A 57,671-nucleotide genomic window follows, 5' to 3' on the forward strand; every position below is an offset into this window, starting at 1 on the left:
CAGCGGCCGAACCGGCTCCGCTCGTCGCGGTACCGATATTCGCCTGGTTGTGCGAAGCGATTTCGGTGTTGGTGGTGTTACCCGAGCCGATGTTCGTCGAGCGGTCGGTGTTGAACGAATCGTTGATATTGGTGGTGTTGCGCTGCGAGTGGTCATCGACGACGGTCACGCTCTTGTCGATGTCGGCAGAGCCGTGCCCACTGACGTTGGTGTAGTCGCCACCAACCCGAGTTTGGCTCTGGTCCACACCGACATTGCTGCCGTGGTCCGCATTGATGATGTTGCTATCGCGCACATCACCGTTGACAGCGGTGGAACCCTTACCGGAAGCAATGGGACCGGAGTTGCTGCCGCCCACGGCCACGGCGCCATCACCAATGGCCGTGGTGTCACGGTTACCGAACTGGATATCACCAAAGCTCAGGTCCAGCAGCGGACCGCGATTGAAGCTGTCGACGTTCCCGCTGGGGCTCATCAGCTGGTTGCCACTCGCGATCGGGTTGTGGCTTGCAAAGTCCGTGTCGTTGTGGCTCATGAAGTCGTTGTCCCGGGGGCTCAACAGCGAGGGCGACAGGATGCTCGGACCATCAGGCTGTGCACCGTAGTAGTTCTGCAGGTTGCCCGACAGATCGTGAATCGGATTGCCGGTATTGACCCACTGCGACTGGTAGCCGTAGTTGGAGGCGACCGACTCGGCAACGACCGGCATGACCGCGCCGACCTGGGCGGCGGTGACCGCCGAGAGCCCAGCGTTGGCCAGTGAGGCCTGCGGGTCAGCGACATAGTTTGCGGCCTGCACCGGGTCGCGGAACAAGTTCAGGATGAAGTCGATGATGGACATGGGGTCTCCTTGAGTAATCGGAGTCAACCGGTTCTGTCCGGTCGAACTGAATACAAACCTACGAACCTGCAAGAGCCCTGAAAACGGGAAAACTTCCCCCTCTCAGCCGATCCCCTACGGGGGTTCCCAACCATCCCCATTAGGGGATTAGGGGGGCACTAGGGGCGGGGCCGCAGACACCCGTCACCGCATGATCGCCTACTTTCCGCGGCCAAAAATAGGCGACTACAACGCCCTGAGCAGCGATAACGACATAAATACTATCCGTCTTAGTAATTTATCTACTATCTTTCCTAGTAGTTACTTACTAAGTTGGATAGTAATTTGAGAGAGAGAAACCGTGCTGCGAAGCGTGAACCGTCAACGTGATACCTGGATCGCCGCGATCTTGGGCGTGGTGATCATCGTGCTGGCCGCGTACCTGTTCTTCGATCACAGCAGCCGAAGCACCGCCTCGATCGACTCACCCGCGGCCACCACACACCCCAACAGCCTGGCCCGGCTGCGCATAGACGATCCAATGGCCCTGGGCCCCGTCGATGCGCCGGTCGTACTGGTCATCTATTCGGATTACCGCTGCCCCTTCTGCGCCAAATTCAGCCGGGACACCGAACCTCGACTCATCGAGCGGTATGTCGACACCGGGAAACTGCGGATCGAATGGCGTGATCTCCCGATCTTCGGCGGACAGTCGGTGCAAGCCGCCAAGGCGGGTCGAGCAGCGGCCGAACAAGGCCGGTTCTGGGAGTTCAACCGTGCTGTATACCGGCATGCACCGGATCGCGGTCATGCCGAGCTGACCGACGAAATCCTCCTTGAGCGGGCTCGTGAAGCCGGAGTCCCGGACCTGGCCCGCTTCCAGGCAGCAGTCGCGAGCGATCGGCTACTGCCTGCTGTACAACAAGACATTCAGGAGGCCGTCGCGATCGGTGCGGCCTCCACGCCCGTGTTCGTGATCAACGACAAGCCCGTGGTCGGTGCGCAGCCATTGGACGTCTTCGTGTCGGTCATCGAGCAGGCTCAACGGTGATCGACGTCGGAGTCCTCGGCGCCCTACTCGGTGGGGTTCTGACGTTGGTCAGCCCATGCTCGGCGATGCTCCTACCGTCGTTCTTCGCATACTCCTTCGACCGGACCGGACTACTCCTGCGCAGGACCGCGCTGTTCTACCTGGGCATGCTGACGGTGCTGGTGCCGCTGGGCGCGGGCGTAGGCGCGATCGGCGCGCTGCTTACCGAATACCGCTCCCAGGTGACGACGGCGGGAGGCCTGTTGATGATCGTGCTCGGTGTGGCGATCATCGCCGGATTCGGCTTCCGCGTCGGCCCCGCAGCGCGCGCGGCAGCTCGCCTCGATCTGTCCTCGGGCCTGTCTGTTCTGATGCTCGGCACCGTGTACGCGCTCGCGGGATTCTGCTCCGGGCCGATACTCGGGAGCGTGCTGACGGTGGCCGCCATCGGCTCCAGCCCGATCTATGGCGCCCTGCTCATGTCGCTGTATTCATTGGGAATGGCGGCACCCCTATTCGTCCTGGCGTACGCCTGGGGGCGATTGGGGCTGTCTGACCGACGCTGGATCCGGGGACGCGAGATCCGGATCGGACGCTTCCGAACCCATTCCACCAATCTCGTCTCCGGCGCGATGTTCATCGTGATCGGGGCATTTTTCGTCGCCACCGACGGGACAGCCACACTGGGCGGGATCACCGGCAGCGATACTCAGTTCGATATCCAGGCGCGGCTGCAAGATCTCACCTCCGGCCTGCCGAACGCGGCAGTGGCACTCGTGATCGCCTGTGCCGCATTCGCAGTAGTCCTGGTGCGTCTGCTGCGTCACCGCACCGACGCGACAAGCGGCACAAGTGACAGACCCAGAGAGGACACCGATGAGCGCGCCTAGACGGAAGGAGACGGCTCGTGCGTGACATGTTCGGCCTCGGCGAGCGGGAATCGACGATCATGGAGGTGCTGTGGTCCGTAGCGGAGCCGGTGACTGTCCGCGACGTCCTGGATCGGCTGGACCGCCCCTTGGCATACACGACGGTCATGACGGTCCTAGACAACCTGCACAACAAAGGTCACGTCACGCGCGAGAAGGTGGGGCGGGCGTTCCGCTATCGCGCCGCTGAGACACGCGAGGCCGCGGCGGCGCGCATGGTCCGGGAAGTGTTGGCCGCCAGTGGCGATGCCGAAGGGGTGCTCTTGCATTTCGCCGGCCCTGCCTCCCCGGAGGAATCCACGGTGCTGCGCAGAATCCTCCGACGAGGTGGACTGACATGACCGTCGCTTTGGTGTTGATGACAAGTGCAGCCCTCATCGCTGTCGCAGGACCGGCATGTCTGCGACCGGCCGTGCGCCCCTCGCTGCTACCCGCCGCCGCGCTGGCGGCCTGGCTCGGAGCCTTGATGGCCTTCCTCGTACTGACGGCGTTGTCCGCGACAATGCTGCTCTTTCCTCACGTACTGGACACCAGCGGTGTCAGGACGCTGGTGGGCGGGTGCCTGAGCGGAAGCATCCCGCACTCATCCTTTGGAACCCTTGTCCAGCTTGGGATCTCGCTGCTGCCGCTGACCATCCTGACTCGGATCGCGGTCGTTGCGATTCGGAGCCTGCGCTCCGCGCGCCGGCACCGCGCCCGCCACTTCTGGATGCTGGGTGCGGCGGCATGTCGCTCCGGGCACGTCCATTGGATCGACGATCCCCGGCCGATCGCCTACAGCCTCGGTGGCGCTCGAGGAGCGGTGGTGGCCACTCATGGCATCCGCCGCCTCGGCGAACAGCAGTGCGCAGCAGTGCTCGAGCACGAATTGGCGCACATCCGCGGCCGGCACCATGTGGCCGTGCTGTGTGCCGATATCGCAGCGAAAGCACTTCCGATGCTGCCGTTGATGCGCCGTGCACCAGAAATGGTGAGGCTGATGGTCGAGCTGGCGGCCGACGATGCGGCGGCACGGGCGCACGGGCCGCGCACCGTGCACGCCGCACTCCTGGCGATGAGCAAGTCGGGTGTGGCCGTGCGGGGCGCCCTGAACATGTCCGGCGAATCGGTGGCGGTGCGGCTCATCTGGCTACAGGCACAGGGAGCCAGCACCCACACACCGATATCGCGGGGCCGACTGATGCTCGGCTTCGCGTTGCTTCCCACAACTCTCGTAGGCGCCGCGCTGGTGGCGCTGTTCCGGGTGTACTGCACGTTCTGACACCCAGCGGCGCCACACCACATTCGTCGACCGCATATCAGGGAGAGCTCATGAACGTTCAGCGCGCCGGGCAGATAGCGCGATGGGTCATTCCCACGGGCGCCCGCCTCGTGTTCGGGGTCATCTTCTTGCTTGAGGGAACCCAGAAGATCTTTGGCTGGTGGAGCGGATCCCCCACCGGTTCCGGACACCCCGAGCCGTTCCTCACCTGGCCGTACTGGTGGGCCGGCGTGTTCGAGCTGGTATTGGGCGTCATGGTGACGGTGGGACTGTGGACCCGAGTGTCGGCGGTCCTGGCGGCCGGAATGATGGCCTACGCGTACTTCTTCGAACACCTGCCGGTGCATTGGGAGCCCATGCAAAACGGCGGGGCCTTCGCGGCGACCTTCTGCTGGGGGTTCCTGCTGCTGGCGCTGACCGCCGATGACGCGCGACTATCCGTGGACCGGCTGCTCGCTCGTCGCACTCAGCGGTGAACCGGCGACCTAGTCGTCGCTAGAACTGGTCGAGTCCGGGATCGTGGTCGATTCCCGGGTGATGCCCCAGATCGCCGTGATCGAAGAACGGATCCTGCAGGCCGGAATCGACAGATCCTGACGTGGCCGCATCTGCGATGAAGTGCCCGGGCTCGAACCCGGCATCGGGGGTCTGCAGCGGCGCCTGGAACTGATCGATCGCCGAAACCGCGCTATCCGCCGACGGACCGAACTGATCGGGGAGGGTGATCGCGTCCTGACGCGCCCCCAGATCCGAGACCGCGTTGGTCGCGGTGTGCAGGCCCGCGTCCAGGCTCGGGTCGTGCGTCGGCGCGGTGAACGGTGAGTCGAACGCCTCGAAGGCACGAGTCGCGGCGCCGGTGGCCCAAATGTTGTCGGCCGGAAGCGCCGTATGCAATGCCTGCGTCAGATCACCTGCGGCCGGGTTGGCGGCGAGCTGCGATGCCTGTGCGCCCAGGGCCGTCGGGATCGACTCGCTGACCACCGGGATCAGCGCGGAAACATCTGCCGGTTGAACCCCGTCCAGATGTGCGTCGGCAATGACTTGCTCGGGATTGGCCGCGTACTGCGCGGCCATATCCTGGTCACGGACCAGCGCCATGACGAAATCCAACAAGTTATTGCCCATGTCTGCGATGGTAGGAGCCGCCTGTTCCTCCTGCTACGGGGAGCGACCCGTTGCCCATCGGTACCCCATTGGGGGACGCACGTTAGGGGATGTCTCCTCATTAGGGGGTGTGACGACCGTCATCCCCTACTGTTGGGCTGCGGGGTGAAACGTCACGGCACCGCAGAACGAACGGATAGGTATGGCCAACGCACTGGGACTGTCGATCGGCGCCACTCAACTGGTGGCGACACCCGACGATCCACAGAGCCAACCCGTCGTGCGCAGCTCGATTCTGACCCTGCATGAGGACGGTCCGCCCGAGGTCGGGCTGCCCAGCCACCCCGGGTTGACGCTCACCGGGTTCGTCGGCCGAGTCGGGGACCCGGTGGGCATCGTGGCAGCGGACGGATCGGTGCACCGCGCTGAGTGGGCACTGACCGAGGCGATGCGCGTGCTGATCGCCGACGCCGCGTCCACCGCGAACTTCACCGCACCGCCCGTCCTGTCCGCCTCGGTCCCCGCGCACTGGAGCCCGCAGACCATCAGCACCCTGCGGGACGCCATAGACCGTGTACCCGCCCTTGCTCCGGGCGGCAGACAGTTGAAGCTGATCCCCGATACGCGCGCCGCCCTGGAGTCGTTGGCCGCGGGACCGGGGACCCCCGATCGCGGCGTCGTGGTGGTGTGCGATCTCGGCGGCTCGGGCAGCAGCATCACACTGGCCGATGCCGCCCGCGGGTTCCAGCAGATCGGCCAGACTGTCCGATTCGTCGAGTTCTCCGGCCAACAGATCGACCAGATGCTGCTGACGCAGGTGCTCACCGATCTGAACCAGGACCCGGAGGGCACCACCTCGGTAGGCGCGCTGACCAGGCTGCGCGATCAGTGCCGTCTGGCCAAGGAACGGCTCTCCGGAGAAACCACGACCTCGGTACCGGTGCAGCTACCCGGCATAGCCTCGGACGTCCGGCTCACCCGCACCGAGCTCGAAGACCACCTGCGTGCACCGTTGTCCAAGCTGATCAACGCCATTCAGGACACCGTGGAGCGCAACGGAATTCATCCGGCGCACATCGCCGCGGTCGCCTCCGTGGGCGGCGGGGCAAGCATTCCGCTTGTCACCCAACAGCTTTCCGAGCGGATGCGGGTTCCTGTCATCACCGGGCCGCAGCCGCAACTGGCGGCAGCCCGTGGCGTGGCGCTGCTCGCCACCCGGCCAGACCTACCACCACAGGACGCCACTGCGATGCGACCGGTCGAGCAACCGCGGGGCGATGCCACCATGATGCGCCCGGCGCCGACGGGCACCGGGACCTTTGCCGCTCCGGTGGCCGCTGCCGCCAATGACGAGCCGGAATTGGCTTGGTCTCAAGATGATTCAGCCCCGGACCTGGCTCCTCTGCAGGAAACGGGATACCAGAGCGGATACACCGTCGACCTGGACGACGAGTATCAAGGCCCCACCGAAGCCACCACCGCCCGCCCCGACCTCCAGTTCAGTCACGATCCGTACGCGGCCGAAGACGACTACGACGACTACCCACCGCTGCCCTGGTATCGGCGACCCCTGGTGTGGTTCATCGCCGCGGCAGCCGTCGCCGGTATCGCCTTCACCGGCATGATGGTCTCGCTGACCAGCAGTGAATCACCGGCCCCGGCCACTACGACGCCGAGTGTCAACGTGGTGCCGAGCACGGGCGACGCGCCGACCGAGCCACCGCCGTCGCCCGAACCCCCACCGCCGCCGCAGACCCACACAGTGACGCAGTCGGTGCAGCCGCCACCGCCGTCCCCGGAGCCGCCACCCCCTCCGCCGCCGACCACGACCACAACAACGACGACAACACCGCCGACGACAACAACAACCACCACGACCACAACAACGACTACGACCACCACGACACCGCCGACGACGACCACCACCCAGCCGACGACCACGACGACCCAGCCCGCCTCGACGTCCACCTCGCGCCCGGCGATCACGATCCCGGGATTGCCCCCGATCCCGATCGGTCCGCGCAACTGAACGCCGCTCGCGACAACGGACTCTCCGGGACGTTCGACGGAATCGCCTCGGCGATAACGACTATCAGCCAGAGGTTGGCCGCGGGCGGCGCCGTCAAGGTACTCGTCAGCGGCACGGCGGGCAGCGGCAAGACATCGGTATTGACCGGCGTTCGCGAAACGTTGAGCAATGCCGGCTCGCTGCCCGTCAACCACGTTCCCGAGCAGCTGTCCGCCGGGCGCTCCGGCCCGTTCGTCATCGACGATGCCGAATCGCTGACCGCCCGCCAGCTCGACATGGTGCGCATGGTGGTGGAGAGCGATCCGGCGGCCGTCGTCGTGGTGGCCGCGACGCCCCGACGCAATCCGGCTCTGCGCGCCCTTTTTCAGGCATTGGAACGCGAATCACCCTCGATCACACTGCATCCCGTCAACGCTGGCGATATCGCCCGGCTGTCCCCGTACGCAGCCGGCCACGCCGACGAGATCGCCGCCGCCACCGGCGGAAACCTTGCACTGGTCGCTACGGCCGTCGATCATCTGGGCGAGACCGATCCACTCGAATCCGCCTTGCGCGCCATCGATTCCCGCATCGATGACCGGCTGCGCCGGTTGTCCCCACCGACACTGTCGACCGCCCTGTTGATGTCACTGGATGCGGGCATCGGCGCATCGGATATCGCTACGGCACTGTCTCTTTCCGATGCAGAAGAGCTGGTCGACGAGGCATTGGCGAGCGGACTTGTTCCCGGCCCAGGCCAGACCGCATTCGCGGCAAGGGTGCATGGTTGCGCCGCCCGCCTGCTGGGAGCGGCCCGGCATCTCGATCTTGAGCGCTCCCTGCTGCGCACGCAACTTCAGGCCGGCTCGGTGTCTGCCGATTTGGCCTTGGCCCTGGTGGCACATGGATTACGAGATCAAGAGATCGCCGGGCTGCTATCAGATTGGGCGGCAACCGAATCCGATCCGCTTGGGGCGGTCGACCTGTACCGGGCCGCGCTGGCCGCGGGCGCCGAGCCTGGCCCGCTTCGGGTGCCGCTGGCCGAATCCCTAGCTCGCACGGGCGACCTGGCCGCTGCCGCCGCACAGGCCGATGAGGTGCTGACCTCTGCCGACCCGGCCCATCGGGCCGCTGCCGTACGCATCGCGGCGGCTATCGCCTGTCACAACGGTGACTCCGGCCAGGCCGCCGCGTTGTACGGCTGGTTGGGTTCGGATATGGACGGCTCGACCGCTCTGGCCGCGGCGCCTGTATTCGTCGGTACCGGCCAGCTGGCAAATGCACGAAAGTCCTTGGAAGACAGTGCAGGAGCCCCGCCTACCACGGCGGCTACCGCCCTGCGCAATGCCGCCATGGGTGTCATCGCGTCCGTTGAGGGCCGCAGCCAAGAGGCGTTGTCACTCCTGGGACAGGCAGTCACCCAGCAGCCCTCCGCGTCGGCGTTCGCCCCCGATAGCACCGTCGCCCTGGCGGCGTTGGCCATGCTGCACAACGGTGACACCGCGCGCGCCCGCAGCATTCTCACCGATGCGATCCGCGCCGATCGACCGCACGACGTGTTCGGCGTACGACACCGGCTGCTGGTGGCCTGGATCGCCATGTTGTCCGGCGACCTGACCGGAGCCGAGCAGTGGCTGCCGGTGGCCGATGCCGACCTGTCCCGGCGCGACCGCCTGTTCGCCGAGTCGCTGCGCACCGGCATCGCACGGCGCCATGGAGACACCGGTCCCCTGCGCCAGCATTGGCAGGCCGCCATGGACGCGCTGTCGGCGTACTCGATCGATCTCTACACGCTGCTCCCGGTCGGCGAGCTGTGGGTGGCTGCCGCACGGCTGCGCACCCTGGATGCCATGACGCACCACCTGGACCGCGCCTTCGCGGTGCTGGCGCAGCTCGGCGATCCGATCTCCTGGGCGGCACCGCTGCGGTGGGCGGGCGTCCATGCCGCGATCCTGACCAATGCGCCGGAGAACCTCGCCCCGCACGGGCAGGCGCTCGCCGCGGCCGCGGGACCCAGCCCCTACGCCCGCACCCTGGCGACCGCCGGGCGCACCTGGCTGCGGGTGCTCGCCAATCAGGTGGACGGGGCGGAGGTGGACGGCGCCGCACGGATGCTGGCCGACACCGGCCTGGGCTGGGATGCCACCCGCTTGGCCAGCCAGGCCGCCCTGCACGCAAACGACCCGAAGGTGGCCGCCGCAATGCTCGCACTGGCCCGCGATCTGCGGGCCCCGTCCACCACAACGGAGGACGACGGCGGCAAGACCCAGTCGCCCGCGGCGGCACATGCACCGGCATCCACGCGTCTGTCCGATCGCGAACGCGAGGTCGCCGAGCTGCTGTTACGTGGGCTTCCCTATCGCGATATCGGTGCGCAGCTGTTCATTTCGGCCAAGACCGTGGAGCATCACGTCGCGCGTATTCGTCGTCGCCTCGGCGCCGAATCGCGGTCCGACATGTTCTCGATGTTGCGGGCGATCTTGGCCTCATAAGTGCGAGAAAGCTCACCCGATTGGCGGGTTAGGTAAGCCTGACTAGGACTTTCGACCCTGGCAATGCGACGATGACCTCGCATCTGGCACAAGTTACCCGCGAGTAACATTACTCTTGTTACTGACGAGTAACTTCTCGGGACCGGGAGGTCAGCACCACCGTGAGTACCGCGACGATCATTCTCGGAATCATCGGCGTCACCTACAGCCTGATTGCCTGGGGCTCATTCGGTAGCGGCGTCGTGAAAATGCTCCGCGTCATCCTGTCCGGTCAGCCAGACGGCACCCGCTGGCGCCCGATCGTCCCACGCGTCAAGACCGTCATCGTCGAGGTCGTCGCGCACACCCGGATGAACAAGTTTCGCACCGTGGGCTGGGCCCACTGGCTGGTGATGGTCGGCTTCCTCGGCGGCTTCCTGCACTACTTCGAGTCCTACGGCCAGACCTTCAACCCGGAATTTCACTGGCCATTTTTCGGCGCATCCTTCGCCTGGGAACTCTGGATCGAATTTCTCGGCGTCGGCACCATTGTCGGCATCGTCACTTTGATAGTCATTCGCCAGCTGAACCACCCCCGCAAGCCCCAACGCCTGTCTCGTTTCGGCGGTTCCAACTTCATCGCCGCTTACACAATCGAAATGGTCGTGCTCAGCGAAGGCCTGGGCATGCTGCTGGTGAAGTCCGCCAAGATCGCGACTTACCACCACACCAACCCGTACTCCGACCCAGTAAGCAGCCAAGTAGCCAAGCTGCTGCCGGCGAGCCCGCTTATGGTCTCGGCGTTTTCTTTGTCCGTGATGTTTTTCGGCGGCCTGTTCCTGCTGCTGGTCGGGCGCAAGCTGGTCTGGGGTGTGGCCTGGCACCGTTTCGCGGCCTTCTTCAACATCTACTTCAAGCGCAACGCCGACGGCTCCGTCGCGCTGGGTGCGGCCAAGCCGATGATGTCCGGCGGCAAGGTGCTGGAGATGGAGAGCGCCGACCCCGATGTCGACGCGTTCGGTGCCGGCAAGGTCGAAGACTTCAGCTGGAAAGACCTGCTGGACATCACCACCTGTACCGAGTGCGGCCGCTGCCAGAGCCAGTGCCCCGCCTGGAACACCGGTAAGCCGCTGTCACCCAAGCTGCTCATCACCTCGCTGCGTGACCACACCTACGCCAAGGCCCCCTATCTCCTGGCCGGCGAGGACAAGTCCAAGCTGAGCGAGGCGCAGGCCGCCGAGGGCGAACGCCAACTCGTCGGCGGCGAGGGTGCCGTGATCGATCACGAGGTGCTGTGGAGCTGCACCACTTGCGGCGCCTGCGTCGAGCAGTGCCCCGTCGACATCGAGCACGTCGACCACATCATCGACATGCGCCGATACCAGGTGCTCATCGAGTCGGAGTTCCCCGGCGAGCTTGCGGGCCTGTTCAAGAACCTGGAGAACAAGGGCAACCCGTGGGGCCAGAACGCCAAGGACCGCCTCAACTGGATCGAAGAAGTCGACTTCGACGTCCCGGTGTTCGGCCAAGACGTGGACAGCTTCGCCGACTTCGAGTACCTGTTCTGGGTTGGCTGCGCGGGTGCCTACGAGGACCGTGCCAAGAAGACCACCAAGGCCGTGGCGGAGCTGCTGGCCCTGGCCGGAACGAAGTTCCTGGTGCTTGGCGCCGACGAGACCTGCACGGGTGACTCTGCCCGCCGCGCCGGCAACGAATTCTTGTTCCAGCAGCTGGCCATGCAGAACATCGAGCTGCTCAATTCGGTGTTCGAGGGCGTCGAGCAGAAGCAGCGCAAGATCGTGGTGACCTGTGCCCACTGCTTCAATGCACTCGGCAACGAGTACCCGCAGGTCGGCGGCGACTACCAGGTGGTGCACCACACCCAGCTGCTCAACCGCCTGGTGCGCGACAAGAAGCTGGTCCCGGTCGCCCCGGTCTCGCAGGACGTCACCTATCACGATCCGTGCTACCTGGGCCGCCACAACAAGGTGTACACCGCGCCGCGTGAGCTGATCGGGGCCTCGGGTGCGGCGATCACCGAAATGCCCAGGCACGGTGAGCGTTCCATGTGCTGTGGCGCCGGTGGCGCTCGCATGTGGATGGAAGAGCAGCTGGGCAAGCGCATCAACATCGACCGTGTCGACGAAGCCCTGGCCACCCCGGCCTCCAAGATCGCCACGGGCTGCCCGTTCTGCCGCGTGATGCTGACCGACGGTGTGACCGCGCGCGACGACTCCGCCGCCGTGGAGGTCGTCGACGTCGCGCAGCTTCTCCTTGAATCCGTGGGCCGTACCGACGACGTCCGGAAGGCGTTGCCCGCCAAGGGCACCGCTGCTGCGGCCGCTGCGGAAAAGGCGGCGACAAAGGCAGCGGAACCCGAACCCGTCGTCGCCGAAGAAGAAGAGCCGATCACCGAAACGGCCGCAGCCCCCGAGACCGCCACTGCGGAAGTGAAGCCGGTGTCGGGCCTGGGCATGGCCACCGGCGCCAAGCGACCGGGAGCCAAGAAAGCAGCGGCCCCTGCGGCCAGCTCGGCGGAAGCCGCCGCTGCCCCGGCCGCACCCGTCAAGGGCTTGGGCATGGCCACTGGCGCTAAGCGACCCGGCGCCAAGAAGTCGGACGCCCCCGCAGCCGCCCCCAGCACGGCGGAGGCAGCACCCTCCGCACCGGCGGCACCGGTCAAGGGCTTGGGCATGGCCACCGGGGCCAAACGACCCGGCGCCAAGAAGGCCGCCCCTGCTGCCGCGGCACCGGCGACCGAGACGGCATCCGAGGCACCAGCGGCTCCTGCTGCCCCCGTGCCGCCCGTCAAGGGCCTGGGTATGGCGTCCGGCGCCAAACGACCCGGCACCAAGAAGGCCGCCCCGGCAGCATCGGCTCCCGTCCCTGCGGCAGCAGAGCCTGAGACTGCTGCACCGGCCGCTCCGGAGACGCCGTCGGCTCCTGCTGCCGCCACACCAGAGCCCCCGGTCAAGGGTCTCGGCATTGCCACCGGCGCGCGCCGCCCCGGCGCCAAGAAGGCAGCTCCCCCGGCTGCCGCCGCTCCTGCCCCGGAAGCAGCTCCGGAACCCGAGCAGCCCGCCGCGGCACCGGAACCGGCTGCACCCGCACCCGCAGCGAAGGAAGAGGCGCCTGCGGCGCCGGAGCCCCCGGTCAAGGGCCTGGGCATGGCCCCGGGAGCACGCCGTCCCGGCCGCCGAAATTAGATATTGGCTGGACAGCAATGCCACCATTGAGACCGTGAGTACCGATAACTTGCCGACTGACGTGCCCCCGCGCGTGCCCGGCGTCTCATCGCGGCAGCATCAGCGGGTCTTTGCGCAGTCCACCAAGCTGCAAGACGTCCTGTACGAGATCAGGGGTCCGGTACACGCCCACGCCGCCCGGCTGGAAGCCGAGGGGCACCGCATCCTCAAACTCAACATCGGCAACCCGGCGCCGTTCGGTTTCGAGGCGCCCGATGTCATCATGCGCGACATCATCCAGGCGCTCCCCTATGCGCAGGGCTATTCCGATTCCAAGGGCATCCTGCCCGCGCGACGCGCGGTGGTCACCCGCTACGAGCTGGTCGACGGCTTCCCGTACCTGGACGTGGACGACGTCTTCCTGGGCAACGGGGTATCCGAGCTCATCACCATGACCACCCAGGCACTGCTCGACAACGGCGACCAGGTGCTCATCCCGGCACCTGACTATCCGCTGTGGACCGCCGCCACCTCGTTGGCCGGTGGCACCGCGGTGCATTACATGTGCGATGAGACCAACGGCTGGATGCCGGATATCGAGGATCTGGAATCCAAGATCACCGAGCGCACCAAGGCCCTCGTCATCATCAACCCGAACAACCCCACCGGCGCGGTCTACACCCGCGAAATCCTCACGAAGATGGTGGAACTGGCCCGCAAGCATCAGCTGCTGCTGTTGGCCGACGAGATCTACGACAAGATCCTCTACGACGACGCCGAGCACATCAGCGTGGCATCGCTGGCCCCGGATCTGTTGTGTTTCACTTTCAACGGACTATCCAAGGCGTACCGGGTGGCCGGATACCGGTCGGCGTGGCTGGCCATCACCGGGCCCAAGGATCACGCGGCCAGCCTGCTGGAGGGCGTCAACCTTCTGGCCAACATGCGACTGTGCCCGAATGTGCCTGCCCAGCATGCGATTCAGGTCGCCCTCGGCGGACATCAGAGCATCGATGATCTGGTGCTCCCGGGTGGCCGACTGCTGGAACAGCGCGATGTGGCCTGGACCAAGCTCAACGAGATTCCCGGCGTCTCCTGCGTCAAGCCGCAGGGCGCGCTCTACGCATTCCCGCGCCTGGACCCCGAGGTGCACCACATCCACGATGACGACCAGCTGGTCCTGGATCTATTGCTCAACGAAAAGATCCTGCTGACGCAGGGCACCGGCTTCAATTGGCCCGAGCCCGACCATCTTCGGATCGTGACGTTGCCGTGGGCCCGCGACCTTGCGGTCGCCATCGAACGCCTGGGCAACTTCCTGGCGAGCTACCGCCAGTAGGCCCACCACCCGCCGACACGCCCGTTCGTGGCGACCATATGCGAGACAGAACCGCCACTACACGGCGTGTCGGCGCCCCAGAGGGTCAGGCGTGAGTCAGCTCTTCCACGCGCTTGCCCAGGCAGAACACACGCCATCCAGCGTTGACCCACTTGGCGGCGTCGAGGCAATTGCGACCGTCCACAATGACTTTGGTGCGCACTACCTTGGCCAGCTCGTCGGGATCGAAGTCGACGAACTCCTGCCATTCGGTGAGCAGCAGCACGGCATCGGCACGATCGGCGGCCTCCAGCACCGAGGTGGCGTAGTTCAGTGTCGGGAACAGCCGGCGTGAATTCTCCAGGGCCTTGGGGTCGTAGACGTTGACGGCCGCGCCGTTGAGCTGCAGCAGGCCGGCGACGTTGAGCGCCGGTGAGTCTCGGACGTCATCGGACTCCGGCTTGAACGCGGCGCCCAGCACCGCCACGTTGGCGCCGAGCAGCGATCCGCCGCATGCCTTGGTGGCAAGCTCGACCATCCGGGTGCGCCGCCGCATGTTGATGCTGTCCACCTCGCGCAGGAAGGTCAGGGCATGGCTGGCTCCCAGCTCGCCCGCGCGCGCCATGAACGCCCGGATGTCCTTGGGCAGGCATCCCCCACCGAATCCCAAGCCCGCGTTGAGGAACCGCCGCCCGATGCGCGGGTCGTAGCCCAGTGCATCGGCCAGCGTGGTCACGTCGGCACCCACCGCCTCGCACACCTCGGAGATGGCGTTGATGAAGGAGATCTTGGTCGCCAGGAAGGCGTTGGCCGAAACCTTGACCAGCTCAGCGGTTTCCAGGTCGGTGACCAGAAAGGGAACCTCTTCGTCGAGGATCGGCCCGTACAGTTCGCGCACCAGCTTCTCGGCACGGTCGGAATCCTGCTGCACACCGAGCACGATGCGGTCCGGGTGCAGGGTGTCCTTGACTGCATAGCCTTCACGCAGGAACTCGGGGTTCCAGGCCACCTCGACGTCGACGCCCTCGCCCGCGAATCCCGCTGCCCGCTGGCCCAGTTCACGTGCGGTACCTACCGGAACGGTGGACTTGCCGATGATCACCGCGGACCGTGAGAGCAGCGGGACCAGGGTGTCGATCACCGAGTGGACATGGCGCAGATCCGCCCCGTATTCGCCCTTCTTCTGCGGCGTTCCGACGCCCAGGAAGTGCACGTCGGCGAATTCGGCGGCCTCGGCATAGCTGGTGGTGAAGCGCAGGCGCCCGGATGCGATGTTGCTCTGCAATATCTTTCGCAGCCCGGGCTCGTAGAACGGAATGTCACCCGACGAGAGCTTGGCGACCTTGCCTGGGTCGATGTCGACTCCGAGCACCTCGTGGCCCAGCTCGGCCATGCATGCAGCATGGGTGGCTCCGAGGTACCCGGTTCCGAATACGGTGCATCTCATACTGCCTATATAGGCCGCCAGGGTTAGCAACCCGGATACGCCGCACCATCGGTGTCCTAACGCCGGGTGTACGGCGAGAGCTCAGCGTGAATCCTCTTCGCGCAGGCGCTCATCGGCGTTGTGAATCCTTGATTAACGCCCGCCAAACGGCCAGGGGAATCCCGAGTTGGAACCACCGCCGGATCCGCCGCCGTGCGAGCCACCGTTGCCGCCCCAACTACCGCGCGAGCCGCCACTGTCGGAACCACCGCGCGAGCTGCCGCTGTCACCCCAACCACCGCGCGAGGACCCGCTGTCGGAGCCACCGCGCGAGCCGCCATCGGAACCTCGACGGGAACTGTCGTCGTCACCCCAACCACCACGAGAGCCGCCATCGGAGCCACCGCGCGACCCGCCCCGCGAGCCGCCGTCGGAGTCACCGCCCCCGATGGGCGGCAAGCCGGGAATCGAGATGATCGGTGGCTGCTGCGTTGGCGGCGACCACGTCTGGGCCGGCGGTGTGTAGGTCGGGGTGTACTCGGGCGGCGCATAGGTCGGGCGGTTACGCGGAGGCGCCCACCACGGGTTTTCCTGGCGCCGTGGCTGTTCCCACACCGGGGGGAACAACGGGATCGGCACCGGTACGACGGCTGGCGGGGGCGCTACCGGCGCAGGCTCTGCGGGCGCGGGCGCGGGAGCGGCCGGCGGCGGGGGCGCCTCCGGTCCGGGCGCCGGGGCCTGCGGAGCGGGCTGAACGGGCACGGGCGCGGCGGGCCTGGGTGCCGCCGGCACCGGGTTGTGCTGAGGCGCCGGAGCCACCACCTGCTGCACGGGTGCGGGAGCAGGCGCGGCGGGCGCCGGGGCCTCGGCCAGGGGAGCCGGCGCTGGTTGTTGGGGCGCCTCGGGCGGCAGCGGGTTCTGCACCGGGTTCTGTACGACGGCGCGGTCCGGCGACGACGGCCCCTGATCCACCGTGGAGCGCACCGTCACCGTCAGTGAGACGGCCAGCGCTATCGAGCAGATGCCGAAGACCAGCAGCAAGGGCGCACCCACCAGCAGGAACGGCTTGCGTTCGACCGGATGGTCCTCGACATCATCGAATTCACGCAACTCGGTCTCGGCGTCCCCGAACTCGCCGGCGCCTTCCGTGACAGCGTCGGGGTGCACAAAGCCCGAACCCGTGGGCCCCTCCAGCGAGTAGGCCTGTCCCAGCAGCGCGGTGCTGGCCTCGAAATCCGGCTCCTGTGCCGATGCCAGCGCGGCACCACGGGCCAACGCCAGCTCGGGCTGGTCCGGGGAATTCACCGGCAGCGCGATGGCCTCGCCCAGCGGGTCGGTCAGGTCCGAGACGTCGGTGCCCAGGCCCAGCAGGAACACCCCGTCGGGCGCGTTCTCCTGCCCCTTGAGCGGGTTGACCAGGTTGGCCAGTACCCCGGGAGTGACGCCGGTGACCAGTGGCTCGCTGGCCAGGCCGACGATCGATCCGTCGGCAGAGTCGACCACGGCGAGCGTCGCGGTCTCCGGTTCGATGACCAGTAGCGCCGACTTGTCGTATCCGGTGACGCTGCTCGCGGCCTTGGCCAGCGCACCTCCGGCGTGCAGCGCGGAGAAGAACTCGACACCGTCGATCCCGCGGCTGGCCAGGGAGTCGCGCAGCGCGGCGGCCTCGGCGTGATCGCTCCACACCACTCCGGTGGAGACCAGGTGATGGCCGCCGTCGAGCATGCCGTCACGGGTGCCCACAATCGCGGAAAGCACCTGGTCGGAGGCCGTGCCGTCGCCGTCGGAGACGATGATGGTGTCGGTGTCGACGATCCTGCCGTCGGCACCTGCGCCCTCGACCAGTACCAGGCGGGCAGTCGTCGGTGTCATCGAGACACCAAGTACGACGTCCACGTCAGATCCTCCGCTGCATATCGACACGGTCACACGAACAAACGCGCCAAGGCCGTCAAAAAGTTCGAGTCATTGCCGATTGTGTATCGGGCGGGCGCGCTTCCCCGTTACCCCAGCTAGGGGTTGATGAAGTTCTGGTAGGAGCGCGACGGGGTCGGACCGCGCTGCCCCTGGTACTTCGACCCTACCCCGGCGCTTCCATACGGGTGCTCGGCCGGAGACGTCAGGCGCAGTAGGCACAGCTGCCCGATCTTCATGCCCGGCCACAAGGTGATGGGCAGGTTGGCGACGTTCGAGAGCTCCAGCGTGATGTGCCCGGAGAACCCGGGATCGATGAAACCGGCGGTGGAGTGCGTCAGCAGTCCCAGGCGCCCGAGCGAGGACTTTCCTTCCAGCCGTCCGGCCAGATCGTCGGGCAGCGAGCAGACCTCCAACGTGGATCCGAGCACGAACTCGCCGGGATGCAACACGAACGGCTCGCCCTCGCCGGGCTCGACCAGACTGGTTAGCTCGTCTTGACGCTGCTTGGGGTCGATATGCGTGTAGCGGGTGTTGTTGAACACCCGGAACAGACTGTCCAGTCGCACATCGATGCTGGAGGGCTGGATGAGGGCGGCGTCGAAGGGCTCGATGCCGAGGCGCCCGGCGTCAAGCTCGGCGCGGATATCGCGATCGGACAGCAGCACGCGACGAGCCTACCGATGAACCGCCCGCACGAAGCGGCTCGGGCGGGCGCGCCTACGCCTTGATGGCGATGACGGACCTAGGCCTTGATGGCGATGACGGCTCCCGGCTGCAGCCAGCCGATCAGCCGAACGAGCGCGGCGTCGTCGAGCGTCACGCATCCGGCCGAGGGATTGCCGTCGGAAGCGTGCACGAAGAACGCCGAGCCACCGCCGGGTCTGTGCGTTGCGTTGACGCCCATGACGATCGCGCGGGGGTAGCCGTCGAGTTCCTCGCTCAGGGATGTGTCGAACGAGCAGGCGGACTCGGCGCAGCGCTGGTGGGTGTTGTAGCCGGGGCTGGCAGGATCGCCGTCCCACCAATCGTCGGCGTCCACCTGCAGATAATCCAGGCCGTGGGCCACCGACGGTTCGGTCCCGAAGGCGTAGTCCAGGCTGAATACCCCTGTCGGGGTGGCCGGATTGTCGTCGTTGGCGGTATCGGTGAATCCGGCCGAGCCGACATCGGACGATAGGCCCTGCTCGACGGGCTCCCAGGCATCACCGTTCCGTTGCCACCTGCCGATGACTGCCTTGGTGCCACCGGTGCCCTGAACCGAGACGACCTGACGCGCGGAACCGACAGAGTCTGCGAACCATGGCGGCGGCGGGGCCGGGAGCACCGCGGCCACGGGTTTCACCGGTGTCGACCCGCACGCCGCGGCAAGCAGCGCAAGACTCAGCGGCAGCACACGAATTCCGGACACCCATCCATGGTGCTGGCCCAACCTGGAAAGCGCCTGTTAGTAACTAACCCTTAATGGCGATGACGGCGCCCGGGCGCAGCCAGCCGATCAGCTGGACCAGGGTCGCGTCGTCGAGCGACACGCAGCCCGCGGTCGGGCCGCCGTCGGTGGTGTGGACAAAGAAGGCCGACCCGCCGCCGGGGACCCTCTCCTTGTTCACTCCCATGACGATGGCGTGCTTGTACTGCGGGATGGGGAGGTTCTCGCTCTGCGACGTGTTGAAGGGGCACGCGGCCTTGGCGCACTGCTGATGGGTGTTGTAGGTGGGACTGTTCACGTCGCCGTCCCACCAGTCGTTCGCGCCGATCTGGACGTAGCGCAGACCGCTCGTGGCGGGCGGCGGCGCCGTACCAAAGGCCCAGTCCAGGGAATAGACGCCGTTCGGGGTAGCCGAGGCCCCTTCGCGCGCCTTGTCGATGAATCCGGCGGAACCCACGTGGGCGGGGATGCCCGTGGACACGGCTTTCCATTCGTTGCCGTTGCGCTGGAACACGTCGATTTTGGCGTTGGAGCCACCCGCGCCGTTGACCGCGACCACCTGCGTCGCGTTCCCCACGGACTGCGCGAACCAGGGCACGAAGGGCTCAGCGGCGGCGGAGACAGAGCTCGCCAGGGCAAGTAGGGCCGCACAGAGCAGCGTCAGAAGACGGAACACAAATCCATCCTGGCCGATGTTGTTCTCGAATCCTTCAAGGTTGGGACACGGTTGTGCCACGGACCGATCGGTATATTTCGGCCATGGACGCTGAGCTCGAAGAATGGAAAGCCGCCGGGCACTACTTCGATTACCTGGGTTTTGACATCTTCTATCGCATCGAGGGCAGCGGACCTCCGCTGCTGCTGGTTCACGGATACCCGTTCAACTCATGGGATTGGGCCCTCATCTGGCCCAGGTTGGTGGAGCGCTTCACCGTCATCGCACCGGACATGATCGGAATGGGATTCTCCGACAAGCCCGTTCAGTATGGATACTCGGTGCTCGATCACGCCGACATGCACGAGGCACTGCTGTCGTATCTGGGCATCGAGCGATTCCATCTGCTCACCCATGATCTGGGGAACTCGGTGGGCCAGGAGTTGTTGGCGCGCTTCGAATTCGAGGAGCAATCACGCGGCCGGATGCCCATCGATTCGGTGACGTGGCTCAACGGCGGGCTGTTCATCGAGGCCTACCGGCCACGGATAGTCCAGACGTTGATGTCGCGAACACCGTTGGGCGACTTGGTAAGCCGATTCCAGGGCACGCCGGTATCGCGCCGGATCCTGGATGCCGCCGTGAGCGAGATGTTCGGACCGGACACCAAGCCGTCGGCACGGCTGCTGTCACTCTTTCAGCAGGTGCTGGAGTACAACGACGGCGCCCGCGTCACCCATCAGGTGGGCCGCTTCATCAATGACCGTTACGACAATCGGAGCCGATGGGTACGCGCCATGCGCGAAACCGCCATCCCGATGCGCATGATCGACGGACCGATCGACCCGAACTCCGGATTGCACATGGCCGAGCGGTATCTCGAGGTCATCCACGATCCGGATGTGGTGCTACTCGACGACAACATCGGCCATTGGCCGCAGATCGAGGCGCCCGAGGCGGTGCTCACGCACTTCTTCGAGCACATCGACCGGGTTACGACTTAGGCGGAGCCATGTCCATGTAGGACGAGAAGGTGGCGTAGTTGCAGTCGGCCTCGCCGGTACCGGTGGTGCTCTGACACACCACCTTGTCGTTCAGGTAGACGCGCACCGTCACCGCGGCGTCCGGCGTCGCGGTGGAACGCCAGTCGGCCTTGATCTCGGCATGGTTGGGCGTCTTGGCGCCACGGGACAGATCACCGACGGTCGCGTCCACCTTCCACGGCAGCGTCACCCCATCGGCGGGCTGCATCTCGGTACCGTCCCAGTACTGGACGTTGGCCGTGGTGGCGGTGGAGGAAACAACCTCGTAGGTCACCGTCTTGTCGTCCGCGTGCGCTGCGGCCGGGAAGCTGAGCGCGAAAGCTGAGGCCGCGGCAGAGGCGGCGAGTAGTTGGCGGACGGTCATGAAACACCTCGGGATGTCAGTCAGGTTTACAGATCGTTAGGCAGGCTACAGGGATCGGCTGAGCCTGAGCTGAGGCCGGGACGGCGAGCACTTCGGCCCGGGTACTTGAGCAAACTGCGCTCTACCCGGACCATGGGGTGATGAACAGCGCGGGGGGCGCCGAAGAACACGGTGCGGATCACGAGGGCCCGATCCGGCCCGCCTGGGGCACGGGGAACATGGTCGCTTTTCGCTTCGGGACCTGCTATTTCGGCATCTTCGGACTTGCCGTGGTGCTCGGCCTCGTCCCGGTGGTGCTGAAGGGTCTCGGCATCGACGGGCCGTGGTCGGTTCTGCGCCGAATGTTCCACGGACTCCGCGGACCCGTCGCCTGGATTGGCGAACACCTGGGGCTGACCGTGCAGAGCACTCAGGTGGGCAGCGACAGCGCCTTCCAGTGGACGGCACTGTTCTGCATCGCCGTCCTGGCCGCCCTGGCAACGGCGATCTGGACGGTGCTCGATCACCGCCGGCCGCGCTACGACCGCCTGCAGGCCTGGGTGTGGACGATCCTGCGGCTGGTGCTCGCCACGGCCATGTTCTATTTCGGGATGGCGAAGGTGATCCCCACGCAGATGCCCTTCGTACTGAACCGGCTTGTCGAGCCGTACGGAAATTTCAGCCCCGCAGGCGTGCTGTGGGCACAGGTGGGTGTCTCGCAGCCGTATCAGATTCTGCTCGGCCTGGCCGAGGTGCTCGGCGGTCTGCTTCTACTGCTGCCCCGCACCACACCCGCCGGCCTCGTGGTGTGCGTGGTCGATCTGACGCAGGTCTTCCTGCTCAACATGACCTACGACATCCGGCTCAAGACGGTGTCCTCCCAGTTGCTGTTGTTGAGTCTGTTTCTGCTGGCGCCCTATGCGCGACGACTACTGACGGCGTTCTTCACCGATCGTGCGGTTCCGGCGGCCACGACGACGTCACTGTTCACCGGGCGAAAAGCCAACCGGATCGCGCTGGCCGCCCAGGTGGTGGTGGGCGTGGCCGTGCTGGCGGCCTTCAGCGCGCAGGGTTGGCAGCAGTTCACCCGGCCCACTCCCAACTTGTACGGCATCTGGCAGGTGGAGACGTTCTCTGCCGAGGGATACCCCCGCGATCCGCTGTTGACGGACAAAATCCGTTGGCGCAGAGTCATTTTCGACCGGTCATTCCATGTGTCGGCGCCGGTGATGGTGACCGTGCAGCGCATGGACGATTCGTTCGAGCTGTACGGCGGCACGATTGACCCGCGGAAGCACTTCATCGACCTGAGCCACCGGATCGAGCTGGGCACCTACAAGGAGACCCCGACCCGGATCAGACTGACCTATTGGTGGCCCGGGCAACCGAATCAGATGATCGTCGACGGCGACGACTACGCGGGGCACGAGATCCATCTGCGTGTGACCCGGATGGACCCCGCCTCGTTCCCTCTCGTCGAACGCGGTTTCAACTGGGTACAAGAGGCGCCCTACAACCGGTGACTTTTACCGAATCCCCGGACGCCGCGGGGCTCGACTCCACAAGATGAGACGGTGAGCGACACAGTTGCGGTGATCGATGCGCACATACACCAGTGGAATCCGTTCACCACGCCGCGGGTGACGTCCGGCCCGGCGAAGGCCATCCGGCGCGCACCGTTCCTGCGGCCGGTCCTCCTGAAGGTCTTCCCCAGTGCCACCAGGGAGTTCGTCGGCGACCCGCAGTATCTCTTGAGGCCATATCTGCCCGCCGACTACCACGAAGACGGCGAACGCGCGCATGTGACCACGATCGTTCACGTCGAAGCCGGCTGGCACGGCAAAGGGCCCTTGGGTCCGGTCGGCGAGACGCAGTGGTTGAGTTCGCTGCCATTCGGCCAGAACGCCGCACCCACCTTGGGCGCCATCGTGGCTTATGCCGACCCCTCCACCGCGGAGATCGCCGACCTGCTCGACGCACACCTGCGCGCGAACCCACTGGTACACGGCATCAGGTGCATGGGTGCGCACAGCGACGACCCCGGCGTCATGAACTGGGCACCGCAAGCGCATTGGCTCGCCCAACCGACCTTTCTGCGCGGCTTCTCGGCCGTCGCGGAACGCAGACTCAGCTTCGATGCGTGGGTGTACGCACACCAACTTCCCGACGTACAGCAACTGGCGCGCGAATATCCCGAAACCACCATCGTGCTGGATCATTACGCGACGCCCGTCGGAGTGCTCGGCCCCCGCGGCAAGCACACGGGTGGCAGCGAATCGGAGCGCAGAGAAATCCTGCAACGGTGGCGGGACGACATTTCCGCGCTCGCCGCGCTACCCAACGTGGTCGCCAAGCACTCGGGAATCGGCATGCCGGTGTTGGGAGCCGACCCCATGCCGCGCGAGCAGCTTCGGGACGCCGTCGCACCGCTCATCACCCATCTGGACCGCGAGTTCGGCACGGACCGGACCTTCTGGTCGTCGAACTTCCCCATCGACAAGCCGAACGTCTCGCTGGCGGACAGCATTTGGATTCTGCGCCAGGTGCTCGGCGACCGTTTCGACGAGGACCGTCTGCTGCGCGAGAACGCGCGCCGGGTGTATCGGGTGGCCGCCTGATCGGGGGCGGTGCAATACTCGCCGCATAGCCGAACTGAAGAAGACGGAGATGGCGGCGGTGACTCTGACCGAGCTGGTGGAACTGCCAGGTGGGCCATTTACCATGGGCTGCAACACCTTCTACCCCGAAGAGCGGCCCGAGCGCGTTCTTTCCGCGAGCACCTTCGCCATCGAACGCCATCCGGTGACCAACGCGCAGTTCGCGGAGTTCGTCGAGCAGACCGGGTACGTAACCGTCGCGGAACGGGCGCCCGACCCCGCCCTGTATCCGGGTGCGTCTCCGGATGATCTCGTGCCCGGCGCGATGACGTTCCGTCCGACGGAGGGCCCCGTCAATCTCCATGATTGGCAGCAATGGTGGGACTGGGTCCCGGGCGCCTATTGGCGCCGGCCGTTCGGCCCGGACAGTGACATCACCGGCGCCGCAGATCATCCCGTTGTACAGGTCGCATACACCGACGCTGCGGCCTATGCGCGCTGGGCGGGCAGGCGGCTCCCCACCGAAGCCGAGTGGGAGTACGCCGCACGCGGCGGCACCGATACGGTCTACGCATGGGGCGACGAGGTGGCTCCTGACGGCCAATTGATGGCCAACACCTGGCAAGGCCGATTCCCGTACCGCAACGACGGCGCGCTGGGCTGGGTGGGCACCTCACCCGTCGGCACTTTCCCGCCCAACGGGTTTGGCCTCGTCGACATGATCGGCAATGTGTGGGAATGGACGTCGACACGATTCGAGCGCGGCGTGCAATCCGCCAAGTCGTGCTGTAGCCCCTCCGATAACCCGGATCCGTCGGTGATCCAGGCCCTCAAGGGCGGCTCGCATCTGTGCGCGCCCGAGTACTGTCACCGCTACCGGCCGGCGGCACGGTCACCACAATCGCAGGACAGCGCAACCACACATATCGGATTCCGCTGTGTGGGCAAGCTGCCGTAGCAGGCCGGTGCGTGCACGCAAAGCTCTACATAACGGGCGGACGATCGGTTCCGATGTCAGACTTATCCCTCCGACCGTGTGGGCGGGCTCGCGGTGACCAGGCCATGGCTGTCGCGACCGTGCCTTACGCGCCAGCGGATCGCATTGCATCGTATTGACTTGCGGGAGTATCGATATGAAACGTGAGGTTCGAGCCCAGCTCGACGTGGACGTCCTCGCGGCGTCGACGCTGGAGTTCCAGGTCGCCGTCGCACCGCTATCCGGTGCCCAGGTGACCGAAAGCCTGTCATTGGTGTTGAACGGACAGCAGGTCGCGGCCCGGGAGATCGCGGGTGAGCACGGCAACCGCATCCACCGGCTCGACGTCGGCGAGGGCAACCTCAAGGTCTGCTACACGGCGACAATTCTCGGTCAAGCCGACGAAGTCCCTGTCGACGAGGCCGACCTGTCGACATACCTGCGCCCGAGCCGATACGCCGAGGCCGACAAGTTCTACGGCTTCGCAGAAACCGAATTCGGTGAACACACCGAACCCCGAGTGCTTCTCGAAAAGGTCTCGTCCTGGGTCGGTTCGCGTCTGACGTACTCACCGGGCTCCAGTGATCCGATCGATGGTGCCGTCGACACGTTACTGGCGGCTAAAGGCGTCTGCCGCGACTACGCACACCTGGTGGTGGCGCTGCTTCGAGCCGTGAAGGTGCCGGCACGACTTGTCGCGGTATATGCGCCCGGCTGCGATCCCATGGACTTCCATGCAGTGGCCGAGGCCGTCGTCGACAACCAATGGCGCGTGGTGGACGCGACCTGCCTGGCACCCAGACAAACCATGGTGCGCATCACCACCGGACGCGATGCTGCCGACACCGCATTCCTCGATAACCACGGCGGGCAGATCGTGTTGAACGAGTCGATCATCAGTGCCGTCGTCGATGGTGAGCTACCCGAGGACAGTGTCGACCAACTCGTCTCGATCCGCTGACACCCCGGGTTCGAGTCAAAAGATCACCCGAAAAGGGTGATGCTCGCTGACGGCGCCTTCTCTAGCGTCGGTGTGAGCATGTCTATTCACATCTTCACGCCCTTCTTCGCGATTACCTTTCGCTTCCGGTTTACAGCGAGAACACTGTGAAGCACTGATCAATAGCGCGGGCAGTGGCGTTGCGGGCTCTACGTGCCCGCGCAGGCCTCGATTCCATTCCCTTCAGATTTCTCAATTCGAGAGGACTTTTTCTCATGGACACCGATAAGGGCGACGGCACCGCCGCTGATCACGACGAGAAACGCGGAAAGTTATCTCGGCGTTCAATTCTGGGCGGTATTGCGGCCGCCGGGGTTGGTGCCGCCGCCGCGACTGCCGCCATCAAGGGGTTCGAGGATACCGATCACACGACAGGTGCCGGTACCCCGGGAACCGGCCCCACCAATGAGGAATTCCACGGGAAGATCGCCCTCGACGTGCGCGATTCGAAGGCCGACTGGACGCCGTATGAGCTCAAGAAGGCACCTGAGGGCGCACCCAACGTGCTGGTGGTGCTCTACGACGACACCGGACTCGCGGCATGGTCACCCTATGGCGGACGAATCAACATGCCGGTCATGCAGCGCCTGGCCGACAACGGGCTGCGGTACTCGCAGTGGCACACCACCGCGCTGTGCTCACCGACCCGTTCCTGCCTGTTGACGGGGCGCAATCACCACGTGAACCGCTCGGCATCCATCACCGAGGCCTCCAACGGATTCCCCGGCGCCGCCGGGCGTCTGCCCGCGGAATGCGCGACCATCGGCCAGGTGCTGCAGGACAACGGCTACAGCACATTCTGGGTGGGCAAGAACCACAATGTGCCCGAGGAGGACATCGCGGGCGGCGGTAGCCGGTCGGAGTGGCCGTTGCAGAAGGGCTTCGACCGCTTCTACGGGTTCCTGGGTGGCGAGACCAACAACTGGTACCCCGACCTCGTCGAGGACAACACCTTCATCGAGCAGCCGTATGGCCCTCAGGATGGCTATCATCTCTCGAAAGACCTGGCCGACAAGGCACTTCGGATGCTCAAGGACCAGCGGGCCACCAACCCGTCCAAGCCCTGGTATCTGTGGTTCTGCCCCGGCGCCAACCACGCACCGCATCACAGCCCCGCCGAGTACACCGAAAAGTACAAGGGCAAGTTCGACGATGGCTATGAGGCATACCGCGAATGGGTGCTCGGCCGGATGGTCGAGAAGGGCGTCATCCCCAAGGGCACCAAGCTGACTCCGCTGAACCCGATGCCCAAGGATGTCGAGAACAAAGCCGACGAGGTCCGCCCGTGGAACACCCTCAACGCCGACGAGAAGCGGCTCTTCTCCCGCATGGCCGAGGTGTACGCCGGGTTCTCCGAATACACCGATGCCCAGGTCGGCCGGATCGTCGACTACCTGGAGCAGACCGGCCAACTGGACAACACCATCGTCCTGTACGCGGCGGACAACGGCGCCTCCGGTGAAGGTTCGCCGAACGGCTCGGTGAACGAAAACAAGTTCTTCAACGGGTACCCCGACGAGCTCTCCGAGAACATGAAATATCTTGAGACGCTGGGTAGCCCCGATACCTACAACCACTACCCCACCGGGTGGGCCGTCGCATTCTCCACGCCGTTCCAGATGTTCAAACGCTACTCGCAGTTCTCCGGTGGAACCTGTGACCCCTTGGTCATCCACTGGCCCAAGGGCATCAAGGCCAAGGGCGAAGTGCGGCACCAATATCACCACGTCACCGACATCGTGCCGACGATCCTGGATGTAGCGGGCCTGCAGATGCCCGACACCTACCGCGGTGTCAAGCAGTACCCCGTCAATGGCGTCTCCATGCGATACAGCTTCGACAAGGCGGATGCACCCACCACCAAGAAGCGCCAGTACTACGCGATGCTCGGCACTCGCGGAATCTGGGAGGACGGCTGGAAGGCGGCCGCCCTGCACGCGCCTATCAGCGGCAAGGGGCATTTCGACCAGGACAAGTGGGAGCTGTACCACGTAGACGAGGATCGTTCGGAATCAACGAATGTGGCCGACCAGCACCCGGACAAACTCAAGGCGCTCATCGCCACATGGTTCGACGAGGCGGACAAGAACTTCGTTCTGCCCCTTGACGACCGGACGGCTACCGAGATGTTCCTGACGGAGCGCCCGCAGGCCGAACCGAAGCGCAACCGCTACGTCTACTACCCGGGCGCGGCGCCGGTACCCGAAGGGGTGGCGGTCAATATTCGTGGCCGCTCCTACAAGATCATCGCGGACGTGGAGACCGCACCGGATGCGCAAGGCGTCATCTTCGCGCACGGCTCACGCTTCGGCGGGCATTCGCTGTTCATCAAGGACGGCAAGCTGCACTATGTCTACAACTTCCTGGGCCTCAAACCCGAGCAGGTCTTCGCCTCGCCGCCTCTGGCCCCCGGTAGGCGCACGTTGGGCATGGAGTTTGTCTGGCAGAAGAAGGGCGAGTTTGCCGAATCATTGGGCACCACAACCCTTTATGTTGATGGCAAGGCCGTGGCCAACGGCCCGATGCGCGCCCAGACCGGCAAGTTCACCCTGGCTGGCGACGGTCTGTGTGTCGGGTATGACAGCGGCGACAACGTCTCTCAGCTGTACACGAATCCCGGCACCTTCACGGGGGGCAACATCTTGGGTGTTGCAGTCGATGTCAGCGAGGAGACCTTCATCGACCTTGAGCAGGAGGCCCAGGCAGCGTTCGCCCGGGACTGAGCTCACGCGCAGGGGTGGGAAACCACTGGGCTCGGGCCGGCCATCGGGAAGCTGGCCCGTCCGAGTCCGGTGGCCCATGTCCGTCTGCGCCGTACGCGGGCCTGCACCCCGTATCCCAAGACATACGCAAAGGATCAGAAATGACGCATGGCTTGACGGGGTATCAGGAAGGTTGTCGGTGTACAGAATGCCGCGACGCCGAGTCGGCGCGTATGCGTGGGATCACCAAAGCGGAGAAGACGCGATGGCAGGAAGTCAATGACGAGGCCGACCGCCAGTGGGCTGCGCACAACAACGTTCCTCCCTCATACCAAGGCAGGACCCGAATACCTTGGACATCAGAGGAAACGGCCATCGCTCGGGATCATTCACTAACGGTCACCGAAGCCGCCGCAATACTCGGTCGAACGCCGGCCGCGGTGTCGGCGAAAAGATACAAGAGGTCCCGCCGGCTTCGACACGTCATCGAGTGAAGTACGAGGAAAGGAATCAACCAGACAGCCTGAGCGCGAGTCTAATCCGCCGCCCACGTCAACGTGAGTTCATCGCGGGTACCGAACCGCTCAAGGTGCCGCTTGACGACATCGCCGAACTCGGCGGTGCTGGCCTCGACGTGCAATACCCCGGGTTGGGGCCGTAGCACCGTCACGGCGTCGGGGCTGATCTCGATTCTCACCGCACCGCCTTCGAGCTCGCTCACCGTGCTCTTCGCGGCCCAATGCTGAGCGAGTTGCTTGGCATACCGTTCGGGGCGGTCGGTCGGGATGGTGCCGTGAACCGAGGTCATGACCTAATTCTTCCAGGTTTTCCGAAATCGGTCATTGCATGCCCAGGCCGATTGCCTCGCGACGGTTCGACACCTGCAGCTTCCGATAAATCGCCCGCTGATGGGTCTTGAGGGTGTTGACGGAGACCGACAGCTTCGCCGCGATCTCGGCCGCGGTCATCGGCGTTCTCATGTACGCCAACACCTCTCGCTCGCGGGCGGTCAGTGCTTCGATGGCCTCCGGCTGCACCGTCTCGCATGCGACGAGGCATTCGGCCAAGAACTCCGGGTAGGCCGTCCTGGAGCTGTGCGCACCCAGTAGTCCACGGCAGGTCTCGTCGGCGTTGTCCATGAACGGGTACAGCACCGATTCCGGGGCGGCCGCCGCCAACGATTCCTCCAACAGCCGATGTGCCTGTGTCTGGTCATCGCCCTCCCATGCCAGCAGCGCACGAGTCAGCGCCGTGTAGGTGCGGGTGTAAGGAGCAGACGACACCTCGTCGGCGTTGTCGGTCAATGCTCGGGCCATATCCGCATCGCCCAGCCTGCGGCAGATACCCGAGACCATCGCCGAGGCCACGGGCAGCGGTCTCACGTCGACCAGCGTCCGGGCAAGGGCCAGCGCCGCATCCGATCTGCCGTGCAGTTCGGCGATTCTGGCAAGCGCAGCCACGCGAAAGCTCCCTATCGGAACCGCCCGATTGTCGTCCTCACCGATTCTCGCGGCGACCGATTCAAGCACCGGCAGAGACAGATTCACTCCCCTGTTCCCCTGTGCTGCCGCGCTGAAGACCAGCATCATGCGACCGATATCGGGGTAGCCGGATCCCACAGTCGCATCCACCACATTGAAGTCCTCTACCGCCTCCGACAACTCGCCACGCCAGAGATGAACGAATCCCATGGTGAAATAAGCGATTCCGCCACCTTCATGAGACAACCATGGCGTGGCTGTCGCCCTGAGTGCCTGCGCGGCCCGGCCGAACTGGCCGGCGTGCGCGTAGGCGAACGCCAGGCTTTCGGCGGCCCTCTCCCCGACCGCCAAGAGCCCCAGCGCCAGGCATTCCTGCACTGCCGACTCCAACAGCCGCATCGAGCGGTCAACGTCGCGGCGCAATCGGGTTTCCGCCCAACCCGACAGGAACAGAGCGCACGCATAGACACGCGCAGGGACCAGAGACTGATCGGCAAGGGTCGCCGACACGACGTCAACCGCAGTGGCCATCGTGCCGTGATCATCCGAGATCAAGATGCGGGTCAGGTCGCCGATGAATCGCAGGCGGCGTGACTCCGTGGTGTCATGCACCAGCGTCTGCGCACGATCGAAATGTAACTGTGCGCCAAGGCGATCTCCCGCGATCTCCCGGCAGCAGGAACGCACCATCGCGATCTCCGCGGTCTCGCCGAATGTCTCGGCCACGGTGATGCACGCGCTCTCCAGCGCCGCCGATCGGGCATCCAGCAGCAGCTCGAGCCAATGATCGGCAATGGTCGCCACGGCGAGCTGTGGCTCTGACCCACGGATGGCATGTTCGACGGCGTCCAACGGATAACGGTCACGCAGCTCACGCGCCGCCAACGCATTCAGCGCCTGCCACCGCGAAAGGTCCGACTGCCTCAGTATCTCGTGGCACCCGCGTACAAACATCGAATGCCATTGATAAACAACAGCTTCACCTGAACCGAAGCGCTCGATGAATAGCCCGGAAACCGCACATTCGGCAAGTAGGCGTGCCGCATCCGGACGGTCGGAGAGAGCGGCCGCCAGCGCTTCGTCCACCCGGGTACACACCGTCGCGGCGAGGACGAAATCCGCCAGCTCCGGGCGTAACCTGCCCAGGACTGCGGTGCGTATGTACGACGTCAGGTCGACATCGTCTAGGGCGCTGGGTGTTTCACCGCCCAACAACATCACCCGCACCGCGGCGGGCCAGCCACCGGTACGCTTCACGATCCGATCGGCGTGCTCGGGCGAAAGATCCTGCCCCGCACGACTTGCGGCCGCACTCACATCCTCGACAGAGAAGGCCAGTTCACCGGAGGAGAGCACCGCCACGTGGCCATGTACCCGCAGCCGGGTGAGAAGCGATTCCGGAGCCTGCGTTGTCACCAGGACCAGTCGCAGCCAGCCCGGCCCATGCTCGATGAAATCGACGAACTCCGGGGCCTGCATGACGATGGCGGCCTTCTGGAAATCGTCGACGACTACCGCTATTTCCCAAGGTATTTCGATACCGGACAAAGCTGCCAGCACCAGCCCCGTAGTGGGCAGCTCGAGCGCGGTGGTGAGAGCCTGATGAGCTCGAACGTCGCCGCGATCGGCCACCGCGCGTCGCAGCGCGGTCACGATGCCGCGGACCAACTCCGCGCAATCCGCTGCCTGCTCGGTGACGGTCAGCCAGCCCGCGGAACCAGGCGCCAGCCGTCTGCGCGCGGCCGCCCACTGGCCAACGGCCACCGTCTTGCCGAAACCCGACGGTGCCACCACCACAACGGCGCGTGAGCGTTGCACCTGCTCGTCGAGAATGCGGTGAACGCCCACCCGCTCGACCATCTCGGGGTTGGCGGTCGGCGGCGTAGCCAGAAACCACGGCGCGGGGCTCCAGGACGTCGACCCCGTGGGCTTGGCGCCCGTGGGTAGATCGTCGTGGTGGGACATCCATTCATTGTCCCCGGAGCCACCGCCGCCGAGTTAGCCGGTCTTAGGTTTCCAACTGATCCAGGGTGACCTGGACCGTGCGCGACGCTCCTGACGGGTCGTTGTAGGTGAGCGTCACGTTGTCGCCGGGAGCCTTGGAGCGAACCGCGGCCACCAGCGCCTCAGGGCCGTCGATGACCTGGTTGTCGACCTTGGTGATCACCGCGCCCTTGGGCAGGCCGGCCGTGGCCGCCGCGCTGCCGCGCACAACTCCTGCGACCACCGCGCCCTGGGTGTCCTCACCGGATCCCAGTTGTACGCCCAACGAGGCATGCCGCACCGTGCCGGTCGACACCAACTCATCGGCGATGCGCTTGGCCTGATCCACCGGGATGGCGAAGCCCAGTCCAATCGATCCGGCCTGCCCGCCCCCTTGCGAATCCTGACCGCTGGACAGCGAGGCTATGGCCGAGTTCACACCGATGAGGGCGCCGTTCATGTCGACGAGCGCACCGCCGGAGTTGCCGGGGTTGATGGCCGCGTCCGTTTGGATGGCACTCATCACCGAATGCTGGCCGCTCTGCTCATCGCCGGTACTGACTGGGCGACCGAGTGCGCTGATGATGCCCGTTGTCACCGTGCCCTGCAGGCCCAGGGGCGACCCGATGGCGACGACGTTCTGTCCTACCTTCAGGTCTTTCGACGAACCGATGGTGATGGGCGTGAGGTCGGAGACGCCCTGGGCTCGGACCACTGCGATGTCGTCATCGGGGTCGGTACCGACAATGGTGAAGGGCACCGAGCGGCCGTCCGCCAGTGTCACCGTCGCCTTGACTCCGTCACCGCCCCGGGCGGACGGCCGGGTGGTGCGCCCGTCGGAGCCATCCAGTTCCTGGCCGTCGCGGCCGTCGCGGTAGCCGCCGGGCAGCTGCTCCCCGGGCAGGATGCCCGGCGGAAGATTGGTGAGCGGACCGCGGGGTGCGGTGTTGCCGCGCAAGGGGCTCGAGTCACCCGCGCTACTCATCCCCGCCACGACGTGATTGTTGGTCAGAATCAATCCGTCGGCGCTCAGCACGACGCCCGAGCCCTCTTCCTGCTGCTGTCCGCTTCGAATTTGCAGTTGCACCACGCTGGGCAGCACCTTGGCCGACACCTGTTCGACCGAGCCCGCCGGGGCCGCGCTGCCGGGCTTACCGAGAATGGAACCTGCTGGCAATGAAGGCTTTTCGCTAGCACCCGGGCCGGATACCTGGGCGGCCGGGGCCGCGTGTGTGGAATGGTTCACCACGACGGCCGCCGTGGCGGTGCTGGCCACTACCGCCACCGCGACCGCACCGCAGGCCATCCCCAGAACGCGAAGGCGCTTCTTGCCCGCCGGGTTCGGAGCCAATGCGGCTCGGTTCGGGAAGGTCTCTCCGTACGCGTAGCGTGTCCGGGTATCGGGGGACAAACCGTGCACTTGCCGATAGCCGTGCTGTCCCAACGGGAAATCATCTCCGTACGGCGGATGCCCGGGCAGATGGTTCATGTGTGTTCCTTCTTTCTCACCATGCATCAGGGCACACGCCGCAGTTGATGCGCACTGTCACAGTGCCCGCCTCCACTGAGGCCATGCTGAGAATTTCCTCGCTGCTAGCCAAGACTTTTCAGGAGGTGGAGGGCGCAGCTGGCGGTTGCGGTCCGGCATCCATCACCGGAAGCGGTGCCGTGACCGGTTCCGGTGCCCGTGTCTCGCGGCCACGTCGGACGATCTCGAAGACGTTGATCGGCCACCAGAACCAGCGGCCCAGGGCCGCGGCGATCGCCGGTGTCATGAAGGCACGAACGATCAGTGTGTCGACGATGAGGCCGATACCGATGGTCATGCCCAGCTGACCCACCACGCGCAGATCACTGACGATCATCGACATCATGGTGAACGCGAACACCAGGCCGGCGGCGGTGACCACCCGGCCAGTGGCTCCCATGCCGCGAATCATGCCGGTATTGAGCCCGGCGTGGATCTCCTCCTTGAGCCGCGAGACCACCAGCAGGTTGTAGTCCGAACCCACCGCCAGCAGGATCACCATCGACAACGGGATCACGATCCATTGCACACCGAGTCCAAGGATGTCCTGCCACAACAACACTGACAGGCCACACGCGGTGCCCAGGGACGCCGCCACCGTGCCGACGATGACCAGGGCCGCCACCACGGAGCGGGTGATCAGCACCATGATCGCAAAGATCAGGATCATCGACGCGATGACCGCGATCATCAAATCAATGGAAACACCGTCCTGCATATCGGCATACATCGAAGCGGTACCCGCGATCGAGACCTTGGCGTTGGACAGCGGAGTGCCTTTAACCGCGTCGGCAACAACACCTTTGAGGTCGCGGACGTGTTCGATGCCCTCGACCGAGGCCGGGTCGCCCTGGTGGGTGATGATGAATCGCACCGCCTTGCCGTCGGGTGAGACGAACATCTTGAGCCCGCGCTTGAAGTCGGGGTTGGTGAATACATCGGGTGGTAGATAGAAGAAGTCGTCGTTCTTGGCTTGATCGAAGTACAAGCCAATCTCCGTGGCGCCCTTCGCCAATTCTTGCTGTTGGGCCTGGGTCCCGGCCATTGTACTGTGGGTGGCGATCATGAAGTCGCGCATCCGGCCCATCGAATCAATGGTCGTTCTCAGCACCGGCAGCATCTGCGGCATCAGCTGGTCCATGTGATCCATATCCGCGATGAGGCCGTGCATTTGATCGGCGAGCACGTCAACGCTGTCCAAAACATCGAAAATCGATCTCAGCGACTGGCAGATCGGGATGTCAAAGCAATGCTTTTCCCAGTAGAAGTAGTTACGCAGCGGCCGGAAGAAATCGTCAAAATTGGCCAAGTTGTCACGCATCTCCTGGATGGTCGCCTCCATCTCATGAGTCCGGCCCACCATGCTGTGCATGGTCCCCGTAAGTTCCTGCATGAGGCTGTACATCCGCTCCATGCTGGCCACGGTCCTGCTCAGTTCGTCGGCCTGCTCAAGCATCTGCGCCGAGTTCTCGTTGTTGAACTTCGCGGTCTGCAGGGTGCCGGCGTTCTGCGCGCCCATCAAGAACGGGATCGAGCTGTGCTCGATCGGCGCGCCCAGGGGACGGGTGATCGTCTGTACCCGCTCGATACCGCGCATGTGCACAATGCCTTTGGCCACCCTGTCAATGACCAGCATGTCGGCCGGTGTACGCAGGTCGTGGTCGGCCTCCAGCATCAGCAGCTCGGGGTTCATACGGGCCTGGGAGAAGTGCCTGTCGGCGACCTCCATGGCAAGGTTGGCCGGCATATCGGCCGGTGTGAACTTCTGGTCGTTGTACTGCGGCACGTACGTCATCAGACTGACGAAACCGATGATCGCGATCAAGCTGGTCAACACGATGATCGGAATGGGCCAGCGCACCACCGACGTACCGACCTTGCGCCAGCCAGTGGTGGATAGCTTGCCCCTGGGCTCCAGGAGCCCGAACTTGGAGGCCACCGTCAACACCGCGGGCGCCAACGTCAGCGCGGCGGCCACGATCACCAGCACCGAGATCGCACACGGCAGCGCCATGCTCTGGAAGTACGGCAGCGTGGTCATGGTCAGGCACAGGCACGCACCGACGATGGTCAGGCCTGAGCCCAGAATGACGTGCGAGACACCGTGATATGCCACGTAATACGCGTCTTCCCGGCTCAGTCCCTTCGACCTCTCCTCGTGATAACGACCGAAGAGGAAGATCACATAGTCCGTGCCGGCCGCCAGCGCCAGCATCGTCACCATGCTCACCGCGTAGGGAGTCAATCCGATGACGTTCAGATAGCCCGCTGTCGCCGTAACACCTTGGGCGGCAAATAGTTCCAGGCCAATAATGACCATGGAGATGAGCATGGTGACGATGGAGCGATAGATGAACAGGATCATCACGATGATCACGCCCACCGACACCAGTTCCATGGTCGCCATGCTCTGGTGACCGGCCACCTGGGTGTCAGCGTTGAGCACGGTCGTGCCGGCGACATGGGCCTTGATACCCGTTGGGGCGGGAACGGAGTCGACAATGTGACGCACCGCGGCCACCGATTCATGGCTGGCGCTGGTGCCCTGCGAACCATTGAGGAAGATCTGTACATAGGCGGCCTTGCCGTCCACACTTTGTGAGCCCGCCGCGGTCAGCGGATCGCTCCAGAAGTCCTGGACGTTCTGCACGTGCTCGTGATCGTCCTTGAGCTTGGCGACGATGTCGTCGTAGTACTTGTGCGCGCTGTCGCCCAGTTTGTCGTCGCCTTCCAAAACGACCATCGCCGAGGAGTCCGAGTCGTACTGCTGAAACACCTTGCCGATGTTCAACATCCCTTGATAAGACTCGGAATTCTGCGGGCTCAGAGGCACCGACCGGCTCGCCGCCACGTCAGTCAGAGATGGGGTCACCGTGCCCAAGATGACCGCGAGCGCCACCCAGAACAGAATGATCGGCAGCGAGAGAACCCGGACCAGGTGGCCGAGGAACGGGCGGTGCGGCTTTGCGTGCAGATTGCTCATACGGATTTCACCAAGCAGTAGATGAACGGTTTGACTTTGTCTGCGCTGGAACGGTTGTCGCGCACCTGCCCGTCGACGGTCACGCGGCAGCCCAGGTCGCTGACATCGCGATCCCCCTGGGCGACGATATTGGCCGACATCGACGGCAGCGTCGTCACGATCGTGAATGACCAAGGGAGCGAGGCATTCTCGATCAGATGGGGTTGGCCGTTCTCATCGAGGTAATTGAGGTTCGCGGTGCCGCCGGAGCCGACGACCTCGTACGTGATGCGCTTCGGGTTGAAGTTGGCAGTGATGCCCGATCCCTCGCCGAGTTTCGCTGGACGAGGCGCAGCGGAGCCGCGGATCTGCGCAATCGCATATCCACCGATCCCGACGACGACCACCAGCAGCAGCGGTATCCAGAATTGCTTAAACAGTCGGTACACCCGTGCATCCCCTTCTGCTTGTGCGCTGTTCAGGACCGCAGGTTCCTGCCGGTGAGGCGACTACCAGACGAGCGGCATCACCACTTTGTGTACCGCCGGTCTATTGCGTCAGAGACCGTACCACGGTAATGGACCGGCGGTTCACTATCGAGCGATCGGCGGCGGATTAACATCGGGCCATGAACTTCCGGCGGGCTCGCAGCGAGGAGCAGCGCGAGATCCGTCGGCAAGCCATCCTGGAAACCGCCTCGTCGATGCTCAGCGACATGCCAGTGAGCCAGATCAGCCTTAATGAGCTGAGCCGTCGCACCGGGCTAGCAAAATCGGCGATGATCCGCTATTTCGAGTCGCGCGAGGCTGTGCTGCTGGAGTTGCTCGACGGCGCCCTGCGGGATTGGGTGACCGAAATTGTGACGGAGCTCTCTGCCGACACGTACGACGGTTCGGCGCAGCAGCGAGCCGACCACCTGGCGGCCCTGCTCAGCCGGTCGCTGCGAGAACACGCTGTGCTGTGCGATCTGATGACCGCACAGCCGGGCGTCCTGGAATACAACGTCTCACCCGAGACGCTGCTATGTTTCCGGCGATCCGCCCACACCACCATCGCCAGGTACACCGACGCCATTCGCAGCTTCATCCCTGAGCTCGGCGACGATTCCCAGAGTGTGTCGCTTTCCACCGTGGTGACCAGCGCGGCGCTGTGGATGTACGCCCAACCGTCGGCCAGCGCCATCGCCGCCGCCAAGGCCGAACCCGCGCTGGCAGACATCTCATTGAACTTCGACACCGACCTGGAAACCATGCTGTCCCGGCTGATCATCGGTGCCCTGGTCAAGCGCTCGTCCTGATCGACTGCCCTTTCGCGAGTACCAAATCCGTGAGGGCACGGACTGCGGCGCGCTCCCACATGTAAGCTCACACGCCGAGAGGTCCTACTAGCTCTACTGGACGGGGCCGGCCTCCGCCGATGTAGTTCAATGGCAGAACATCAGCTTCCCAAGCTGAATACGCGGGTTCGATTCCCGTCATCGGCTCCACACCCGCCCACGAGGCGACCTCCTACCGCTACCCATGCGGCATTTCCCAAGGCCCTTGCCGCGACATACTTTTCGTCCATTCCGTTAATTCTGCGAAGATAGCTGTACAACCCGAAACCCAGATGCGAAGATGTCTCAGTGGGTGGAGAGGATCCTTCCGTGGCGCAGGCCCGGACACTGTTGGCGTCGCTCTACGAGCATGTCTACGAGACGTCGCAAAACATGGCCAAGACCGAGCATCTCATCCGACATACGCCAGCGGGCAGTTCCCCGCATCGACATCACCGCCAGCGCGCAGCCGCCATGCGCAAGGACATATTCGAGGCAAAACGCCTGATCGATGACCTACACAGTCGCTATCCGGCTACACGCCGTCCCGCAACAACAACCTCAGGTCCATAGCGTCGGCCCCGCGCACTCCGTCCAGCTCGGCGCGGGCCCGTCGCTCCACCAACAGAGGCACGAACTCACGCACCCTGCATTCGGCGAACCGTTCATACGCGGCCTGGACGGCACCGGAAACCCGCTCGGGAGTCAACCACGAGTAGTTAGCTGTCAACTGCCGCTGCACCGCGGCCACCAATGCCCGCTCATCCATTACCGCGCCATGGGAAATGGATCGATATTCGGGCCATTTTTGGTGAGGGTGAACTGGTGAACGCTGGTATATCCGGCACGAAACAGGTCCACGCATCCATTCAGATACTTGTCGAATCGTTCGTACACCTCGCGGCCCTGAAGCGCGATGGCCTCATCGCGATGGGCGCGCAATCGTTCGGCCCAGCATTGCAAGGTCTTGACGTAATGGGGACCGATCTCGTGCAGCCTGCCGACGGTGAATCCGGCCTTCTGCGCGTGGTGTTCGACCTTACGCACGGAGGGTAGGCGTCCACCGGGAAAGATCTCGGTCATGATGAACTTGGCAAACCGGGCCAGCTCGAAAGTCAGTGGCAGTCCCAGTTCTTGCACCCGGCGCTCATCGAATGCCGTGATGGTATGCAGAAGCAGCACCCCGTCGTCGGGCAATATGTTCCAGGCCATCGTGAAGAAGTCGTCATAGCGCTCAAACCCGAAGTGTTCGAAGGCGCCAATGGACACGATGCGGTCGACCTTGGTGTGGAATTCCTCCCAGCCTTGCAACCGGATGTCGATGGTTCTCCGGGTAGGAACCTTCCCGAGCTTGTCGATCGCATACTTGCGCTGTTCATCCGAAAGCGTCAGCCCGATGACATTGACGTCGTACTTTTCGATGGCCCGTTGCATGCCTGCGCCCCAACCACATCCGACATCGAGCAGCGTCATCCCCGGTTCCAGGCCTAGCTTGCCCAGCGCTAAGTCGAACTTGGAAATCTGAGCCTCGTCGGCGCTCGCATCCTCACGTTCGAAATACCCACATGTGTAACCCATTGTGGGGCCCAGGAAGAGCTCATAGAAGGAGTTCGAGATGTCGTATATGGACGATATCTCGTCGTACTTGGGACTTAAGTTAGGCATTACGCACGGTTCCCATCATTCAGCGCCGCCCCACCGGCGGACAATTGGCGTGGCTGTGCCCTAGGCACTGATCATCTGCACCTTGGCGCCCTGGCGTTCGGCACGTTTGGCTTGGCGTTCCAGGTATTTGGCCTTGACTTCCTCGAAGTCGGAGGCGGTCTTCTTCAGGTCGCCGATAATGCGGTCGAGATCTTCGCGATACCACTCGGCCTCACTGCTGATGTCGTCGCGATCGAAGATGCGCCACTTGCGCAGCACCGGCAGCACCACCTCATCGAGATGCGACTGCGGGTCGTACACCCCGCCGGTGGCGATGGTGACCGCATTGCGGCGAAATCCGGGAATCGTGTAACCGGGCATGGTGAAGTTGTCGAGCACCTTGTGCACGGCCTTGACCGCTTGATTAGGTGCAATCTCCATGCCTGCGTGCACCATGTTGCGGTAGAAGATCATGTGCAGGTTCTCGTCGGTCGAGATGCGCTTGAGCAGCTCGTCGGCGATGGGCTCATCGCACGCCTTACCGGTGTTGCGGTGCGACACACGAGTCGCCAACTCCTGGAACGTCACGTAAACCACTGAGTCGAACAGCTTCTCGGCGAACACCAAATCTCCGCCTTGGCGGTTCTGGCCCGGAGAGAAGCCACGGGTCATCTGCTCCACGCGCAACTTCTCCAACTCGACCGGATCCACCGAACGGGTCACCACCAGATAGTCACGAATAGCGATCCCGTGCCGGTTCTCCTCAGCGGTCCACCGATTCACCCACGTGCCCCACGGCCCGTCCATCGTGAAATTCATCGCGATCTCACGGTGATACGACGGCAGATTGTCCTCGGTCAACAAATTGGTGATCATCGCCACCTTGGCAACCTCGGAAAGCTTGGACTGCTCCGGATCCCAATCCTGACCACCCAAAGCCTTGTAGTTCTTACCCTCCGACCACGGCACATAATCGTGCGGATTCCAGTCCTTGGTCACCCCCAGGTGGCGATGGACATTCTCCTCGACAACAGGCTCAAGCTCATGCAAAAGCTCAAGGTCGGTGAATTCCTTCTGCATCTGTTTCCTCACGCCGGCCGTGACGATCGGCAACGGCAGACGGCATTCCTTCTCACGAGAATCTCGACATGACGGTCAGGGCACATTGAGAGCGGCACCGCAGGTGCATCGCTTCGTGTGCTTCCGGCGGATTTGCCACACCGCGTCGACCGTGCGTCCCAGTGCACGGGCAATGTCATCCACAGCCCGCGATCGGTCGAGCGCATAGGCAATTTCGTGGGAAGACCAGCGAGTCCGGTACGGCGACGGTTCCGGCGTCTCGAATCGCTGCTCCCACACCCGGTCGGCGCGCGCGTTCAGCTGTTCCCAGCGAGTGGTCTCGGCTTCTCCGATCCACCGCAGACGCGCTGTTTCCGCCGTATGACACGTTTCGCACCGGCACCCAGCCTGAAATCCCGCTGCACCATGCGTTGTCACTCCCGCCGACACCATGGGGGAACTGTAAGACATACTGTCTCAGACAGCAAGAGGTAGTCGCATCGTCACGAATGCGAATTCGATCCAAGCATCCCCTGCGTAAAGAAGATCGCCCAGGACCGCACGCTGCGCCTGGACGGGCACCATCGCCCCGGTGCGGTCGCCGTCAGCGTCCCCGATGTGTCTTATATCCGTTGATAAATAACAGATTTCATGAATACCACCGCGTGCCCAACGTGTGACGCACACGGTCATCGACCCTCATGCCAGCGGCTCAGCACACCGCCAGCAATCTGGCCCAGACGGTTTGCGTACCGGCAGCTATCAGGCCGTGGCCGCGGCCCCATACAACGGCAGGTCCACCTCGTGTCCGAGCACCAGTTCGGCGAAACGCTCGATGACTTGCTGGTGGTACATGTTGACAAGGTCTTCGAAAAGGGCCAGCTGGGACTGGGTGGGGCCGGCCTCGGTTTTCCGCGCGGCCACAAAGGCACGCCACACCAACACGCGTACGTCCGGCGCATCCGGATAATAGGCGGCGAGCGCCTCGGGCAGGCTCAGGATCATCGCGCCTATCGAGTTCAACACCGCCTTCCGGAAGGGTTGGTGGAGTGCTGACAGCACGTGGCGGATGATGCCCAATTCCTTCTCGAACATTGCCGGGTAGTCCGGATCATTCAGCTGGGTAATTGATTCCAGCTCATCTACATCGTTCTCAAGAGCAGTCAAGTCCGGCTGCTCGTCGAGCGTCGCGTAGGTGATGAGCGATTCCAACACAATCGCGCGTTCCATGTCGACCGCGTCCCGGAACATTTCAAAGACCTCGTCGGGCGCCTGCGAGAGTCTGAACACGTAACCACCGACGTCCGCGCCCGCCCCGTCGCGAAGGTCGCAAATCACGAATCCACGCGCACGCTGGGCGGCGACGATCCCCATCGCTTCCAGCCGTCCGAGAACCAGTTGCGCCGTCGCACGATTCACGTCGAACTCATCGGCGACCTGACGGACGGACAGCATGAGATCACCGGGTGCGTACTCCCCGCCCACCACGCGGCGCGCCAACTCGTCGGCAATGTCGGCCACTACCGTCTTCGATTCCATCACCCCGCCTCTCGCACTCCAAATGCTCAAACCGTCTCGGACAGCATAGTCGGGTGGCTCACGGGACTTGACGGGATGAGACAAGGACCAGACACTGATCTCGAATTAGCTGACATGTAGCGCGCTGCGCGCTGTTCCCTGAGGTAGGTCATGCTCGATCGGCACCGAGGCAAAGTAGTACCGCTGTTCTCACGGCGGGCCACCGAGGCTTCTACTGGCCGCGTGCCCGCGCGCCTGCCCGTACGCAATGCAAAGCTGGCCACACTCCCCGCCGCCTACGCGGCCCGCCGCGTAGGCGGGGTGGGCAAGCGTTTCCTCGGCCGCTCGGCCGAGGAAATCGGCCGCGACATACAAATACGCACCGCGCAACATGTGTTCGAGATCCTCGGTGAGTTGCGCGGGGGTGCCCAAAAGCTCGGCCAGATCCTGGCGCTCACCGAACTGAGGTTGCCCAGCGAGCTGGCCGAGCCCTATAGGGTCACGCTGAGCAAGCTGCAGGATTCCGGACCGTCCATGCTGCCGTCCCTCGTGCACGAGACCATGGCGGCCAATATGGGCGCGGGTTGGCGTCAATCCTTCAGCGCGTTCGACTCATCGCGGGCGGCGGCCGCCTCGATCGGGCAGGTTCACCGTGCGGTGTGGCATGACGGCACACCGGTGGCGGTCAAAGTGATGTATCCGGGAGTGCGCGAGGCACTGCTCAATGAGCTCGGCCAGCTTCGCTCCATGGCGCCCATGGTTGGGGTCGCTTTCCCGGGCGGCGATGTCCGATCGGCAATCGATGCGCTCTGTGACTACGTCGGCGAGGAACTCAATTTCCGACAGGAGGCGCACTATCAACGCGCGTTCGCCGCTGCGTACGCCGACGACGCGGAGTTCGTGGTACCTCGGGTCATCGAGCAGCAGCGCGACGTGCTGATCAGCGAATGGGTGGACGCTGTACCGCTGAATCAACTGATACGCAATGGATCCCAGGAAGATCGCAACCGCGCGGCAACGCAGATCCTTCGCTTCGTCATGACGAGCTTCGGCCGCAGCGGATATCTGTACGGGGACCCGCATCCCGGCAACTTCCGGCTGCTTCCCGACGGGCGGCTCGGTGTTGTCGACTTCGGAGCCTGTTCGACATATCCCAACGGTTTCGTGGAACTCGTTCACGATCTGGGAGAGGCAATCCTCAACGGTGACAACGACGATCTCGACTCCGCGCTCCGCAAGCACGGATTTGTGGCGCCGGGCCAAGAGCTCAACGGCCCAGCCATTGTCGAGGCCATCTCGCCGTTCCGCGCGCTGTTCCTCGCACCCGAGGCGCACCTGAGCCGAGCGTGGTTCGCCGGCCAGGTCAACAGCCTCGCGCAACCCCGGCTATCCAACGTCGCACGTCAGATGACATTGCGGGGTGAACTGATCCCGACCACACGCGTCCTCATTGTCCTGCTCGGCACCCTCAGCCAATTGGAATGCGTGGTGCCGCTACGCGACGAGGTCGTGTCCGGATGGACGGGGCTGGCCGACGTGTTGCAGCGCTATCTGGCACGCACCGAATCGGTTGGCCCATAGCGGTATCGGCGCAAAGGATTAACGACCATCGGGCAGTGGTCAACCGATCCGGTACTCGGTACGGCGTTCGATGCTGTAGGCGCCAAGTGAGTCACCTCGCTTGACGCGATACATTGCGTTGTCGGCCTTGATCAGCAGATCGGCAACAGCAGCTACCAACGAGCTGTCCGGGAGATCACCGAGCCGTGAGAGTGCCTCGGAGGCAACGCCCACACTGGAGTTCACCGGTATCTCGTCGCCGCCGCTGTCCATCGCGTCCTGCACCACCTGGTGGTAGTTGAGGACCTCGTCGGAACAGACAATCGCGACCACACCGAACTCGTCGCCACCGAGCCTGGCCAAGAACCTATCTGGCCCCTGCAACGCCTGCAGTTGTCGTGCGGTACGACGCAAAACCTCGTCACCAACACCATGTCCGTAGGTGTCGTTGATCGATTTGAACTCGTCAAGATCGATGACCGCAACGACGATGTGTCTGTTCCTGGCATCGCCGGTCCACTTCTCGCATGCTTCTTGAAGACCCCGCCGGTTCAGCAGCCCGGTCAGATCGTCGTGACGCGCAAGGTGGTCTCTGTCGTCGGCGTGGGTGGCGAACTGCGCCATACCGCCGTAGATGACCCAAGCCGCAATCAGGTTGGCCAAGATCACCGTGGCCACGATCGTGATCAGCGCCGGGGCGTTGGAGTCACCTCGGAAAACGGCTCCTCCCACCGCCAACGCGGTGGCGACGACCGTGACAGCGCTTTGTATCGCCACCGCGGTGCGACCGTGAAACACGAACGTATAGGTGTTGGCAGCCACTAACCACGCCAGTTTGACGAAGGCGATCCCGCTCGTCGTCACCACGCAGATGCCGATCACAATCGACACATCGCAATACGCCACGTACGCAAGAGACTCCAGGTAAGTAGCCGGCTTCTTGAGTGCGTAGCGCACACCCCAGAGGAATCCCGGAATTGAAATGCCCAGGCACAGAAAAGGAACCGTCGACATTCCCGAGAAGGCCAGGGAAATCGCCGCCGCCGCAATGCCCGTCACGCACACAGCGGTCAAGACCGCAACGGCACGCCGCAAGTGGATGCGCTCCAGAATCTCACTGCTGGTGGCGTAGATCTGCGCTCCCCGACGAGCGTCACCCATGGCCGCACACTCCCGTTCATCCCGTCGAACACTGCGCGCTGGCCCGGCAACGGTCATGCGACAGCTACCGCCGTAAACATCTCACAGATTTGGTCAACGCCGTGTGCCTATTAGAACAGCAGAGAGTTGCGGCGACACGCTTTTCCCGGCGTGGCATGCACCCCGGAGTCGGTCACGAGCACCGCTGACGCACATGCCACCGCGAGAAGTCTCACGCCACGAATCAACCCCACATCGGGTTCGATCGCGGAGAAAACCGGTCAGGCCCCGGCTTCCTCCGGCACGTCGTGGCGCACCACGCGAACCTTGCCGCGCGGCAGGCTGGCCACATATCCGTGGTACTTGCCATAGATCTCCCACGCCGTGTCGAAGTCGTGATGCGGCACGTCGATCACGTGGTCATCGGAGAACTCCATGTGCAAATCGCCTTTGTCGTTCCACCTGGCCTCGGTGCATGTAGAACCCGAGATGCTGAAGAGCGGACGCTCCTCATCCAGGATCGCCTTCGGATCGACACAGACGATTTCCCGCGGCCACCTCCCCGCAGGGGGAAGCGTGAGCCACATCGGCACGGCGATAACCACCTCGTTGTAGTCACCAAGACTGATTACCAATCCGTCACGGAACATGATCCGCTGAACTGGACAGCCCTCAATCCATGCTTCGGACATACCTTCACTCTGAACCCGCCTCTCAGCTAGCACAAGGGGTTGACGGCACAAGTTTTATTGTCGAAACTAGTCGAAACGTAAACGTTATTTGTGCTGCCCACAGACCGTCGGCAGCACACTGTTTTGCTTGTTTTTCACGTCTTTTTGCTGAACCACACGAGCACGACGGCTTTATCGTCTTGGCGAACGAATTTCTCCTGGGTGCCCTAACATTCGCTATGAGCTAGCAGCGTGGCTAGCACCGCGGCGAAAGGGCCACCCCATGACAGCGGAGCTATCGGAAGATATCGGACAGCCGCGAATCACTCCGCGCCCAGCGCCCACCGATCGTCCTCAGCTGCCCCGGCCGGTCGATCTGACGCTGCGGGAACGTGCCATGGTCGAGACCTCTGCGCTCACCGATATCGCCCTTCGCACCGTCGGCGCGCTTTCCGTGATGGGAGTCGTGGCCCCAAGCCTGCTCATCGACCGCGAGTTCGTGGCACGCGAGCGCGACAACCTGGCCTTCTACGGTGAACTTGCCGCGATGGGTGACGCAGACCTGTCCTTCCCCGCACCGCAGACCACGCCGGTCGTCTTCTCACGCCCCGCAGGTCCCGTCGCGCAGGCACTGGCCAAGGGCACCGTGGAGAACCTGGATTTCGAGAGTCCTTACGAAGCACGCAATCCCGCCTATCGGGACTATTGGAAGCGCTTCCCGCACAACAGTGTCGCGCGTGCCCAGCATTGGCGTCACGACGACGGCCCGCGTCCCACCCTGTGCGTGATCCATGGGTTCTTCGGATCGCCGTACCTACTCAACGGAGTGTTCTTCGCGCTGCCCTGGTTCTTCCGCAACGGATACGACATCTTGTTGTACACCTTGCCTTTTCATGGCCGGCGAGCCGAGAAGTACTCGCCGTTCAGCGGGTCCGGATACTTCAGCCATGGCTTCACCGGTTTCTCCGAGTCGATGTGTCAGGCCGTGCACGACTTCCGGATCTTCGTGAACTACCTGCGCGGCACCGGAGTCGAAAGGATCGGACTCACCGGCCTGTCGCTCGGCGGCTACACCACCGGATTGATCTCCACCGTGGAGCGCCGGATCGACGTCACCATTCCCAATGTTCCTGTGGTGGATGTGAAATCGCTTCTGCACAGCTGGGTTCCGGCCGAACACACGATCAAACTCGCCGCCAGGCTCGGTCACCTCGACCACAACCAGCTCGACGGCGCGCTCTCCTACTCCTCTCCCCTCACCTACCAGCCGGTGGTGCCAAAGGAGCGGCGACTCATCATCACCGGACTCGGCGATCGACTAGCACCCCCGGAGCAAGCCGAAATGCTCTGGGAGCACTGGGATCGTTGTGCCCTGCACTGGTTCCCGGGAAACCACATCCTGCATGTGAACCAGGGTGATTACCTACGCCGAATGACCGGATTCCTCGACCGGCATCTGAACGCCTAGCCCTTGACTGCCGACACCAGGCTGATCGAGTTGAACATGTACCAGGCGGGCTGGCTCGGCTCGGGCAATGTGCGACCCGAGAGATTGAGATAGTCCAACAGCTCGGTACGCTCAGAACCCCAACCGTGGCAACGGAACCAGGTTGCGGCCTCGCTGCGCTGCTCGTTGTAGATCAGCGAGAAGAAATCCGAATTCGCCTGATCGCCGCTTTCGTTGGCACCCGCGACCAACATGGCGAACACCACGTCCGCGTAGGTCGTCATCTGCTCGATGCCCACGAAGCTGCCCGGGGCGGCCAGCTCGTCGATGGATTCGAACAGTCGTTCCTGGGCGTCTGCCGGCAGATAGATCAACAGCCCTTCGACAATCCACGCCGAGGGCTTGGATGAATCGAAACCCTTTTCCTGCAATGCCTTACCCCAGTCTTCGCGCAGGTCAACGGAGATCTCCACGCGATCGGCCGTAGGCTCGGCCCCGTGCTCGTCGAGCACCTCTCGCTTGAACTGATGCACCAACGGCTGGTCCAACTCGAAGACCGTCGTCCCCGGGGCCCACTCGAGTCGATAAGCTCGCGAGTCCAGTCCCGAGGCCAGAATCACCACCTGTTTGACGCCGGCCTCTATCGCCTTACCGAAGTACGTATCGAAATAGCGTGTGCGAGCGCCCTGGAAGCTCACAAAATACTGCCCGAATTCCTCCGAACGCAAAGGATGTTCGGGCCCGCCTCCGGCGACCAGTTCTGCCCATTCCCCGCCGGCGGCACGACAGAAGACCTCCGCATACTGGTCGACCGCCAAGGGCGCGGGTTTCGTGGCTTCAAGAGCCCGGCTGGCCGCCACGAACAGCGCGGTGGAGCCGACACTTGTGTTGATATCCCAGTTGTCGCGATCGGTACGCATGGCCGCGACAATACCCCGCCAGTGTGACAACTAGGTTGACATGCATGGGCGCAACCGTGACGCGCTAGTACGCTCCGTCGCTGCGCACGACGGCACGGAACGTGCGCCAGAGGATCGCGACGTCGGAAACCATGGACCAGTTCTCTACGTACGACAGATCCAGGCGCACGGCCTCGTCCCACGGGAGATCCGATCGTCCACTGACCTGCCATAGTCCGGTGATACCGGGCTTGACCAGAAGCCGGCGCTTGATCACGTCGGTGTATTCCTCCACCTCGCGGCGCAGTGGCGGCCGTGGGCCCACCAGACTCATCTCACCGCGCAGCACGTTGAACAGTTGAGGCAGTTCATCGAGGCTGGTGCGCCGCAGGAACCTGCCCACCACGGTGACGCGTGGATCCTCGCGCATCTTGAAAAGCGGCCCGGCCCCGTCATTTTGGGCCATCAGCGCATCAACCATCCGATCCGCGCCGACCACCATGGACCGGAATTTGATCATGCGGAAGGGGTTGGATCGCACTCCGATGCGCTCGGCCGAGTAGAACACCGGTCCGCGCGACTCCAGCTTCACCGCGAGAGCACACGCCAGCAGAATGGGGCTGAACCCGATGATGAGCAACAGCGCACCGATCCGGTCGAACAGCACCTTGTGTAGCCGGGAAGCACCCTCGTACTGGGGTTCGGCGAGGTGGATCAGCGGCATCGATCCTGCGGGGCGTACCCGCACCCGGGGCTGGTCCACATCGAACACGCCCGGCGAGACCAGCAGGCTGACCCCGATTTCGCTGAGGCGCCAGGCGAGTTCGCGCATCTTCTCCGGACCGAGCTGTTCGGTCGCGGTGACCGCCACCGTATCGGCGTCCGCTTCCATGACGGCGGCGACGATCCGATCCTCCGAACCGAGGATCGGAATGCTCCGGTCTCCGACTTCGACGTTCTGGCCTGGCGCACCCAAGTATCCGGGAACGCACACGCCCACCACGCGGTATCCGAGCGCGGTGTCGCGCCCGAAGTTCTCGGCCAGGTTGAGCGCCGCGGCATCGCCGCCGAGCACAACCACGTTGAAAATCTGCTTGCCGCGGGCGCGCTGCCGGTTGAGCCAGGCGCGGCTGAGCTTCCGGTTCAGGAGTAGCAGCACGATGCCGACGATGAGGGACATCCCCAGGGCAAAACGCGAGACATTGAACTTGAACAGCACACTGACGATGGCGAAGAGGCCGAACATGTGGAATGTCGCGCGCAGTACTCGCTGATACTCCTCGCCGCCGCTGCCCATGAGGTGCGGGTCCCTACTGCGGTACACGCCGAGCAGCAGCGCCCAGTAGCAGAAGAAGCCAATACGAATCCAGAGCTCGGCGGGCGTCATCGGGTTGGTGGCGTTGCGCAACTCGATCCAGGTCCAGCCCGCAACGGCGACGATCAGTGTGTCGGTGACCATCAGCCACCGGGAGTAGACGTCCCCCCAGTGAGCCGCGCGGTGTCCGGCGGAGGTCTGAGGTGGTGTCTGGGTCTGCGGTGGACGCGGGCGGCGCACACTGCCGATCCGGCCCCTCAGCCGGGTCGGTGCGGGCGAGCCCTCATTCACCGCGACCACGAGCTTGTCCTCTCAGAACATCCCCATCAGCAAAACCAAACAGCTCGTGTCACGCAGTGACGGGGTGCAGAAGATTCAGCACGTCCCGGCCATGACCACCATCGCGTAAATACCTCGGCCCGGCGGCGACACCAGAGGTGTAACGCCCGTTACCCAGTTTCGTTCGGAAGGGAATGTATCCACGGAACCACGATCTGGCAACACCGAAACCTGGAGGTCCTGCAATTGTGACGGAGTTCACGAACGGCCGTCCCAAATGTACAGATCGTTCTTATTTATATGACGATCAGATGTCATATTTACGGGGTTTGAACTGCACCAACGCACAAAGTCTGTCAGGTCCACAAAAAGTTCGTCATGTACAAATTTGCTCACTACAAGTGTAGTGAGCAAGCATTCCAGCAATGTCGACAGCTACTTTAGGACAGTGTCGTGCAATCTCCTGGGACCGCCATAAGCCTCCGCGCCGGACGACCAGCACGTCGCCGAGTCCCTGATTCCCTACCTGACAGATTTTGCCCATGGATGCCCGACGAGCCCACCATGTCTGGTAACGCTCGTGAATCACATGGTCAGCGGACCGCGTGTCCCCACATCTAGTCGCTAACTGGGTACGCCTGTTAGCCCGATATCGGTCAGACGAGCGGGCGGCCGGTGCGAATCCGCCAGTCGAGATCGAGCATCAGCGCGTTGAAGGGAAACCGGCGCAGCCCGTTCGGCAGCAGGCGGCTCCCGAATCCGAGGACCGCGAGGAGCCTCCTGAACGTTCGCTCGCGCGCCGGACTCCACGGCAGCCGCATCTCGTCGCGGAACCGCTGCGGCAAGAATCCGGTCGTGATGAATCGCGAGAAGGCGCCCACGGGGCGGCGCATGAACTTCGGCACCGCGATGGACGCCGACGCGATGCGGTACAGATACGGCCGCACATGATCGTCGATGTGCACCAGATCCATTGACCGCTGCCAGTACTCATCGAACTCGGCACACGACTTCGGCCACATCGCCAACGGCATCTGCAAGGTGGTTCCCATGACGGCGCCTTCTTGCAAACACCGCTCGGCCATTTCCCCGGTCATCGGCCCGACAAATGCCTCGTACACGTCGACGAAGCCCTTGTAGAGGCAGATCGCCACCCATTTCTGCAGCTCCGGGTCGAAGGCGTTGTACTGCACCTTGTCCCCCGGCGCCGAGTGAACCTGTGCGTGCGCACGGTTGGTCGCCTTGCGGAACGCGGCCTTCTGATCCGGATTACCCAGCGTGGAAACCGACAAGAAGGTGAATGTGGTCCGGGCCCGCTTGATGGGGTGCAGGTCGGCCCGCCCGCTCTCGACCTTGCTGTCGACGACGCCATATCCCACACCGGGACGCGCCAGCTGCATGATGACGTTGGCCGGCCCGCCCAACAGGGCCAAGCCCATGAAGTTGTCCGCGATATTGGGCTGGCGACGCCAGGACCACCACGGGGACAGCTGCGGTGCAGGCGGTACGGGCTCATTGCGACGGCTCCGCGTACCCGGGCCCCCGTCGCCTTCGAATTGCCCTTCAACTGCCGATAACTGCTCGATAGTCACCGTTGACCCCTTGCATCTGCGAACATGTGTTATCAAATATCGTGCAGCGGAGCGCCCCGCCTGTCAAGATGTAGTGATGTCGTCATCGCGGGTCTACGGGGGCGTCCAGGCCCTCGACCGGCAAGCCGAGCGTCGCAATCGACTCCTGGAGGCCGGGCTTGACCTGCTCACCGCCGGTCCCGCACCAAATCTGACGGTCCGCGGTGTATGCAAGCACGCGGGCGTGGTCGCCCGGTATTTCTACGAGAACTTCACCGATCTGGATGAGCTGACCGCCCAGGTGTACGACGGCGTGATCGGCAAGGTCGCGATCTCGACCCAGAAAGCGGTGGACGCGGCGCCGCGGCGCGAGAAGACCGCGGCGGGTATCTCCAATATCGTGCACTCCATTGCCGAGGATCCCCGCATCGGCCTGCTGCTCTTCGGCAGCAATCCTGCCAACTCCGTGATTGCGCAGCGCCGCAGCGCCGCCGAGCAGCTCTTCGCGACCCTCTCCGGCCAGCACCTGAACAAGACATATCATCTTGCGAATGACGAGTCCATGCGTGCCGCAGCATATTTCGCGGTAGGCGGCGTCGGACAGACGCTGGCGGCCTGGGTGTCCGGTCAGCTGAAACTCGGCATCGACGAACTCGTCGAAGTACTGACCCGCCTGCTGGAACCGACTACGCGGTAGCCACCTCGCGCGGGGTGCGCTCGGCAGCCGTCTTGGGCGCGACACGTACGTCTGCCGCAGTGAACTCTTTTGTCCAGCACGCAAATTCAAGAGTGATGCCGTCTGGGTCCAGGAAGTAGAAGGATCGCACGTACACGCCCGGGTGTAGTTCCTTGGAGACCTGGAACTCACTCTCGTCATGGTTCAAGATGGGCCCCACCCGAACGCCCTTGCTCTTGAGCTTGACGCGGTACTCGTCGAACTTCTCGGCCGGAACATGCAGCGAGATGTGGTTCATCGAGCTCACGGCACTGATGATGTCGCCGATTCCCGGTATCGCCGCAGGCGCCGAGATCCCGGGGACACCGTCCGGCGCGTCCTTGAACCAGAAGAAGGCCAGGGAGTCGCCGCCGCCGGCGTCGAAGAAGAAGTGCTGCCCCTGCCCCATCGGCAGGTCGAGCGACTTGATGAGCGGCATGCCCAGCACGTTGGAGTAGAAGTCAACGGTGCGTTCCATGTCCGAACACACAAGCGCCACATGGTTGAAACCGCCAAACTCGAACTCGGAGTTGGGGTTGTTCGGTTTGATCATCGTCACGGGGAGCCTCCTTGATCCGACCGCATGACACCTTGCGTTTTACGCTAATCTGAATCTAACATCAGGTTCAGAAACAGGTCAATACCGATCGGCGAGCAGACACAAAAGCACCGTTTTTCCCGGCGTGTCGGGAGCCTTTACGTCTGCTCGTCAGAAGGAAGCAGCGTGGTCCAACCCACCGTTCGCGGACGTCAGACCCAGGCCGCCATCGACGAGGCAGCACGAACTGTCGTCGCCCGCAAGGGAATACTTGCCACTACCGTCGCCGATATCGCGGCGGAGGCCGGCCGGTCCACCGCGTCGTTCTACAACTACTACGACTCCAAAGAGGCGATGGTCGCGCAGTGGGCCATGCGATTTCGCACCGAGGCCCAAGAGCGGGTGTCGGCGGCCATCGGGCACGGGCGCTCCAACAAGCAGCGCGCCCGAGACATCGCCACCGCGCACTGGCTCACCTGGCGCCACCAGCTCGCCGAGATGATCAGCGTGTCTCAGCTGGCCATGATCAACACCGAGTTCGCCGAGTTCTGGAACCAGATGTGTTCCGAGCCCATCGATTTCCTGACCACCACCATCAAGCGCGCACAGCGTGACGGATACAGCCCCGGCAACGATCCGCACCTCATGGCCAGCGCCATCGTCTCGATGATGAATCAGTTCGCCTACAACCAGCTCAGCCAGGGCAACGCGGCCACTGTCGACGACGATGCCTGCATCGACACCCTGGCCGGAATCTGTTACCGCGCCATCTACTCCAAGGAGGTCTGCTGAATGCCCGACAAGATGACGACGATCGTGCGGGATTTCGTGGGGCTGCCCTCGCCGACCGCCGGACGCAACGGTGCCGGTGGGCATCCGTGCCAGGGTCTGTACCACCGGGCCGCCGGCACCAAACCCAAGATCGCCTTCATAGCGACGCACTATCAGATCGACTTCTCCGAGCACTACATTGCCGAGTACCTGGCTCGTCACGGGTATGGGTTCCTTGGCTGGAACACCCGCTTCCGCGGTTTCGAAAGCCACTTCCTGCTCGATCACGCCCTGGTCGACATCGGCGTGGGCGTGCGCTGGCTTCAGGAACAGGCGGGCGTGGAAACCGTACTGCTGCTGGGTAACTCCGGTGGCGGCTCGCTGATGTCGGCCTATCAATCGCAAGCAGTGGCCCCCAAGGTAACGCCACTGGAGGGCATGCGCCCGGCCGAGGGCCTGGACAGCCTGCCCGCCGCGGCCGGCTATGTCGCCAGTGCCGCACATCTGGGCCGCCCCGATGTGCTGACGGACTGGATGGACGCCTCGGTGATCGACGAGAGCGATCCGGCATCCACCGACCCCGCCCTGGATCTGTTCAACGAGGAGAACGGGCCGGCCTACTCGACCGAGTTCGTCGCCAGGTACCGCGAGGGCCAGGTCGCGCGCAATCACCGCATCACCGCGTGGGCGCTCGACGAACTGGCACGGGTGCGCGCGGCCGGGTTCAGCGACCGTGCCTTCACGGTGCACCGCACCTGGGCGGACCCGCGCATGGTCGATCCCACCCTGGAGCCCACCAAGCGCCCGCCGAACCTGTGTTACGCAGGGGTGCCGGTGAAGGCCAACCGCTCGACCTTCGGAATCGGTTGTGCCACCACATTGAAGAACTGGCTGGGCATGTGGAGCCTGTCGCACGCCCAGACGCGCGCCGAGCCACATCTGGCCGATGTCACCGTTCCGGCGCTGGTCATCAATGCCGACGGCGATACCGGCGTCTTCCCGTCCGATGCTCGGCGCATCTACGACGCGTTGGGTTCGACCGATAAGTCACGAGCCTCCATCGATGCCGACCACTACTTCCAGAACCCGGGAGCGCGCCAGGAGCAGGCCGATACCATTGCCGAGTGGGCAAGCAAGCGGTGGGAGTGAAGGTCCTCGCCCACTTTCCGGTCGGCCCACGCGTCCGCGAACAGCTTGCCCCGTACGCCGATTGGCTTGACGTGCGCTTCTGCGCCGAGGACGATGACGACACCTTCTACGCCGAACTACCGCATGCCGACGTGCTCTGGCATGTGCTTCGTCCGCTTTCTGCCGATGACGTCGCGAAAGGCGAACGGCTGCGGCTGATCCACAAATTCGGTGCGGGGGTGAACACCATCGCGCTGGACGCCGCCTCCATGCAAGGGGTGGCCGTCGCGAACATGCCCGGCGCCAACGCGCCGTCGGTCGCCGAGGGTGCGCTGTTGCTCATGCTGGCGACGCTGCGGCAACTGCCACGGCTGGACCGGGAGATTCGCGCAGGTCGCGGCTGGCCCACCGATCAGTCGCTCGGTGACACCGTGCGCGATATCGGCTCGTGCACAGTCGGATTGGTGGGATACGGCAACATCGCCAAGGCGCTGGAACGGATCCTCTTGGCGATGGGCGCCGCCGTGCTGCACACCAGCACCCGCGACGACGGCACCAGCGGGTGGCGCAACCTCGATGACCTGCTCACCAGCAGCGATATCGTCTCGCTGCATCTCCCCCTGACCGAGACCAGCGCCGGGATGCTCAACGCCGAGGCGCTATCCCGGATGAAACCCGGATCGGTCCTGGTCAACACCTCGCGCGGGGCGGTGGTCGACGAGGCCGCCCTGGTCGAAGCGCTGCGACACGGCCCTCTTGGCGCCGCGGGTCTCGATGTCTTTGCGCAAGAGCCGGTTTCGCTAGATAACCCGCTGCTGACGCTGCCGAATGTGGTGCTCACGCCGCACGTCACATGGTTCACCGCAGACACCATGACGCGCTACCTGGACCACGCGATCGACAACTGTCGGCGCCTCAAGGATGGACTGCCGCTAGCTGACCGCGTGCGCTAGGCTAGCCCCGAGATTTACACTAGAGAATATTCGTAAACGAACCACAATGGCGTGGGAGGACGAATGGGAACAGCTGTGCAGCTCGCGGGCAAGGTCGTGGCCATCACCGGCGGAGCACGCGGCATCGGCCGGGCCATGGCCACGGCGTTCGCCGCCGAGGGCGCGAAGGTCGCGATCGGCGATATCGACAAGAAGCTGTGTGAGAACACCGCCGCCGAGATCGGCAACGGCACCATCGGCCTGCCGCTCGATGTGACCGACTACGGCAGCTTCGAGGCCTTTCTCGACACCGTCGCGGCCACCATCGGGCCCGTCGACGTGATCATCAACAACGCGGGCATCATGCCCATCACCCCGTTCGGGGAAGAGTCGCTGGAATCCATCCAACGTCAGCTCGACATCAACGTGCGCGGCGTCATGTGGGGCAGCCAGCTGGCCATCAAACGGATGAAGCCGCGCGGCGGTGGTGTGATCGTCAACATCGCCTCTGCCGCAGGCAAAATGGGCGTGCCGGGGCTCGCGACGTATTGCGCGACGAAGTGGGCGGTGGTCGGCCTCTGCGAATCGCTGACCCTCGAACTCAAGGACGACAACATCTCCGTTGTCTGCGTGATGCCCGGCGTGGTCAACACCGAGCTGGTGGCGGGTCTCGAGGAGCACTGGCTGCTGGGAATCGTTCAGCCCGAAGACATTGCCGCCGGGGTCCTCAAAGCCGTGCGAAAGGGCAAGTTCCCCGTCATGGTGCCCAAGAAACTGGGCCCACTGCTGCGCACGACAGCCATGCTGCCCCGAGCGCTGTACGGGCCCGCGGCACGATCGTTGGGAATGGACCACTTCATGCTCGATGCGCACGGCACGTCGGCACGCGCCGCCTACGAGGACCGTGCCAGCCACAGCGAGCCCAGCGCCGAATAGTTAGGAAGCAATCAGATGCCGATCGCCATCAACAGTGAGCACGTAGCTCTCGCGGACTCGGCACATGCGTTCGTCGAGCGCGTTGTGCCGACCACACTGCTGCACGAAACACTTGAGACGCCATTGCCGTGGCCGCCACCATTCTGGAAGGGCGCCGCCGATCAAGGTCTGACGTCCGTACACCTCGCCGAATCCGTTGGCGGCCAGGGATTCGGCGCGCTGGAGCTCGCTATCGTGGTGGCCGAGTTCGGTCGCGGTGCGGTACCCGGGCCGTTCGTCCCCTCGGTGATCGCGAGCGCGCTGATCAGCGCCCACAACCCCGATCACCCGCTGCTCGGCGACCTGGCATCCGGCGCGTCCATCGCCACCTTCTCCGCCGGCTCGTCATTCACCGCCACCGCCACCGCCACCGCCTCCGGTGACGGCCTGGCCGTGGACGGGCAGGCCCGCTCGGTGCTGTCGGCGGCCTCCGCCGCCTATATGGTCGCCCCGGCGACCGTCGGCTCCGATCGGGTGTGGGTGGTCCTGAGCGCCGATGACGTCACCCTTGACCCGCAACAGAGTGTTGACCCGCTGAGGCCGGTCGCGCATGTGACGGCAACAGAGGCGCTGGTTCCCGCGGACCGCGTGCTGACCAACCTCACCGACACCCGCGCCACCGCCATCATCTCCACCATCGTGTCGGCCGAGGCCGTCGGCGTCGCCCGTTGGGCCACCGATGCCGCATCCGAATATGCCAAGGTGCGTGAGCAATTCGGCCGCCCCATCGGTCAATTCCAGGGCATCAAACACAAGTGCGCCACCATGGCGGCCGTCACCGAGCGCGCCACCGCGGCGGTATGGGATGCCGCGCGCGCCCTCGACGATGCCGACGAGTCGGCGGGCGTCGTGGAGTTCGCGGCCTCGGTGGCCGCGACCCTGGCTCCGGCCGCCGCCCAGCAGTGCGCGCAGGATTGCATTCAGGTGCACGGCGGTATCGGTTACACCTGGGAACACGACGCCCACATCTACTACCGCAGAGCGCTGGGTCTCATTGCCGCCCTGGGTCGTTCCGGCAGCGCACCGGCCACAGTGGTCCGCACGGCCGTCGAGCACGGTCTGCGCAAGGTCGACATCGATCTGGCGCCGGAAACCGAGGCCCTGCGTGACGAGATCCGCGCCGAAGTCGCCGCGCTCAAGGAAATCCCGTCCGGGAAGCGCAACGCCGCGATTGCCGAGGGCGGATGGGTGCTGCCGTACCTACCCACGCCATGGGGACGCGCCGCCTCTCCCATCGAGCAGGTGATCATCTCCCAGGAGTTCCTCACCGGAAAGGTGCGCCGGCCCCAGCTCGGCATCGCGACCTGGCTGGTGCCGTCGATCGTCGCCTATGGCACCGAGGAGCAGAAGGAACGGTTCCTGCCTCCGACGTTCCGTGGCGAAATGATGTGGTGCCAGCTGTTTTCCGAGCCCGGCGCCGGGTCGGATCTCGCCGGTCTGTCCACCAAGGCGGTCAAGGTAGAGGGCGGCTGGCGCCTCACCGGCCAGAAGATCTGGACCTCGGTGGCACAGTTCGCCGATTGGGGTGCCTGCCTGGCCAGGACCGACCCCAGCGCCCCTAAGCACAACGGCATCACCTACTTCCTGGTCGATATGAAGAGCGAGGGTGTCACCGTCAGGCCGCTGCGCGAGATGACGGGCGGCGCGCTGTTCAACGAGGTCTTCATCGACGACGTGTTCGTGCCGGATGAGTTGGTGGTCGGTGAGGTCAACCGCGGCTGGGAAGTCAGCCGCAACACGCTGACGGCGGAACGCGTTTCGATCGGCAGCTCCGACCTGCCGTTCCTGGCCAGCCTGGACGACCTGGTGACCTTCGTCGGCGGACACGAGCTCAGCGAGGTGGCCCGCGATCGGGCGGGGCAGCTCATCGCCGAAGGGCACGGCGTGAAGCTGCTGAACCTGCGCTCCACCCTGCTGACCCTGGCCGGCGGGGACCCGATGCCCTCGGCAGCGGTGTCCAAGCTCCTCGGCATGCGTACCGGGCAGGGATACGCCGAGTTCGTGGTGAATCACTTCGGACAGGACGGTG

General features: G+C 64.3%; 47 protein-coding genes and 1 tRNA gene (2 of these 48 cut by a window edge). 25 read left to right on the forward strand and 23 right to left on the reverse strand.

All coding sequences use genetic code 11. The features are described from left to right. Positions 1–841, reverse strand: partial view of an IniB N-terminal domain-containing protein gene (locus MYCSP_RS20400; protein WP_088414931.1) — the beginning only. 1,145 nt of this gene lie to the left of the window's left edge; the window shows 841 of its 1,986 coding nt (coding positions 1–841); its start codon is at positions 839–841; the stop codon falls past the left edge of the window. 340 nt (positions 842–1,181) lie between these two features. On the opposite strand from MYCSP_RS20400, the gene MYCSP_RS20405 reads away from it, so the two are divergent. Genes MYCSP_RS20405 through MYCSP_RS20425 form a run of 5 tightly spaced genes read left to right on the forward strand, consistent with a single transcriptional unit; the run spans position 1,182 to position 4,516 of the window. Then, complete coding sequence (locus MYCSP_RS20405) at positions 1,182–1,871, forward strand: DsbA family protein (protein ID WP_083019655.1); 690 nt, start codon at positions 1,182–1,184, stop codon at positions 1,869–1,871. Continuing rightward, a complete protein-coding gene (locus tag MYCSP_RS20410; RefSeq protein ID WP_083019653.1) occupies positions 1,868–2,740 on the forward strand; it encodes a cytochrome c biogenesis CcdA family protein in 873 nt (290 codons plus the stop codon). The genes MYCSP_RS20405 and MYCSP_RS20410 overlap by 4 nt, the downstream gene beginning before the upstream one ends. A gap of 17 nt (positions 2,741–2,757) precedes the next feature. Then, positions 2,758–3,120 carry a BlaI/MecI/CopY family transcriptional regulator gene (locus tag MYCSP_RS20415; protein WP_083336091.1) on the forward strand — a complete coding sequence of 121 codons (363 nt, stop codon included), beginning with the start codon at positions 2,758–2,760 and terminating at the stop codon, positions 3,118–3,120. Next, a complete protein-coding gene (locus tag MYCSP_RS20420; RefSeq protein ID WP_083019651.1) occupies positions 3,117–4,040 on the forward strand; it encodes a M56 family metallopeptidase in 924 nt (307 codons plus the stop codon). Before MYCSP_RS20415 ends, MYCSP_RS20420 begins: the two co-directional genes overlap by 4 nt. A gap of 50 nt (positions 4,041–4,090) precedes the next feature. Continuing rightward, on the forward strand, positions 4,091–4,516 hold the full coding sequence (locus tag MYCSP_RS20425; RefSeq protein WP_070911949.1) for a DoxX family protein: 426 nt from the start codon (positions 4,091–4,093) through the stop codon (positions 4,514–4,516). A 19-nt stretch (positions 4,517–4,535) separates the two neighbouring features. On the opposite strand, the gene MYCSP_RS20430 is transcribed toward MYCSP_RS20425, so the two are convergent. Next, the gene (locus tag MYCSP_RS20430) at positions 4,536–5,165 is read right to left on the reverse strand and encodes an Rv0340 family IniB-related protein (RefSeq protein ID WP_083019649.1); all 630 of its coding nucleotides are present in this window, start codon (positions 5,163–5,165) and stop codon (positions 4,536–4,538) included. 181 nt (positions 5,166–5,346) lie between these two features. On the opposite strand from MYCSP_RS20430, the gene MYCSP_RS20435 reads away from it, so the two are divergent. The 4 genes from MYCSP_RS20435 to MYCSP_RS20450 all read left to right on the forward strand — a co-directional run bounded on the left by MYCSP_RS20435 (position 5,347) and on the right by MYCSP_RS20450 (position 14,147). Beyond that, positions 5,347–7,173, forward strand: coding sequence for an Hsp70 family protein (locus tag MYCSP_RS20435; RefSeq protein ID WP_088414933.1), 1,827 nt, complete (start codon positions 5,347–5,349; stop codon positions 7,171–7,173). Between the two features lie 74 nt (positions 7,174–7,247). Beyond that, entirely contained in the window at positions 7,248–9,644 is a 2,397-nt protein-coding gene (iniR, locus tag MYCSP_RS20440; protein WP_162266276.1) for an isoniazid response ATPase/transcriptional regulator IniR, read from the forward strand. Positions 9,645–9,805: 161 nt separating this feature from the next. After that, on the forward strand, positions 9,806–12,829 hold the full coding sequence (locus tag MYCSP_RS20445) for a (Fe-S)-binding protein (protein WP_083019803.1): 3,024 nt from the start codon (positions 9,806–9,808) through the stop codon (positions 12,827–12,829). 7 nt (positions 12,830–12,836) lie between these two features. Further along, positions 12,837–14,147, forward strand: a complete 1,311-nt coding sequence (locus MYCSP_RS20450) for a pyridoxal phosphate-dependent aminotransferase (protein WP_083019833.1) — start codon at positions 12,837–12,839, stop codon at positions 14,145–14,147. 85 nt (positions 14,148–14,232) lie between these two features. Here the strand turns inward: MYCSP_RS20450 and MYCSP_RS20455 are convergent, their stop codons facing one another. The 5 genes from MYCSP_RS20455 to MYCSP_RS20475 form a co-directional block, all read right to left on the reverse strand. Beyond that, a complete protein-coding gene (locus MYCSP_RS20455; RefSeq protein WP_070911944.1) occupies positions 14,233–15,573 on the reverse strand; it encodes a UDP-glucose dehydrogenase family protein in 1,341 nt (446 codons plus the stop codon). 132 nt (positions 15,574–15,705) lie between these two features. Next, complete coding sequence (locus MYCSP_RS20460; RefSeq protein WP_083019805.1) at positions 15,706–17,448, reverse strand: DUF7159 family protein; 1,743 nt, start codon at positions 17,446–17,448, stop codon at positions 15,706–15,708. 116 nt (positions 17,449–17,564) lie between these two features. Next, positions 17,565–18,134 carry a dCTP deaminase gene (dcd, locus tag MYCSP_RS20465; protein WP_043080407.1) on the reverse strand — a complete coding sequence of 190 codons (570 nt, stop codon included), beginning with the start codon at positions 18,132–18,134 and terminating at the stop codon, positions 17,565–17,567. 77 nt (positions 18,135–18,211) lie between these two features. Further along, a complete protein-coding gene (locus MYCSP_RS20470) occupies positions 18,212–18,877 on the reverse strand; it encodes a L,D-transpeptidase family protein (protein WP_088415692.1) in 666 nt (221 codons plus the stop codon). Between the two features lie 43 nt (positions 18,878–18,920). Continuing rightward, complete coding sequence (locus MYCSP_RS20475; RefSeq protein WP_083019807.1) at positions 18,921–19,631, reverse strand: L,D-transpeptidase family protein; 711 nt, start codon at positions 19,629–19,631, stop codon at positions 18,921–18,923. 23 nt (positions 19,632–19,654) lie between these two features. Between MYCSP_RS20475 and MYCSP_RS20480 the strand changes: the two genes are divergently transcribed. Beyond that, the gene (locus tag MYCSP_RS20480) at positions 19,655–20,554 is read left to right on the forward strand and encodes an alpha/beta fold hydrolase (RefSeq protein ID WP_070911941.1); all 900 of its coding nucleotides are present in this window, start codon (positions 19,655–19,657) and stop codon (positions 20,552–20,554) included. Here the strand turns inward: MYCSP_RS20480 and MYCSP_RS20485 are convergent. Further along, the gene (locus MYCSP_RS20485; RefSeq protein WP_070911940.1) at positions 20,544–20,957 is read right to left on the reverse strand and encodes an MmpS family transport accessory protein; all 414 of its coding nucleotides are present in this window, start codon (positions 20,955–20,957) and stop codon (positions 20,544–20,546) included. The two genes, MYCSP_RS20480 and MYCSP_RS20485, sit on opposite strands and share 11 nt — an antisense overlap. 140 nt (positions 20,958–21,097) lie before the next feature. On the opposite strand from MYCSP_RS20485, the gene MYCSP_RS20490 reads away from it, so the two are divergent. The 5 genes from MYCSP_RS20490 to MYCSP_RS20510 all read left to right on the forward strand — a co-directional run bounded on the left by MYCSP_RS20490 (position 21,098) and on the right by MYCSP_RS20510 (position 28,232). Continuing rightward, positions 21,098–22,459, forward strand: coding sequence for a DoxX family protein (locus MYCSP_RS20490; RefSeq protein ID WP_235629501.1), 1,362 nt, complete (start codon positions 21,098–21,100; stop codon positions 22,457–22,459). 51 nt (positions 22,460–22,510) lie between these two features. Beyond that, entirely contained in the window at positions 22,511–23,554 is a 1,044-nt protein-coding gene (locus MYCSP_RS20495; RefSeq protein WP_235629502.1) for an amidohydrolase family protein, read from the forward strand. A gap of 49 nt (positions 23,555–23,603) precedes the next feature. Then, the gene (locus tag MYCSP_RS20500; RefSeq protein WP_088414940.1) at positions 23,604–24,491 is read left to right on the forward strand and encodes a formylglycine-generating enzyme family protein; all 888 of its coding nucleotides are present in this window, start codon (positions 23,604–23,606) and stop codon (positions 24,489–24,491) included. Positions 24,492–24,666: 175 nt separating this feature from the next. Continuing rightward, on the forward strand, positions 24,667–25,470 hold the full coding sequence (locus MYCSP_RS20505) for a transglutaminase-like domain-containing protein (protein ID WP_070911936.1): 804 nt from the start codon (positions 24,667–24,669) through the stop codon (positions 25,468–25,470). 254 nt (positions 25,471–25,724) lie between these two features. After that, positions 25,725–28,232 (forward strand): arylsulfatase, encoded by a 2,508-nt coding sequence (locus MYCSP_RS20510; protein WP_088414942.1) that lies wholly within the window; start codon positions 25,725–25,727, stop codon positions 28,230–28,232. 514 nt (positions 28,233–28,746) lie between these two features. Here MYCSP_RS20510 and MYCSP_RS20515 read toward each other — a convergent pair. From MYCSP_RS20515 to MYCSP_RS20535, 5 genes are all read right to left on the reverse strand, one after another. After that, positions 28,747–29,019, reverse strand: coding sequence for a DUF2218 domain-containing protein (locus MYCSP_RS20515; RefSeq protein ID WP_070911934.1), 273 nt, complete (start codon positions 29,017–29,019; stop codon positions 28,747–28,749). Positions 29,020–29,050: 31 nt separating this feature from the next. Continuing rightward, a complete protein-coding gene (locus MYCSP_RS20520) occupies positions 29,051–31,657 on the reverse strand; it encodes a LuxR C-terminal-related transcriptional regulator (RefSeq protein ID WP_088414944.1) in 2,607 nt (868 codons plus the stop codon). 43 nt (positions 31,658–31,700) lie between these two features. After that, positions 31,701–32,981 carry a S1C family serine protease gene (locus MYCSP_RS20525; RefSeq protein WP_083019835.1) on the reverse strand — a complete coding sequence of 427 codons (1,281 nt, stop codon included), beginning with the start codon at positions 32,979–32,981 and terminating at the stop codon, positions 31,701–31,703. A 301-nt stretch (positions 32,982–33,282) separates the two neighbouring features. Next, positions 33,283–36,186, reverse strand: a complete 2,904-nt coding sequence (locus tag MYCSP_RS20530; protein WP_088414948.1) for an MMPL/RND family transporter — start codon at positions 36,184–36,186, stop codon at positions 33,283–33,285. Continuing rightward, positions 36,183–36,614: an MmpS family transport accessory protein gene (locus MYCSP_RS20535; protein ID WP_017205780.1), complete on the reverse strand. Its 432-nt coding sequence runs from the start codon at positions 36,612–36,614 to the stop codon at positions 36,183–36,185. The genes MYCSP_RS20530 and MYCSP_RS20535 overlap by 4 nt, the downstream gene beginning before the upstream one ends. A gap of 179 nt (positions 36,615–36,793) precedes the next feature. On the opposite strand from MYCSP_RS20535, the gene MYCSP_RS20540 reads away from it, so the two are divergent. Both MYCSP_RS20540 and MYCSP_RS20545 read left to right on the forward strand, forming a co-directional pair. Further along, positions 36,794–37,462 carry a TetR family transcriptional regulator gene (locus MYCSP_RS20540; RefSeq protein ID WP_083019827.1) on the forward strand — a complete coding sequence of 223 codons (669 nt, stop codon included), beginning with the start codon at positions 36,794–36,796 and terminating at the stop codon, positions 37,460–37,462. A gap of 115 nt (positions 37,463–37,577) precedes the next feature. Then, a tRNA-Gly gene (locus tag MYCSP_RS20545) sits at positions 37,578–37,651 on the forward strand. Between the two features lie 364 nt (positions 37,652–38,015). Here the strand turns inward: MYCSP_RS20545 and MYCSP_RS20555 are convergent. From MYCSP_RS20555 to MYCSP_RS20570, 4 genes are all read right to left on the reverse strand, one after another. Further along, positions 38,016–38,249 (reverse strand): three-helix bundle dimerization domain-containing protein, encoded by a 234-nt coding sequence (locus tag MYCSP_RS20555; protein ID WP_088414950.1) that lies wholly within the window; start codon positions 38,247–38,249, stop codon positions 38,016–38,018. Further along, positions 38,249–39,145 carry a cyclopropane mycolic acid synthase family methyltransferase gene (locus MYCSP_RS20560; protein WP_083019831.1) on the reverse strand — a complete coding sequence of 299 codons (897 nt, stop codon included), beginning with the start codon at positions 39,143–39,145 and terminating at the stop codon, positions 38,249–38,251. The genes MYCSP_RS20555 and MYCSP_RS20560 overlap by 1 nt, the downstream gene beginning before the upstream one ends. 60 nt (positions 39,146–39,205) lie before the next feature. Continuing rightward, on the reverse strand, positions 39,206–40,204 hold the full coding sequence (locus tag MYCSP_RS20565) for an acyl-ACP desaturase (RefSeq protein WP_088414951.1): 999 nt from the start codon (positions 40,202–40,204) through the stop codon (positions 39,206–39,208). Between the two features lie 741 nt (positions 40,205–40,945). Then, the gene (locus MYCSP_RS20570) at positions 40,946–41,722 is read right to left on the reverse strand and encodes a winged helix-turn-helix domain-containing protein (protein WP_083014399.1); all 777 of its coding nucleotides are present in this window, start codon (positions 41,720–41,722) and stop codon (positions 40,946–40,948) included. 222 nt (positions 41,723–41,944) lie between these two features. Between MYCSP_RS20570 and MYCSP_RS20575 the strand changes: the two genes are divergently transcribed. Beyond that, on the forward strand, positions 41,945–43,282 hold the full coding sequence (locus MYCSP_RS20575; RefSeq protein WP_235629503.1) for an ABC1 kinase family protein: 1,338 nt from the start codon (positions 41,945–41,947) through the stop codon (positions 43,280–43,282). Between the two features lie 39 nt (positions 43,283–43,321). Here MYCSP_RS20575 and MYCSP_RS20580 read toward each other — a convergent pair whose 3' ends face one another. Then, a complete protein-coding gene (locus MYCSP_RS20580; protein ID WP_088414955.1) occupies positions 43,322–44,422 on the reverse strand; it encodes a GGDEF domain-containing protein in 1,101 nt (366 codons plus the stop codon). 260 nt (positions 44,423–44,682) lie between these two features. Continuing rightward, the gene (locus tag MYCSP_RS20585) at positions 44,683–45,093 is read right to left on the reverse strand and encodes a DUF6188 family protein (RefSeq protein ID WP_043076371.1); all 411 of its coding nucleotides are present in this window, start codon (positions 45,091–45,093) and stop codon (positions 44,683–44,685) included. A 262-nt stretch (positions 45,094–45,355) separates the two neighbouring features. Here MYCSP_RS20585 and MYCSP_RS20590 point away from each other — a divergent pair, with 262 nt between their 5' ends. After that, positions 45,356–46,540 carry an alpha/beta hydrolase family protein gene (locus tag MYCSP_RS20590; RefSeq protein ID WP_088414957.1) on the forward strand — a complete coding sequence of 395 codons (1,185 nt, stop codon included), beginning with the start codon at positions 45,356–45,358 and terminating at the stop codon, positions 46,538–46,540. Here MYCSP_RS20590 and MYCSP_RS20595 read toward each other — a convergent pair. From MYCSP_RS20595 to MYCSP_RS20605, 3 genes are all read right to left on the reverse strand, one after another. Continuing rightward, the gene (locus tag MYCSP_RS20595; RefSeq protein ID WP_088414959.1) at positions 46,537–47,439 is read right to left on the reverse strand and encodes a class I SAM-dependent methyltransferase; all 903 of its coding nucleotides are present in this window, start codon (positions 47,437–47,439) and stop codon (positions 46,537–46,539) included. The two genes, MYCSP_RS20590 and MYCSP_RS20595, sit on opposite strands and share 4 nt — an antisense overlap. Positions 47,440–47,503: 64 nt before the next feature. Beyond that, the gene (locus MYCSP_RS20600; RefSeq protein ID WP_234809124.1) at positions 47,504–49,033 is read right to left on the reverse strand and encodes a sugar transferase; all 1,530 of its coding nucleotides are present in this window, start codon (positions 49,031–49,033) and stop codon (positions 47,504–47,506) included. Positions 49,034–49,668: 635 nt separating this feature from the next. Further along, on the reverse strand, positions 49,669–50,604 hold the full coding sequence (locus tag MYCSP_RS20605; protein ID WP_070911911.1) for an oxygenase MpaB family protein: 936 nt from the start codon (positions 50,602–50,604) through the stop codon (positions 49,669–49,671). 76 nt (positions 50,605–50,680) lie between these two features. Here MYCSP_RS20605 and MYCSP_RS20610 point away from each other — a divergent pair, with 76 nt between their 5' ends. After that, positions 50,681–51,280 (forward strand): TetR/AcrR family transcriptional regulator, encoded by a 600-nt coding sequence (locus tag MYCSP_RS20610; protein ID WP_088414961.1) that lies wholly within the window; start codon positions 50,681–50,683, stop codon positions 51,278–51,280. On the opposite strand, the gene MYCSP_RS20615 is transcribed toward MYCSP_RS20610, so the two are convergent. Further along, entirely contained in the window at positions 51,270–51,851 is a 582-nt protein-coding gene (locus MYCSP_RS20615) for a VOC family protein (RefSeq protein WP_070912058.1), read from the reverse strand. The genes MYCSP_RS20610 and MYCSP_RS20615 overlap by 11 nt on opposite strands. Before the next feature lie 171 nt (positions 51,852–52,022). On the opposite strand from MYCSP_RS20615, the gene MYCSP_RS20620 reads away from it, so the two are divergent. From MYCSP_RS20620 to MYCSP_RS20640, 5 genes are all read left to right on the forward strand, one after another. Then, on the forward strand, positions 52,023–52,628 hold the full coding sequence (locus tag MYCSP_RS20620) for a TetR/AcrR family transcriptional regulator (protein WP_088414963.1): 606 nt from the start codon (positions 52,023–52,025) through the stop codon (positions 52,626–52,628). Further along, entirely contained in the window at positions 52,629–53,756 is a 1,128-nt protein-coding gene (locus MYCSP_RS20625; RefSeq protein WP_083014385.1) for an alpha/beta hydrolase, read from the forward strand. Further along, complete coding sequence (locus MYCSP_RS20630) at positions 53,732–54,688, forward strand: 2-hydroxyacid dehydrogenase (protein WP_088414965.1); 957 nt, start codon at positions 53,732–53,734, stop codon at positions 54,686–54,688. Before MYCSP_RS20625 ends, MYCSP_RS20630 begins: the two co-directional genes overlap by 25 nt. Positions 54,689–54,751: 63 nt before the next feature. After that, positions 54,752–55,603, forward strand: coding sequence for an SDR family oxidoreductase (locus MYCSP_RS20635; protein WP_083014383.1), 852 nt, complete (start codon positions 54,752–54,754; stop codon positions 55,601–55,603). 15 nt (positions 55,604–55,618) lie between these two features. After that, a protein-coding gene (locus MYCSP_RS20640) for an acyl-CoA dehydrogenase (RefSeq protein WP_088414967.1) crosses the window boundary here: on the forward strand, positions 55,619–57,671 show its 5' portion. The gene runs 143 nt beyond the window's last position; the window shows 2,053 of its 2,196 coding nt (coding positions 1–2,053); its start codon is at positions 55,619–55,621; its stop codon lies beyond the right edge, outside the window.

Origin of the sequence: Mycobacteroides saopaulense (assembly GCF_001456355.1) — a bacterium.
Classification (GTDB): Bacteria; Actinomycetota; Actinomycetes; order Mycobacteriales; family Mycobacteriaceae; genus Mycobacterium; species Mycobacterium saopaulense.

Bases quoted from the DNA above. Each gene is read 5' to 3' on its own strand.
- MYCSP_RS20435 (WP_088414933.1), top strand. From the start codon at position 5,347: ATGGCCAACGCACTGGGACTGTCGATCGGCGCCACTCAACTGGTGGCG.
- MYCSP_RS20635 (WP_083014383.1), top strand. From the start codon at position 54,752: ATGGGAACAGCTGTGCAGCTCGCGGGCAAGGTCGTGGCCATCACCGGC.
- MYCSP_RS20525 (WP_083019835.1), bottom strand. From the start codon at position 32,981: ATGGCCTGCGGTGCGGTCGCGGTGGCGGTAGTGGCCAGCACCGCCACG.
- MYCSP_RS20585 (WP_043076371.1), bottom strand. From the start codon at position 45,093: ATGTCCGAAGCATGGATTGAGGGCTGTCCAGTTCAGCGGATCATGTTC.
- MYCSP_RS20595 (WP_088414959.1), bottom strand. From the start codon at position 47,439: ATGCGTACCGATCGCGACAACTGGGATATCAACACAAGTGTCGGCTCC.
- MYCSP_RS20480 (WP_070911941.1), top strand. From the start codon at position 19,655: ATGGACGCTGAGCTCGAAGAATGGAAAGCCGCCGGGCACTACTTCGAT.
- MYCSP_RS20610 (WP_088414961.1), top strand. From the start codon at position 50,681: ATGTCGTCATCGCGGGTCTACGGGGGCGTCCAGGCCCTCGACCGGCAA.
- MYCSP_RS20500 (WP_088414940.1), top strand. From the start codon at position 23,604: ATGGCGGCGGTGACTCTGACCGAGCTGGTGGAACTGCCAGGTGGGCCA.
- MYCSP_RS20625 (WP_083014385.1), top strand. From the start codon at position 52,629: ATGCCCGACAAGATGACGACGATCGTGCGGGATTTCGTGGGGCTGCCC.
- MYCSP_RS20515 (WP_070911934.1), bottom strand. From the start codon at position 29,019: ATGACCTCGGTTCACGGCACCATCCCGACCGACCGCCCCGAACGGTAT.
- MYCSP_RS20485 (WP_070911940.1), bottom strand. From the start codon at position 20,957: ATGACCGTCCGCCAACTACTCGCCGCCTCTGCCGCGGCCTCAGCTTTC.
- MYCSP_RS20615 (WP_070912058.1), bottom strand. From the start codon at position 51,851: ATGATCAAACCGAACAACCCCAACTCCGAGTTCGAGTTTGGCGGTTTC.
- MYCSP_RS20505 (WP_070911936.1), top strand. From the start codon at position 24,667: ATGAAACGTGAGGTTCGAGCCCAGCTCGACGTGGACGTCCTCGCGGCG.
- MYCSP_RS20570 (WP_083014399.1), bottom strand. From the start codon at position 41,722: ATGGAATCGAAGACGGTAGTGGCCGACATTGCCGACGAGTTGGCGCGC.
- MYCSP_RS20530 (WP_088414948.1), bottom strand. From the start codon at position 36,186: ATGAGCAATCTGCACGCAAAGCCGCACCGCCCGTTCCTCGGCCACCTG.
- MYCSP_RS20565 (WP_088414951.1), bottom strand. From the start codon at position 40,204: ATGCAGAAGGAATTCACCGACCTTGAGCTTTTGCATGAGCTTGAGCCT.
- MYCSP_RS20540 (WP_083019827.1), top strand. From the start codon at position 36,794: ATGAACTTCCGGCGGGCTCGCAGCGAGGAGCAGCGCGAGATCCGTCGG.
- MYCSP_RS20420 (WP_083019651.1), top strand. From the start codon at position 3,117: ATGACCGTCGCTTTGGTGTTGATGACAAGTGCAGCCCTCATCGCTGTC.
- MYCSP_RS20510 (WP_088414942.1), top strand. From the start codon at position 25,725: ATGGACACCGATAAGGGCGACGGCACCGCCGCTGATCACGACGAGAAA.
- MYCSP_RS20560 (WP_083019831.1), bottom strand. From the start codon at position 39,145: ATGCCTAACTTAAGTCCCAAGTACGACGAGATATCGTCCATATACGAC.
- MYCSP_RS20430 (WP_083019649.1), bottom strand. From the start codon at position 5,165: ATGGGCAATAACTTGTTGGATTTCGTCATGGCGCTGGTCCGTGACCAG.
- MYCSP_RS20555 (WP_088414950.1), bottom strand. From the start codon at position 38,249: ATGGATGAGCGGGCATTGGTGGCCGCGGTGCAGCGGCAGTTGACAGCT.
- MYCSP_RS20425 (WP_070911949.1), top strand. From the start codon at position 4,091: ATGAACGTTCAGCGCGCCGGGCAGATAGCGCGATGGGTCATTCCCACG.
- MYCSP_RS20580 (WP_088414955.1), bottom strand. From the start codon at position 44,422: ATGGGTGACGCTCGTCGGGGAGCGCAGATCTACGCCACCAGCAGTGAG.
- MYCSP_RS20520 (WP_088414944.1), bottom strand. From the start codon at position 31,657: ATGTCCCACCACGACGATCTACCCACGGGCGCCAAGCCCACGGGGTCG.
- MYCSP_RS20455 (WP_070911944.1), bottom strand. From the start codon at position 15,573: ATGAGATGCACCGTATTCGGAACCGGGTACCTCGGAGCCACCCATGCT.
- MYCSP_RS20590 (WP_088414957.1), top strand. From the start codon at position 45,356: ATGACAGCGGAGCTATCGGAAGATATCGGACAGCCGCGAATCACTCCG.
- MYCSP_RS20490 (WP_235629501.1), top strand. From the start codon at position 21,098: ATGAACAGCGCGGGGGGCGCCGAAGAACACGGTGCGGATCACGAGGGC.